This window comes from Bacillus stercoris, from assembly GCF_029772985.1.
GTDB lineage: Bacteria > Bacillota > Bacilli > Bacillales > Bacillaceae > Bacillus > Bacillus stercoris.
This window is the reverse complement of sequence record NZ_CP121861.1, coordinates 3,327,863-3,385,533: the sequence shown is the minus strand read 5'-3', so window position 1 is coordinate 3,385,533 and position 57,671 is coordinate 3,327,863. Positions and strand designations below refer to the sequence as shown.

59 protein-coding genes, 1 tRNA gene and 4 pseudogenes (2 of these 64 running past the window's edge) are annotated in these 57,671 nt (G+C 43.5%); 49 read left to right on the top strand and 15 right to left on the bottom strand.

The window, feature by feature from the left end:
- A protein-coding gene (thiC, locus tag QA442_RS17675) for a phosphomethylpyrimidine synthase ThiC (protein ID WP_069839156.1) crosses the window boundary here: on the top strand, nt 1-407 show its end. 1,366 nt of this gene lie to the left of the window's left edge; 407 of the gene's 1,773 nt are visible here — the last part of the coding sequence; its start codon lies off the left edge, out of view; it ends in the stop codon at nt 405-407.
- A gap of 36 nt (nt 408-443) precedes the next feature.
- Here the strand turns inward: thiC and QA442_RS17670 are convergent.
- Nucleotides 444-1,797, bottom strand: a pseudogene (locus QA442_RS17670) (FAD-binding oxidoreductase).
- Between the two features lie 248 nt (nt 1,798-2,045).
- On the opposite strand from QA442_RS17670, the gene senS reads away from it, so the two are divergent.
- Nucleotides 2,046-2,243 (top strand): transcriptional regulator SenS, encoded by a 198-nt coding sequence (gene senS / locus QA442_RS17665; RefSeq protein WP_071581314.1) that lies wholly within the window; start codon nt 2,046-2,048, stop codon nt 2,241-2,243.
- A gap of 24 nt (nt 2,244-2,267) precedes the next feature.
- Here the strand turns inward: senS and katA are convergent, their stop codons facing one another.
- A complete protein-coding gene (gene katA, locus QA442_RS17660; protein ID WP_069149242.1) occupies nt 2,268-3,719 on the bottom strand; it encodes a catalase KatA in 1,452 nt (483 codons plus the stop codon).
- A gap of 403 nt (nt 3,720-4,122) precedes the next feature.
- Between katA and QA442_RS17655 the strand changes: the two genes are divergently transcribed.
- The 6 genes from QA442_RS17655 (at nt 4,123) to rpsN (ending at nt 8,904) form a co-directional block, all read left to right on the top strand.
- A complete protein-coding gene (locus tag QA442_RS17655) occupies nt 4,123-4,890 on the top strand; it encodes an ABC transporter ATP-binding protein (protein WP_040083656.1) in 768 nt (255 codons plus the stop codon).
- A gap of 17 nt (nt 4,891-4,907) precedes the next feature.
- The gene (locus tag QA442_RS17650; RefSeq protein ID WP_279473331.1) at nt 4,908-5,906 is read left to right on the top strand and encodes an aliphatic sulfonate ABC transporter substrate-binding protein; all 999 of its coding nucleotides are present in this window, start codon (nt 4,908-4,910) and stop codon (nt 5,904-5,906) included.
- Entirely contained in the window at nt 5,903-6,733 is an 831-nt protein-coding gene (locus tag QA442_RS17645; RefSeq protein WP_103748980.1) for an ABC transporter permease, read from the top strand. Before QA442_RS17650 ends, QA442_RS17645 begins: the two co-directional genes overlap by 4 nt.
- Before the next feature lie 20 nt (nt 6,734-6,753).
- Complete coding sequence (gene ssuD / locus QA442_RS17640) at nt 6,754-7,884, top strand: FMNH2-dependent alkanesulfonate monooxygenase (RefSeq protein ID WP_095432763.1); 1,131 nt, start codon at nt 6,754-6,756, stop codon at nt 7,882-7,884.
- 100 nt (nt 7,885-7,984) lie between these two features.
- Nucleotides 7,985-8,521 (top strand): hypothetical protein, encoded by a 537-nt coding sequence (locus tag QA442_RS17635; RefSeq protein WP_095432778.1) that lies wholly within the window; start codon nt 7,985-7,987, stop codon nt 8,519-8,521.
- Nucleotides 8,522-8,634: 113 nt separating this feature from the next.
- The gene (gene rpsN, locus QA442_RS17630; RefSeq protein ID WP_095432762.1) at nt 8,635-8,904 is read left to right on the top strand and encodes a 30S ribosomal protein S14; all 270 of its coding nucleotides are present in this window, start codon (nt 8,635-8,637) and stop codon (nt 8,902-8,904) included.
- A 17-nt stretch (nt 8,905-8,921) separates the two neighbouring features.
- Here the strand turns inward: rpsN and QA442_RS17625 are convergent, their stop codons facing one another.
- Nucleotides 8,922-9,395 (bottom strand): hypothetical protein, encoded by a 474-nt coding sequence (locus QA442_RS17625; RefSeq protein WP_069839149.1) that lies wholly within the window; start codon nt 9,393-9,395, stop codon nt 8,922-8,924.
- A 1-nt stretch (nt 9,396) separates the two neighbouring features.
- Complete coding sequence (locus tag QA442_RS17620; protein WP_009966860.1) at nt 9,397-9,597, bottom strand: helix-turn-helix transcriptional regulator; 201 nt, start codon at nt 9,595-9,597, stop codon at nt 9,397-9,399.
- Between the two features lie 193 nt (nt 9,598-9,790).
- Between QA442_RS17620 and QA442_RS17615 the strand changes: the two genes are divergently transcribed.
- Nucleotides 9,791-9,864: transfer RNA gene (locus QA442_RS17615), tRNA-Gly, on the top strand.
- Nucleotides 9,865-9,954: 90 nt separating this feature from the next.
- On the opposite strand, the gene QA442_RS17610 is transcribed toward QA442_RS17615, so the two are convergent.
- Nucleotides 9,955-10,578, bottom strand: a complete 624-nt coding sequence (locus QA442_RS17610; RefSeq protein ID WP_069149245.1) for a B3/B4 domain-containing protein — start codon at nt 10,576-10,578, stop codon at nt 9,955-9,957.
- An 82-nt stretch (nt 10,579-10,660) separates the two neighbouring features.
- On the opposite strand from QA442_RS17610, the gene queG reads away from it, so the two are divergent.
- The 19 genes and pseudogenes from queG to QA442_RS17515 all read left to right on the top strand — a co-directional run bounded on the left by queG (nt 10,661) and on the right by QA442_RS17515 (nt 26,890).
- Complete coding sequence (queG, locus tag QA442_RS17605) at nt 10,661-11,821, top strand: tRNA epoxyqueuosine(34) reductase QueG (protein WP_095432761.1); 1,161 nt, start codon at nt 10,661-10,663, stop codon at nt 11,819-11,821.
- A gap of 66 nt (nt 11,822-11,887) precedes the next feature.
- Complete coding sequence (locus QA442_RS17600) at nt 11,888-12,817, top strand: amidase domain-containing protein (RefSeq protein WP_080488059.1); 930 nt, start codon at nt 11,888-11,890, stop codon at nt 12,815-12,817.
- Between the two features lie 37 nt (nt 12,818-12,854).
- Nucleotides 12,855-13,337, top strand: a complete 483-nt coding sequence (gene trmL, locus QA442_RS17595) for a tRNA (uridine(34)/cytosine(34)/5-carboxymethylaminomethyluridine(34)-2'-O)-methyltransferase TrmL (RefSeq protein WP_003233442.1) — start codon at nt 12,855-12,857, stop codon at nt 13,335-13,337.
- Between the two features lie 123 nt (nt 13,338-13,460).
- Entirely contained in the window at nt 13,461-14,102 is a 642-nt protein-coding gene (locus tag QA442_RS17590; RefSeq protein ID WP_169051598.1) for a YhbD family protein, read from the top strand.
- Nucleotides 14,093-14,806, top strand: a complete 714-nt coding sequence (locus QA442_RS17585; protein WP_071581323.1) for a bactofilin family protein — start codon at nt 14,093-14,095, stop codon at nt 14,804-14,806. The genes QA442_RS17590 and QA442_RS17585 overlap by 10 nt, the downstream gene beginning before the upstream one ends.
- A gap of 11 nt (nt 14,807-14,817) precedes the next feature.
- Nucleotides 14,818-15,525, top strand: coding sequence for a hypothetical protein (locus tag QA442_RS17580; protein ID WP_095432760.1), 708 nt, complete (start codon nt 14,818-14,820; stop codon nt 15,523-15,525).
- Between the two features lie 349 nt (nt 15,526-15,874).
- Nucleotides 15,875-17,770 carry a serine/threonine protein kinase PrkA gene (gene prkA, locus QA442_RS17575; protein ID WP_095432759.1) on the top strand — a complete coding sequence of 632 codons (1,896 nt, stop codon included), beginning with the start codon at nt 15,875-15,877 and terminating at the stop codon, nt 17,768-17,770.
- Nucleotides 17,771-17,949: 179 nt separating this feature from the next.
- The gene (yhbH, locus tag QA442_RS17570) at nt 17,950-19,128 is read left to right on the top strand and encodes a sporulation protein YhbH (RefSeq protein ID WP_069839143.1); all 1,179 of its coding nucleotides are present in this window, start codon (nt 17,950-17,952) and stop codon (nt 19,126-19,128) included.
- A gap of 159 nt (nt 19,129-19,287) precedes the next feature.
- A complete protein-coding gene (locus QA442_RS17565) occupies nt 19,288-19,752 on the top strand; it encodes a MarR family transcriptional regulator (protein ID WP_040083640.1) in 465 nt (154 codons plus the stop codon).
- A gap of 35 nt (nt 19,753-19,787) precedes the next feature.
- Nucleotides 19,788-20,453: a biotin/lipoyl-containing protein gene (locus tag QA442_RS17560; RefSeq protein WP_014476241.1), complete on the top strand. Its 666-nt coding sequence runs from the start codon at nt 19,788-19,790 to the stop codon at nt 20,451-20,453.
- Between the two features lie 40 nt (nt 20,454-20,493).
- The gene (locus QA442_RS17555; protein WP_095432758.1) at nt 20,494-22,092 is read left to right on the top strand and encodes an MFS transporter; all 1,599 of its coding nucleotides are present in this window, start codon (nt 20,494-20,496) and stop codon (nt 22,090-22,092) included.
- Between the two features lie 22 nt (nt 22,093-22,114).
- On the top strand, nt 22,115-22,645 hold the full coding sequence (locus QA442_RS17550) for an NAD(P)H-dependent oxidoreductase (RefSeq protein WP_095432757.1): 531 nt from the start codon (nt 22,115-22,117) through the stop codon (nt 22,643-22,645).
- 12 nt (nt 22,646-22,657) lie between these two features.
- On the top strand, nt 22,658-23,032 hold the full coding sequence (locus tag QA442_RS17545) for a hypothetical protein (protein WP_069149250.1): 375 nt from the start codon (nt 22,658-22,660) through the stop codon (nt 23,030-23,032).
- Nucleotides 23,032-23,183 (top strand): annotated as a pseudogene (locus QA442_RS17540) (hypothetical protein); the annotation flags it as partial. The gene QA442_RS17545 and the pseudogene QA442_RS17540, both read left to right, overlap by 1 nt.
- 9 nt (nt 23,184-23,192) lie before the next feature.
- Entirely contained in the window at nt 23,193-23,954 is a 762-nt protein-coding gene (locus tag QA442_RS17535) for a hypothetical protein (protein WP_095432776.1), read from the top strand.
- A 2-nt stretch (nt 23,955-23,956) separates the two neighbouring features.
- Nucleotides 23,957-24,322 (top strand): GntR family transcriptional regulator, encoded by a 366-nt coding sequence (locus QA442_RS17530; protein ID WP_003233424.1) that lies wholly within the window; start codon nt 23,957-23,959, stop codon nt 24,320-24,322.
- Nucleotide 24,323: 1 nt separating this feature from the next.
- Entirely contained in the window at nt 24,324-25,022 is a 699-nt protein-coding gene (locus QA442_RS17525; protein WP_095432756.1) for an ABC transporter ATP-binding protein, read from the top strand.
- 16 nt (nt 25,023-25,038) lie between these two features.
- Nucleotides 25,039-25,956, top strand: a complete 918-nt coding sequence (locus QA442_RS17520; RefSeq protein WP_095432755.1) for an ABC transporter ATP-binding protein — start codon at nt 25,039-25,041, stop codon at nt 25,954-25,956.
- Nucleotides 25,949-26,890 carry an ABC transporter permease gene (locus QA442_RS17515; RefSeq protein ID WP_095432754.1) on the top strand — a complete coding sequence of 314 codons (942 nt, stop codon included), beginning with the start codon at nt 25,949-25,951 and terminating at the stop codon, nt 26,888-26,890. Before QA442_RS17520 ends, QA442_RS17515 begins: the two co-directional genes overlap by 8 nt.
- A gap of 91 nt (nt 26,891-26,981) precedes the next feature.
- Here QA442_RS17515 and cspB read toward each other — a convergent pair whose 3' ends face one another.
- The gene (gene cspB, locus QA442_RS17510; RefSeq protein WP_003224086.1) at nt 26,982-27,185 is read right to left on the bottom strand and encodes a cold shock-like protein CspB; all 204 of its coding nucleotides are present in this window, start codon (nt 27,183-27,185) and stop codon (nt 26,982-26,984) included.
- 436 nt (nt 27,186-27,621) lie between these two features.
- On the opposite strand from cspB, the gene QA442_RS17505 reads away from it, so the two are divergent.
- Complete coding sequence (locus tag QA442_RS17505; protein WP_095432753.1) at nt 27,622-28,452, top strand: MetQ/NlpA family ABC transporter substrate-binding protein; 831 nt, start codon at nt 27,622-27,624, stop codon at nt 28,450-28,452.
- 2 nt (nt 28,453-28,454) lie between these two features.
- Here the strand turns inward: QA442_RS17505 and dgcK are convergent, their stop codons facing one another.
- A complete protein-coding gene (dgcK, locus tag QA442_RS17500; protein WP_095432752.1) occupies nt 28,455-29,534 on the bottom strand; it encodes a diguanylate cyclase DgcK in 1,080 nt (359 codons plus the stop codon).
- A gap of 171 nt (nt 29,535-29,705) precedes the next feature.
- On the opposite strand from dgcK, the gene tcyP reads away from it, so the two are divergent.
- Both tcyP and QA442_RS22250 read left to right on the top strand, forming a co-directional pair.
- Nucleotides 29,706-31,097 carry an L-cystine transporter TcyP gene (gene tcyP, locus QA442_RS17495; protein ID WP_095432751.1) on the top strand — a complete coding sequence of 464 codons (1,392 nt, stop codon included), beginning with the start codon at nt 29,706-29,708 and terminating at the stop codon, nt 31,095-31,097.
- Nucleotides 31,098-31,188: 91 nt separating this feature from the next.
- Nucleotides 31,189-31,301, top strand: a pseudogene (locus tag QA442_RS22250) (hypothetical protein); the annotation flags it as partial.
- 91 nt (nt 31,302-31,392) lie between these two features.
- On the opposite strand, the gene QA442_RS17490 reads toward QA442_RS22250, so the two are convergent.
- From QA442_RS17490 to QA442_RS17480, 3 genes are all read right to left on the bottom strand, one after another.
- Entirely contained in the window at nt 31,393-31,962 is a 570-nt protein-coding gene (locus QA442_RS17490; RefSeq protein WP_095432749.1) for a DUF2812 domain-containing protein, read from the bottom strand.
- Nucleotides 31,949-32,266, bottom strand: a complete 318-nt coding sequence (locus tag QA442_RS17485) for a PadR family transcriptional regulator (RefSeq protein WP_014663320.1) — start codon at nt 32,264-32,266, stop codon at nt 31,949-31,951. Before QA442_RS17485 ends, QA442_RS17490 begins: the two co-directional genes overlap by 14 nt.
- Nucleotides 32,267-32,638: 372 nt before the next feature.
- The gene (locus QA442_RS17480; RefSeq protein ID WP_095432748.1) at nt 32,639-33,085 is read right to left on the bottom strand and encodes a hypothetical protein; all 447 of its coding nucleotides are present in this window, start codon (nt 33,083-33,085) and stop codon (nt 32,639-32,641) included.
- Nucleotides 33,086-33,233: 148 nt separating this feature from the next.
- Between QA442_RS17480 and QA442_RS17475 the strand changes: the two genes are divergently transcribed.
- Together QA442_RS17475 and QA442_RS17470 are read left to right on the top strand one after the other, a co-directional pair.
- On the top strand, nt 33,234-33,818 hold the full coding sequence (locus QA442_RS17475; protein ID WP_095432747.1) for a YhcN/YlaJ family sporulation lipoprotein: 585 nt from the start codon (nt 33,234-33,236) through the stop codon (nt 33,816-33,818).
- Between the two features lie 119 nt (nt 33,819-33,937).
- Nucleotides 33,938-34,902, top strand: a pseudogene (locus QA442_RS17470) (hypothetical protein).
- Here QA442_RS17470 and QA442_RS17465 read toward each other — a convergent pair.
- Nucleotides 34,834-35,487: a spore coat protein gene (locus tag QA442_RS17465; RefSeq protein ID WP_095432746.1), complete on the bottom strand. Its 654-nt coding sequence runs from the start codon at nt 35,485-35,487 to the stop codon at nt 34,834-34,836. The pseudogene QA442_RS17470 and the gene QA442_RS17465 overlap by 69 nt on opposite strands.
- Before the next feature lie 82 nt (nt 35,488-35,569).
- Here QA442_RS17465 and QA442_RS17460 point away from each other — a divergent pair, with 82 nt between their 5' ends.
- A complete protein-coding gene (locus QA442_RS17460) occupies nt 35,570-39,220 on the top strand; it encodes a sortase-dependent nonspecific endonuclease YhcR (protein ID WP_095432745.1) in 3,651 nt (1,216 codons plus the stop codon).
- Entirely contained in the window at nt 39,217-39,813 is a 597-nt protein-coding gene (gene srtA, locus QA442_RS17455; RefSeq protein ID WP_095432744.1) for a sortase SrtA, read from the top strand. Before QA442_RS17460 ends, srtA begins: the two co-directional genes overlap by 4 nt.
- Nucleotides 39,814-39,843: 30 nt before the next feature.
- Here srtA and QA442_RS17450 read toward each other — a convergent pair whose 3' ends face one another.
- Nucleotides 39,844-40,752, bottom strand: a complete 909-nt coding sequence (locus tag QA442_RS17450) for an RluA family pseudouridine synthase (protein WP_095432743.1) — start codon at nt 40,750-40,752, stop codon at nt 39,844-39,846.
- 110 nt (nt 40,753-40,862) lie between these two features.
- On the opposite strand from QA442_RS17450, the gene QA442_RS17445 reads away from it, so the two are divergent.
- The 13 genes from QA442_RS17445 to yhdA all read left to right on the top strand — a co-directional run bounded on the left by QA442_RS17445 (nt 40,863) and on the right by yhdA (nt 55,144).
- Complete coding sequence (locus QA442_RS17445) at nt 40,863-41,258, top strand: YhcU family protein (protein ID WP_095432742.1); 396 nt, start codon at nt 40,863-40,865, stop codon at nt 41,256-41,258.
- A 137-nt stretch (nt 41,259-41,395) separates the two neighbouring features.
- On the top strand, nt 41,396-41,818 hold the full coding sequence (locus QA442_RS17440) for a CBS domain-containing protein (RefSeq protein ID WP_014663329.1): 423 nt from the start codon (nt 41,396-41,398) through the stop codon (nt 41,816-41,818).
- A gap of 125 nt (nt 41,819-41,943) precedes the next feature.
- Nucleotides 41,944-42,606 carry an HAD family hydrolase gene (locus QA442_RS17435; RefSeq protein ID WP_095432741.1) on the top strand — a complete coding sequence of 221 codons (663 nt, stop codon included), beginning with the start codon at nt 41,944-41,946 and terminating at the stop codon, nt 42,604-42,606.
- Between the two features lie 15 nt (nt 42,607-42,621).
- Nucleotides 42,622-44,163 (top strand): bifunctional GNAT family N-acetyltransferase/carbon-nitrogen hydrolase family protein, encoded by a 1,542-nt coding sequence (locus tag QA442_RS17430; protein ID WP_095432740.1) that lies wholly within the window; start codon nt 42,622-42,624, stop codon nt 44,161-44,163.
- Nucleotides 44,164-44,535: 372 nt separating this feature from the next.
- Entirely contained in the window at nt 44,536-45,888 is a 1,353-nt protein-coding gene (locus QA442_RS17425; RefSeq protein WP_095432739.1) for an aspartate aminotransferase family protein, read from the top strand.
- Between the two features lie 27 nt (nt 45,889-45,915).
- Nucleotides 45,916-46,494 (top strand): glycerol uptake operon antiterminator GlpP, encoded by a 579-nt coding sequence (gene glpP / locus QA442_RS17420; protein WP_014663334.1) that lies wholly within the window; start codon nt 45,916-45,918, stop codon nt 46,492-46,494.
- A 178-nt stretch (nt 46,495-46,672) separates the two neighbouring features.
- Nucleotides 46,673-47,497, top strand: coding sequence for a glycerol uptake facilitator protein GlpF (glpF, locus tag QA442_RS17415; protein WP_003233386.1), 825 nt, complete (start codon nt 46,673-46,675; stop codon nt 47,495-47,497).
- 18 nt (nt 47,498-47,515) lie between these two features.
- The gene (gene glpK, locus QA442_RS17410) at nt 47,516-49,006 is read left to right on the top strand and encodes a glycerol kinase GlpK (protein WP_069149265.1); all 1,491 of its coding nucleotides are present in this window, start codon (nt 47,516-47,518) and stop codon (nt 49,004-49,006) included.
- A 140-nt stretch (nt 49,007-49,146) separates the two neighbouring features.
- Nucleotides 49,147-50,814 (top strand): glycerol-3-phosphate dehydrogenase, encoded by a 1,668-nt coding sequence (glpD, locus tag QA442_RS17405; RefSeq protein ID WP_014663337.1) that lies wholly within the window; start codon nt 49,147-49,149, stop codon nt 50,812-50,814.
- Between the two features lie 131 nt (nt 50,815-50,945).
- Nucleotides 50,946-52,691 (top strand): phospho-sugar mutase, encoded by a 1,746-nt coding sequence (locus QA442_RS17400; RefSeq protein ID WP_095432738.1) that lies wholly within the window; start codon nt 50,946-50,948, stop codon nt 52,689-52,691.
- Between the two features lie 148 nt (nt 52,692-52,839).
- A complete protein-coding gene (gene yhcY, locus QA442_RS17395; protein WP_095432737.1) occupies nt 52,840-53,979 on the top strand; it encodes a two-component system sensor histidine kinase YhcY in 1,140 nt (379 codons plus the stop codon).
- A complete protein-coding gene (gene yhcZ, locus QA442_RS17390) occupies nt 53,976-54,623 on the top strand; it encodes a two-component system response regulator YhcZ (protein ID WP_095432736.1) in 648 nt (215 codons plus the stop codon). The genes yhcY and yhcZ overlap by 4 nt, the downstream gene beginning before the upstream one ends.
- On the top strand, nt 54,620-55,144 hold the full coding sequence (gene yhdA / locus QA442_RS17385; RefSeq protein WP_095432735.1) for an FMN-dependent NADPH-azoreductase: 525 nt from the start codon (nt 54,620-54,622) through the stop codon (nt 55,142-55,144). The genes yhcZ and yhdA overlap by 4 nt, the downstream gene beginning before the upstream one ends.
- A 14-nt stretch (nt 55,145-55,158) precedes the next feature.
- Here the strand turns inward: yhdA and QA442_RS17380 are convergent, their stop codons facing one another.
- On the bottom strand, nt 55,159-55,401 hold the full coding sequence (locus QA442_RS17380) for a YhdB family protein (RefSeq protein WP_003224139.1): 243 nt from the start codon (nt 55,399-55,401) through the stop codon (nt 55,159-55,161).
- Nucleotides 55,402-55,601: 200 nt separating this feature from the next.
- Here QA442_RS17380 and QA442_RS17375 point away from each other — a divergent pair, with 200 nt between their 5' ends.
- On the top strand, nt 55,602-55,925 hold the full coding sequence (locus QA442_RS17375) for a YqzG/YhdC family protein (protein WP_014476269.1): 324 nt from the start codon (nt 55,602-55,604) through the stop codon (nt 55,923-55,925).
- A gap of 41 nt (nt 55,926-55,966) precedes the next feature.
- Here the strand turns inward: QA442_RS17375 and lytF are convergent, their stop codons facing one another.
- A complete protein-coding gene (lytF, locus tag QA442_RS17370) occupies nt 55,967-57,433 on the bottom strand; it encodes a peptidoglycan endopeptidase LytF (RefSeq protein WP_279473327.1) in 1,467 nt (488 codons plus the stop codon).
- A gap of 155 nt (nt 57,434-57,588) precedes the next feature.
- Nucleotides 57,589-57,671, bottom strand: the end of a protein-coding gene (gene nsrR, locus QA442_RS17365; RefSeq protein ID WP_095432733.1) for a nitric oxide-sensing transcriptional repressor NsrR. 358 nt of this gene lie beyond the right edge of the window; 83 of the gene's 441 nt are visible here — the last part of the coding sequence; its start codon lies beyond the right edge, outside the window; its stop codon occupies nt 57,589-57,591.

Below are 57,671 nucleotides of genomic sequence, written 5' to 3'. Positions count from 1 at the left end.
CGAAGGAGCATTTAGGGCTGCCAAACCGTGATGATGTTCGTGAAGGAGTCATTACATATAAGATCGCTGCGCACGCTGCGGACCTTGCAAAAGGGCATCCCGGAGCGCAAATCCGCGATGATGCGTTATCGAAAGCCCGTTTTGAATTCCGCTGGCGGGATCAGTTTAATCTCTCTCTTGATCCGGAAAGAGCGCTTGAATATCATGATGAAACTCTGCCGGCTGAAGGAGCAAAAACTGCTCACTTCTGTTCCATGTGCGGTCCAAAGTTTTGCAGCATGAGAATTTCTCAGGATATTCGAGATTATGCGAAGAAAAACGATCTCAGTGAAGCAGAAGCCATAAATAGAGGATTAAAAGAAAAAGCAAAAGAATTTGTCGATACGGGAAGCAATTTATATCAATAAAAAAATGAAGATGGAGAATGCTCCATCTTCATTTTTTTAGAAAAACAGAGAACGTCGAAGCGGAGGAATACTCTGTTCAAAGTGGAAAACATTTTCTGGATCATATTTCGTTTTGACACGGCGGAGTCGTTCAACATTTTCGCCGTAATATGTTCTTGGCCAGTTTCTGATTTCGATATCTGGCCAATTTACGTAGTCCCCCATCGTTTCTCTCGAAAGGGATGTTCTCAGCCTCTCAATCCAGCGGACGTTTTGTCTTTTTTTTTCAGGGGATGTCCAGTTTGTTAGGTATTCCTGGGCAATGATTGCATCACGATAATAAAATGCTGTTTGGTCTGGAGCGATCCGTCCGGCTGCTCCGCCGAGCGACTGCTGCCAGACGCTGGCGTTTTGATTCGGAGCGTGCTCCAAAAAGTGTTTAATCGTTGAAATCGCACGTTCTGATAATGGCTTTTCAATGAAAGAGCCGGAGCGTTTCATTTTTTGAGGCTGATTGCCTCCCGGGCTGTTAAAAAAGGTTACCGCTTCAATGAAGGGCATTGCGATTACCATTCCGCTTGTCGGGCTTCCTGCTTTCAATAAAGGCTTTAACAGTTTTTTTAACTCTGTTTTTGGACCGACAAATTGGCCGAGGGCCTCTATCCGGTTTACTTCTTTAGGCCAAAACTCTATTGATGAGGTAAGCCGGTCATCTGTATAGGGGGCCCAGTGCTGCCACGTGTTAAATACTTCTTTAAAATCATCCCAGCCCCATGTAATTGAAAAATCGACACTTGAGAGATGGGCACCGCTTTAAATGTCATGGAGGTGACAATGCCGAAATTGCCGCCTCCGCCTCCCTGAGACGCCCAAAATAAGTCTGGATGGTTTGAAGAGCTGACTGTAACCAAATCAGCGCCCTCTTTTTCGTCTGCTATTATCATCTCGAGATTCACGAGGCGGTCACAAGTAAGACCGGCAGCCCTTGTTAAAAGTCCAATACCTCCTCCGAGAGTTAAACCTGTGAGCCCTACATTAGCAATGGTGCCTGCGGGAAGCGTCAGGCCGTATTGCCAGAGAGTCCGATAGACTTCTCCCAATTCAGCGCCTGCTTCAATATAGGCAAGCTTTTTATCCTGATTTACAGTTATTTTTTTCATTTCGCTTAAATCAATAACAAGACCGTTATTTAAAGGGAGAAATTTTCATAGCTGTGCCTGCCGCCTCTAATACGGAAAGGCACATGGTTTTCACGCGCCCATTTCAGCGCATTGAGTGCATCTTGTTTGTTTTGGCAAAACACAATGATGTCAGGATACCTTTCTAAGCTCAGGTTAATATTGGTTCTTGCTTCGTTATAGTCCGGATCATCCCGTGTCACGATACGTCCGGTCAGTTTTGTCTTTTCCACACTCCCACATCTCTTTCTCACGTATTCTAGTTTCTCTAGCTTATGCGTCAGGGTAAAAGAGTGTATAAGGAAAAAGCGTGGATATAATCTAATAAAGCGTTAATATCTTCAAAATATAGTTGACAGGTCGGTATTGTATGAATTAACATGGTCAGTACAAATTTTCAAAACTGTCGCGCTGATCGGAACACCGAAGGCTCTTATCTTTTGATAAGGGCCTTTTTTGTATGAAAAAGGAGGGATTATTGATGGGAGTCAAAAAAGAAAAGGGAAGAAAACGATTCAGGAAGCGAAAAACCTACGGGAATCAGATTATGCCGCTCGAGCTGCTGATTGAAAAAAACAAACGAGAGATTATAAACAGCGCGGAGCTCATGGAGGAAATTTATATGAAGATTGATGAGAAGCATACGCAAGGCGTAACTAAATATAAAAAAACCCGCTGATTCCAGCGGGTTTTTGCATTTCGATTAAGCATCTTTTTTAATCGGCAATCCAAGGCCTTCTGCAACGCGTTTTCCGTATTCAGGGTCCGCTTTATAGAAGTGCTCGATTTGACGGAGCTTGATTTCTTCTTTTTCTACCGGCTTCATAGCGTTAACGATATTTTCAACAAGGCGGGTACGCTCATCTTCACTCATTAAACGATACAGGTCACCGGCTTGTGTGTAGTGATCGTTGTGATCGTAGCTTACGCTGTCAGCGATACCTTGTACCGGATATGCTGCTTGCTTATCCTCAGGTGACTCTTTCGGGCCGCCGAAGCTGTTAGGCTCGTAGTATACAGATCCGCCGCCATTATTGTCAAAGCGCATTTGTCCGTCACGCTGATAATTGTTCACTTCGTTGCGTGCGCGGTTGATTGGCAGCGCTTGATGGTTTGCGCCGACACGGTAGCGGTGTGCATCATGATAAGCAAACAGTCGGCCTTGAAGCATTTTATCCGGTGAAACATCAATACCAGGCACGAGTGTTCCAGGTGAGAATGTCGCTTGTTCTACTTCTGCAAAGTAGTTTTCCGGATTTCTGTCTAGAACCATGCGTCCGACCTCGATTAACGGGTAGTCTTTTTGAGACCAAACTTTTGTGACATCAAACGGATCGAAACGGTACGTATTTGCATCTTCTAAAGGCATGATTTGCACATATAGTTTCCATGCAGGGTAATCACCGTTTTCGATTGCGTTGAAAAGGTCTTCTGTATGGTAATCAGGATTTTCTCCGGCAATTTTTGCTGCCGTATTGACATCAAGGTTTTTCACGCCTTGTTCTGTTTTAAAGTGATATTTAATCCATACACCTTCGCCTTCGGCATTTGTCCATTTGAATGTATGGCTTCCGAAGCCGTGCATGTGGCGAAGTGTCGCAGGAATTCCGCGGTCAGACATCAGGATTGTCACTTGGTGCAGTGACTCTGGTGAAAGTGACCAGAAATCCCATACAGCCGTAGGGTTTTTCAGGTGTGTTTTTGGATCTCTTTTCTGTGTATGGATGAAATCAGGGAACTTAATCGCATCGCGGATAAAGAATACCGGAGTATTGTTGCCGACGATGTCGTAGTTTCCTTCTTCAGTATAAAATTTAACAGCAAATCCGCGTGGGTCGCGAACTGTGTCAGCCGAGCCAAGTTCACCGGCAACTGTTGAGAAACGGATGAACAGCGGTGTGCGTTTGCCGACTTCAGAAAGGAAAGCGGCTTTCGTATATTTTGTTACGTCGTTTGTCACTTCAAAATATCCGTGTGCGCCTGCTCCTTTAGCGTGAACAACACGTTCAGGAACACGTTCTCGGTTGAAATGGGCCAATTTCTCGAGTAAATGTACATCTTGAATTAAAGTTGGTCCGCGAGAACCGGCAGTCATTGAGTTTTGATTATCTCCAACCGGAGCGCCCCAGCTAGTTGTCAGTTTATTTGAACTCATGTTATCACCTCTTGGAATTTATAAGAACATAATATCATCTCTAAGTAAAAAGTCAATATTATTTTATAATTATTATAAAATAGTTATCTCTATTAAGCGATATCTAGTATTGAAAATGGTGAAAAACTTTGTTATATCAGCTGTTGCATAGCATTTAATAATTTTCGGAGAAATCATTTTTTCTACTCTACTTGCGAAACAAGCAGAGTAAGTGATAAACAAGGATCAAAAACCGCATTTTAAAAAAGAGTTGACATATCGGAATAATTTGAATTAACATGTTATTCAAACAAAAAACAATTGGGCAGCTGATCGGACCGCCGAAGGCTCTCATCTCTACAAGAACAGAGATGGGGGCCTTTTTGTTTTTTGAAGGCGGCGTTGGCAGAAAGAGGGGATAAAAGTGGCTGTGACCATCAGCATCAAAGAAAAGTCATTTGTTCAAGAGGGCCGCAAAAACACGGTCTTAGAGAACATACAATTATCAATCGCACCAGGTGAATTTTTAACGCTTATCGGACCGAGCGGGTGCGGGAAAAGCACCTTGTTAAAGATTATTGCGGGACTTGATTCTGAATATGACGGGAGTGTTGAAATCAACGGCCGCAGCGTAACAGCTCCGGGGATTCAGCAAGGATTTATTTTTCAGGAGCACCGCCTCTTTCCTTGGCTGACGGTTGAGCAGAATATTGCCGCCGACTTGAATTTGAAGGACCCAAAAGTCAAACAGAAGGTGGATGAACTGATCGAGATTGTCAGATTGAAAGGATCGGAGAAAGCATATCCGCGCGAGCTGTCAGGCGGCATGTCACAAAGAGTTGCCATTGCCCGGGCCCTTCTGCGGGAGCCTGAGGTGCTGCTTTTAGATGAACCGTTTGGTGCACTTGACGCTTTTACAAGAAAACATCTGCAGGACGTGCTGCTGGAGATATGGAGGAGGAAAAAAACAACGATGATTCTCGTGACTCACGATATAGATGAATCTGTTTATTTAGGAAATGAGCTTGCGATCCTTAAGGCCAAACCGGGGAAAATCCATAAGCTGATGCCCATTCACTTGGCGTATCCGCGGAACCGGACGACTCCGGATTTCCAAGCGATCAGACAGAAAGTGCTGTCGGAATTCGAGAAAACAGAAGATTTGGAGTACGCTGAAGGATCAGGGATATAGAAAGGGCGGAAGCGGAAATGAAAAAAAGGCTCATTGTATTGGTTGCCGTTATTTTTCTGCTCGCAGGCTGCGGAGCAAACGGAGCCAATGGTGATCACAAACAATTGAAGGAAATTCGTATTGGTATTCAGCAAAGCTTAAGCCCGCTTTTGATCGCGAAGGAGAAAGGCTGGTTCGAAGATGCATTTGAAAAAGAAGACATCAAAGTGAAATGGGTGGAGTTTCAAAGCGGTCCGCCCCAATTTGAAGGCCTTGCGGCAGACAAACTTGATTTTTCTCAGGTCGGCAATTCGCCTGTGATCGCTGGACAGGCGGCAGGCATTGACTTTAAAGAAATCGGTTTGTCTCAGGACGGATTGAAAGCAAACGGCATCCTTGTGAATCAAGGCAGCGCCATTCAGGACGTCAAGGATTTAAAAGGGAAGAAAATTGCAGTCGCCAAAGGCAGCAGCGGGTTTGATTTTTTGTATAAAGCGCTTGATCAAGTCGGGTTGTCAGCTAATGATGTGACAATTATTCAGCTTCAGCCTGATGAAGCGGCTTCGGCGTTTGAAAACGGATCTGTTGATGCCTGGTCCATTTGGGAGCCGTACTTGTCATTAGAAACTATGAAACACGGAGCAAAAATCCTTGTGAACGGAGAAAGCACAGATTTATATTCACCGGGCTTTACTTTAGTAAGAACCAAGTTTTCAGAAGAGCATCCAGACGAAGTGGTCCGTTTTCTGAAGGTGTTTAATAAGGCTGTTGTATGGCAAAAGGAACATTTGGATGAAGCAGCAGAACTGTATGCAGACATTAAAGATCTCGATAAAAAGGTCGTCGAAAATGTGCTGAAGAATACTGAGCCCCTGAATGAGGTCATTAGTGACGATATTGTGAAAGCACAGCAGGAAACAGCAGATTTTCAATTTCGAACGCAGGCAATAGATAAGAAGATTGATGTGAAGGATGTTGTGGATAACACTTTTATCAAAAAAGCATTAAAGGAATATTCCTCAGGAGGTGATCAGTGATGAAAGCAGAGGCTGCGGGCTCGCTGCCCAAAACGAATGCGGAAGCAGTGCGAAAAAAGCCCGGAAGGAAGAAGTATGGCTGGACGAAGGGGCTTTTACTGCCAGCTGTCATCATTGCCATCTGGCAGATTATCGGCGCGCTGGGGCTTGTGTCCGCTACAGTGCTGCCTACGCCTGTGACGATTGTCCTGACCTTTAAGGAGCTTATTTTGTCTGGTGAGCTGTTCGGCCATCTGCAAATCAGCATTTATCGGGCGGCGCTTGGTTTTTTGCTTGGCGCGGCGCTTGGATTGATAATCGGGATTTTGGCCGGATTCTCAAAACGAACGGAGCTGTATCTTGATCCATCGTTGCAAATGCTTAGAACGGTACCTCATTTGGCCGTCACGCCGCTGTTTATTTTATGGTTCGGATTTGACGAAGTATCTAAAATTTTGCTGATTGCGCTCGGTGCCTTCTTTCCCGTCTATATCAATACGTTTAACGGTATCCGCGGAGTTGATGCGAAGCTGTTTGAAGTCGCTCGGGTCCTTGAATTTAAATGGCATCAGCAGATAACCAAAGTGATATTGCCGGCAGCCCTGCCCAATATATTGCTAGGCATTCGCTTATCGCTCGGCATTGCATGGCTCGGGCTCGTTGTAGCAGAGCTGATGGGCTCAAGCTCGGGAGTCGGCTATATGATTATGGATGCGAGACAATTTTCACAAACGAACAAAGTCTTTGCAGGGATTATCATTTTTGCAGTGGTTGGAAAGCTGACGGATTCCTTCGTCAGGCTGCTTGAACGAAAGCTGTTAAAGTGGAGAAACAGCTACGAAGGATAGAGTATCTAAGGGGGATGAATATGGAAATTCTTTGGTTTATACCGACTCATGGAGACGCGAGATATTTAGGATCTGAAAGTGATGGACGGACTGCGGATCATCTTTACTTTAAACATATCGCGCAGGCGGCAGACAGGCTGGGATATACAGGGGTTCTTCTGCCGACGGGAAGATCGTGCGAGGACCCGTGGCTTACAGCGTCGGCGCTGGCAGGAGAAACAAAGGACTTGAAATTTTTAGTCGCGGTAAGACCTGGTTTAATGCAGCCTTCTTTAGCAGCCAGAATGACATCCACCTTAGACCGCATTTCAGACGGCCGGCTGCTGATCAACGTTGTGGCAGGGGGCGATCCGTATGAGCTGGCAGGTGATGGCCTGTTTATCAGTCATGATGAGCGCTATGAAGCAACAGACGAATTTTTAACCGTTTGGCGAAAACTTTTGCAGGGAGAAACGGTTTCCTATGAAGGAAAGCATATAAAAGTGGAAAACAGCAATCTGCTTTTCCCGCCGCAGCAAGCGCCGCATCCGCCTATCTATTTCGGTGGATCGTCGCAGGCAGGGATTGAAGCTGCCGCAAAGCATACAGACGTGTACTTGACATGGGGGGAGCCGCCTGAACAAGTAAAAGAAAAGATTGAGAGAGTCAAAAAGCAGGCGGAAAAAGAAGGGAGATCTGTCCGGTTTGGCATTAGGCTGCATGTCATTGCCCGTGAAACTGAACAAGAGGCGTGGGAAGCGGCTGAGCGCTTGATCAGCCATTTGGATGATGACACCATTGCCAAAGCGCAGGCTGCTTTAAGCCGTTACGACTCTTCAGGCCAGCAGCGGATGGCCGTTCTTCATCAAGGCGATCGGACGAAGCTTGAAATCAGCCCGAATCTGTGGGCGGGGATCGGTCTGGTCAGAGGAGGGGCAGGAACAGCCCTTGTCGGTGATCCGCAGACTATTGCCGACCGGATAGCGGAGTACCAGGCACTCGGCATAGAATCATTTATATTCTCCGGCTATCCGCATCTAGAAGAAGCGTATTATTTTGCAGAGCTTGTATTTCCACTTTTGCCGTTTGAAAACGATCGGACGAGAAAGCTTCAGAACAAAAGGGGAGAAGCAGTAGGAAACACTTATTTTGTCAAAGAGAAAAATGCATGAGTTTAATTAAAATACAGCCCCCGAATATGGTAAGATTTTCAAAAAGGGGGCTGTTTTTCTGAAAACATTGAGAAGCGCAGCAGTCATTTGCCTGATAGCTATGCTGTCGGCATGCGGACATTCAAAACAGATGGAAATCAAAGCAGCGGACATGTCAGATCTTGAAAAAAACAGAATGGATGTTGCAGCTTCACAGGCATTCACTGCTGAAGCCGTCAATATCGGTGAAGGTATTTCCTCAGCTGACATGTACATCGAACATTACCAAAAGGGAAAGCTTGTTGAGACGGTTGGACCAGTTGGTGCAGATTATTCAGAGGAAAAACCTGATACCATACAATTTGTTTATTTTGTGAATGAAGAGGGGGAAGGAAAGGATAAACACACCACCATTCATTTTGGCATTGTGGATAAACAGGGAAATATAGCAGCTGATTCATCGGTGAAACGTGACGATAGCGCAACACAGGAAATGACTCAGAATATTTCATCGCCGGAACCGATTTCTTTCGAGAAGCCTGTTTTGATCGGCAGCAGTATTAGAGGGACTGACGAGACAATGCATACCTCTGAACATAAAAAAGAGCTCATTAAGCATCAAGATGCGTTACTGTATTATGTGAAATTGCATCATTAGAAACGGGCGGCTTCAGGCCGTCTGTTTTACAAAGCGGTATGCTTGATTTTTTAAAGGGAGCATGATACATTTTAAATCGTAATAATTTCGATTTGATAAGGAGGCTATGTGACTTGGCTAAAAAATCAAAAGTGACAAAAGAGTTAAAACGACAACAGCTTGTTGAACAATACGCTGATATCAGACGCGAGTTGAAGGAAAAAGGAGATTACGAGGCACTCAGCAAGCTGCCAAAAGATTCAGCGCCGGGAAGGCTCCACAATCGCTGCATGGTAACGGGGCGCCCGAGAGGATATATGAGAAAGTTTAAAATGTCCAGAATCGCTTTTAGGGAGCTGGCCCATAAAGGCCAGATTCCAGGTGTGAAAAAAGCAAGCTGGTAAGAAAAAACTCCGGCCGATTACAGTGCGCCGGAGTTTTTTTCGTTTTTCTTGAAAGAGATGACGTAGGAAAGGTGCTGGATGATCATGATGACAAACACAATAATAATAGGGAAAAACGGCATGCGCGATTGAAATAGCGGATAAAAAATGAGAAGCACCGCAGCGGCAGGCAGCGAGAAGTAGACAGCGATATATGAAGCGCGGCATGCTTTTGCCGTCATCATCTGCTCTCTTTCATCCTGCTCTTCAAATTCATCAGGCAGAAGAAGCTGCTTTCTGGCAGGGCGGCTTTTTTTCTGTAAGTACAAATAAACCGCAGTCGCCGCAATAAACAGAACAAAGGGGGTGAGGTTTAATTCAAACACCGTCCCGCCGCTCTTTGTGCGGAAAAAAGATGCTATGCCTTCCGAGGCTTCAAAGTATGAAATCAGCGTCCAGCATGCAAGGCCAAATAACACCAGTTGAAAAGCTGCTTTTGTTTTCATGCTCATCTTAGTTTTCCTCCTCTAACCAAAAGACATCCTCCATTTTCATGGAGAAGGCTTTGCAGATTTTCAATGCTAACAGCAGTGAGGGAACATAATCGCCTTTTTCAATGGCTGCCACAGTCTGCCTTGTGACGCCGACCGTTTCTCCGAGTTTTTCCTGAGAATAGCCGAAGCGTGCCCTCAGCTCTTTTACTTTATTTTTCATCATGACGTCTGTCCCCTTCACTTTCTTGTTTCATTATATTGTATAGTATACTTAACATTATGTAAATGTTACTTAACAACTTTACAAAAAGATAACTTTTTTTCGACAAAATTTTTATATTCCCTTGACGAAAAATAAATAAACCTGTAATATAAGAACAGTCAAAGCGGTACTGTTACTGACATTCACAAATGCGGGTGTAGTTTAGTGGTAAAACCTCAGCCTTCCAAGCTGATGTCGTGAGTTCGATTCTCATCACCCGCTCCATACATACGTTATTAACGCAGTGTTTCGTTTCTCAGATAAACGAAGTATTGCGTTTTTTTATGTAAAAAAGAACACGTTATTCGTGTTCTTTTACGTAAGCCAATGTACTGTATGGGTGCCGCCGTGAATTTGTTCAAACATTTTCGTTAATGATGATAAGAGTTTAACAGCGCTGCTTTTCTCAATGGATGGCGGGAAAAAAATGATTTGTAGCATATTTTTGGTCTCGTTTGAAACGGGATGTTGATTGAAGCTGTTTTTAAAATCGCCAAAAATGCCGTTTTCATCAGAGAAAAGCAGGATGTTTTCTTTTTCTCCCAATGAGATCCGGACAGACTCATGAAGCTTTCCGGCATCATAAATCATAATGGGCAGAGAATATTTTAATGCGAAAAAATCGATTGTGTCATGGGCCGAGTCCTTACTTTCCATGAATTGTTCTTTTGATATCGGGATCAGCATGTCCTCCATTGGGGTTGTTTCTCCCTCAAATGAAGGGTTAAGCTGTTTAAAGAGTTCCCGCCATTCCTTGACGAAGGGTTCATCGGATATACCGCCGTCTGCATAGTCGAAAAACAGGGACTCCTGGAATAGGCGGAGTCTGCCTTTCAGCATTTGCGGTGAGGAGCCGACTTCGATATTCTCATAAATGACAGCTGCTGCATGTAAGCCAGCCGCACGTTCAGTAATAACAGAATCAAGTTTGATATTCACTAGCATTCACTCCAGTTACGTGATATCAACCTATTATAAACGCTGTATCGTTTTATCACAAAGAAAGGAGGCTGTGCAAAACATGAACGTTTATCAGCTCAAAGAAGAATTAATTGAATACGCGAAAAGCATTGGCGTGGACAAGATTGGTTTTACGACCGCTGATACTTTTGACAGTTTAAAAGACCGTTTGATTCTTCAAGAATCACTCGGCTATCTCTCCGGCTTTGAAGAGCCGGATATCGAGAAAAGGGTGACGCCGAAGCTTCTGTTGCCGAAAGCGAAATCAATAGTGGCGATTGCTCTCGCATATCCTTCCAGAATGAAGGATGCGCCAAGAAGCACGAGAACTGAGCGCAGGGGCATTTTTTGCAGAGCCTCCTGGGGCAAAGACTATCATGATGTGTTGAGGGAAAAACTCGATCTGCTGGAGGAATTTCTAAAAAGCAAGCATGAGGATATCAGAACGAAGTCAATGGTTGATACAGGTGAATTGTCTGATCGCGCCGTTGCGGAACGTGCCGGCATCGGATTCAGTGCGAAAAACTGTATGATCACAACGCCAGAGTATGGCTCTTATGTGTATTTGGCGGAAATGATCACAAATATTCCTTTTGAGCCTGATGTGCCGATTGAAGATATGTGCGGGTCCTGCACGAAATGTTTGGACGCCTGTCCGACGGGAGCATTGGTTAATCCGGGGCAGCTTAATGCGCAGCGCTGCATCTCTTTTCTGACCCAGACAAAAGGATTTTTGCCTGATGAATTCCGGACAAAGATCGGAAACCGCCTGTATGGGTGCGATACGTGCCAAACGGTATGTCCTCTCAATAAAGGGAAGGACTTTCATCTTCATCCGGAAATGGAACCTGATCCTGAGATTGCCAAACCGTTATTGAAGCCGCTCTTGACCATCAGTAATCGGGAATTTAAGGAGAAATTCGGACATGTCTCAGGTTCTTGGCGCGGGAAAAAACCGATTCAGCGAAACGCCATTCTCGCCCTTGCGCATTTTAAGGATACCTCCGCACTACCCGAGTTGACGGATCTGATGCACAAGGACCCGCGTCCTGTCATCAGGGGGACAGCCGCATGGGCAATCGGTAAAATCGGAGACACCGTATACATGGAAGAGCTTGAAAAAGCGCGGGAAAAAGAGAAGGATGAAGAGGCAAAGCTGGAAATTGAAAAAGGAATTGAGTTGCTAAAAGCTTCAGGCATGACTAAACAAGGCCTGTCCTGACATACGTATAGAGCAGAAGGAAAAAACACTTGAGATCATCCAAGTGTTTTTTCTCTATAAAAAAGTATGGCGGGTGGGGTGAGCTTGAAGCACATTTTAGAACAATTAGCGGAGGAGCGGCTGGGCTTTCTGGTTAACGGGCATGATATGAGACAGGAGTCTCAAGTCGGAGACCTTAAAGTCATGGAGCGTAAGAAAAAGCTTCTGGAAAAACGTAAAGTTGACATCATAAAAGCGAAAGCAAAGGCCGTGATTAATCATGTGCGGGTTGAGGATGACGGAACGACCTGCCTTACGTATACCATCCATTACGAATACGTGTGTAAGGAACAGGACGACAGCTTGTATATAGAAGAGCACATAGAGGAGCGAAGGGCTTTCCTGTATGATCACATTTTGATTAGTGATCAGGAAATTGCGAAAAAGCCGGCTGGATTTCATGAAGGGACCAGCATTATTGACTATTCTGAAGAGGAAAGAGAAGCGTTTGGCAGGGCTTTTCAATACGATCGTCTCGGCGCTGTGCAATATGCCGAGAAATTTTGGAACAAGCGCAATCCTGCTTATAAAAATTTCAGCGATAACTGTACCAATTTTATTTCTCAGTGTCTTCATGCGGGAGGCGCGCCAATGCGCGGCCATCCGAACAGAGGATCAGGCTGGTGGATGAAACAAAGCTCATGGAGCTACAGCTGGACGGTGGCTCATTCGATGAAAATGTATTTGTCGAATTCAAAAGCCGGACTGCGTGCGGTGCGGGTGAAATCAGCGGAAGAGCTGATGCCGGGCGATGTGATTTGCTATGACTTCGAAGGAGACGGCCGGTTTAATCATACAACGATTGTCGTGGCAAAGGACAAAGGCAATATGCCGCTTGTCAACGCCCAGACCTATGACAGCCGGATGAGGTATTGGTCATATGAGGATTCAACGGCATACACGCCGTCGATACGATATGCTTTTTTTCATATCGTTGATGATACGACAAAAGAGTAATTAATGTTATAATGATGGGCGGATAAGAAAAACAGAGGTGAACATTGTGGCATTACATGTCGTTTTATATCAACCAGAAATTCCCGCTAACACAGGGAATATTGCGCGTACTTGTGCAGCTACCAATACTACGCTCCACCTGATTCGTCCGCTCGGCTTTTCAACGGATGATAAAATGCTGAAGCGTGCCGGACTCGATTATTGGGAGTTTGTTAATGTTGTGTATCATGATTCGTTAGAGGAATTGTTTGAGGCATATGAAAAAGGCCAATTTTTCTTTATTACGAAATTTGGCCAGCAGCCTCATACATCATTTGATTACACTGATCTTGACGAGGATTATTTCTTTGTGTTCGGAAGAGAAACAAGCGGTTTGCCAAAGGATTTAATTCAAAATAATATGGATCGCTGCCTGCGTCTTCCAATGACAGAGCACGTCAGATCGTTAAACCTGTCCAACACTGCCGCGATTCTCGTTTATGAAGCGCTGCGCCAGCAAAATTACCGTGATTTAAAATAGTGAAAAACCCGCTCATCGCTGATGGGCGGTTTTTTTGTGCCTGTTGAAATACTTTGTGTCGTTTTTGGGCTTAACAACGTAACAGTGTTATGTTACAATGTACCCATCAAAGGAGCTGGACTTATGGAGGAACAATTAATCTCTAAAAAAGAATTACTTGAAAGAACATCGATTTCATACGGTCAGCTGTATCGATGGAAGCGAAAAAATTTAATACCCGAGGAATGGTTTATTCGCAAATCCACTTTCACAGGGCAGGAGACGTTTTTTCCGAGGGAGGATATTTTAAAACGTATCTCAATGATTCAAAAAATGAAGGAAAACTTGTCTCTGGATGAAATGAGGGAAATGCTATCACCGAAGATGAAGGATGTCAGCATGACCGCTGATGAATTGCTGCGTAAAGGTTTGATCTCAAAGCCTGCACTTGAAGTCTATTCAGAAGACGGAAGTAGTCCGGTTTTTTCATCCCGCGACTTGCTGTCGCTGTATGTGCTTGAAGGACTACTGCAGTCTGGAAATGTCAGCTTGGCAGAAGCAAAAATGGCTGCAGAGGTATTAAAGAAGCATGATTCTGAAAAGATTGAAAAACAGACGGAACTGATTGTGCTGCGCAAGCTCGGTGTTACAACTTGTTTTATAGCGGCTGCGGCAGACAGCATTTTGTTTGAATCATCCGTCAAGGTTGTGGAACGGGTAGATTTATTAAAAGCTTCAGAGGAATTAAAAACAACATATATGCAGGAGGGCCAACAATGGATGTAGTGGAAAAGCTGGTGATAAACGGATCGGGAAGTTCAAAGGGAGGAACGTTTCAATCAGTTGAGATTAACGGAAGCGGGACAGTGGCTGGAGACGTGGAGTGTGACACTTTTTCTTTTAATGGAACGGGAAAAGCTGACGGCAGCGTCAAAGCGAAAGCGGTAACCATCAGCGGTTCTGGAAAGATACATGGAGACGTTGAAGCTGAATCTATTCGGATTAATGGAACTGGTTTTATTCAAGGAGAGGCATCAGCTAAACAATTAAAAATCGCTGGATCATCAACATTTGGCGGGACTGTCAAGGCTGATGAGATTGACATTAGCGGAAAGACCGTCATGGAAGCGGATTGCGAAACGGAAACCTTTCAATCAGAAGGGAAATGCAAAATCAGCGGTCTTTTAAATGCAGACCAAGTGACCATTAAGCTTTGTTCCGGGGAAAGCGATGTACGGGAGATCGGCTGCCGCCATCTTCAAGTGACCTGCAGAAAAGGAATGCTGACATTACTCAGATTGATGCCGCAGCCTGTTCTAACGGCAGAGCTGATCGAAGGTGACGTGATTGAATTGACAAATACAAAGGCGAAAACCGTGCGCGGAAATAAAGTGATAATCGGTCCGGATTGCCGGATTGAAACCGTCGAATACAGCGGTGACTATACTTGTGATCCAAGCGCATTGGTAGAAACATGCACGAAGGTGTGAGGAGGATCGTAATGGAGACAACAAAACTGGGAAATTTAAAATTATATGGCGCTGGCCATGCCGCCGGAGGCACGTATCACAATGTCGTCATCAAAGGTGAAGGTGTGGTCGGTGATGGGCTGTCTGCTGCGGGCTGCCGCATATTCGGAACAGGCTGCTTTCTCGGGACTGCAGAGACTGAGCGGCTGCGTGTGTTCGGAGAAAGTGAGTTTAAAGGCAATCTGACCGCAGGGAGAATCAATATTTATGGCACAATGAAAGTCAGCGGCTCACTTCAATTTGATCGCTTTAATTTGAAGGGCCTGACAGAGATTTCCGGGAGTATGACTGGAGAATCGTGCGATGTGAAAGGGAAGCTTAGCGTAAAAGGTGATTGTGAAACAGAAAGGTTCCATGGAACAGGCTGTGTTGATGTATCGGGGTTATTAAATGCTGGTGACATTAAGCTAGGATTGAGCCATGATATAAGCCATGTGCGCGAAATCGGCGGAACAACAATTACTGTGAAAAGACGCACGAGCTTTTTTAACCGGAAGAAAGTGAAACTGATCGCAGACGTCATAGAAGGAGATCAGGTTTATTTGGAGAATACCGATGCGGCAGTTGTCAGGGGAAAAGAAGTGATTATCGGGCCGGGATGCAGTATCGGAACAATTGAGTACGAAAACAGATACGAATGTGATCAACATTCACAGATTAAAGAAAAAACAAAATTGTAAAACATTGTTCTGTTATACAAAAAGGGTGCTCTTTCAGGAGCACCCTTTTTTATTCTTTTCCAGGCTTGCTATCGTATCCTGCAGTAAAAATTGATACTAAAAAAGTGACAATGACCCCCATCATGATGATTGTTTTCACCGTCTCTCCCCCTCTTCAATTTTTCCGTGCTGTCCGAGTCTGGATGATTCTGTATTTTTCTTTATTATGAACGGTCGCAGTCGGCCTTGTCAACGATGTATAAGTATCTTTATTTTTAAGAAACCAAAGCATGTATCACGAGTTGGCGGCATAGATTGTAACAAAGTACCTTATTTGCATAGTGTATCAAACATGATAGAGGAGGTCCTTATGGATATATTAAAGAAAATTGAACAGTACAGAGAGGAAGAGCAGCGGCTGAAATGGGAAGGAACTTTTGCCGATTATTTGGAGATTATTAAAGAAAATCCGATGGTCGCGCAATCTGCTCATTCTCGAGTTTTTAATATGATAAAAGACAGCGGGATAGAGGAGATTGACGGACGCAAGAAGTACAGTTTTTTTGACCGTGAGCTGTTTGGGCTTGAAGAATCTCTGGAGCGTCTTGTGGAAGAGTATTTTCATCCGGCTGCCAAACGTCTAGATGTCAGAAAGCGGATTCTATTGTTGATGGGACCTGTGAGCGGCGGTAAATCCACGTTGGTCACGATGCTTAAAAAAGGTCTCGAAGCGTACACGCTGACAGATAATGGCGCTGTATATGCGATTAAAGGCTGCCCGATGCACGAGGACCCTCTACATTTAATCCCCCACCATTTACGTGATGACTTTTACAGAGAATACGGTATTAGAATAGAGGGGAGTCTTTCTCCTTTAAATGTCATGAGGCTGGAGGAAGAGTACGGAGGAAGAATTGAGGATGTGAAGGTGGAGCGCATCTTCTTTTCAGAAGATAAGCGTACGGGAATTGGAACATTCAGTCCATCTGACCCAAAATCTCAGGATATTGCCGATTTGACCGGGAGTATTGATTTCTCAACAATCGCCGAGTACGGTTCGGAATCAGATCCGCGCGCTTACCGGTTTGACGGAGAGCTGAATAAAGCGAACCGCGGGATGATGGAGTTTCAGGAGATGCTGAAATGTGATGAGAAATTTCTCTGGCATTTGCTTTCATTGACACAGGAAGGGAATTTTAAAGCGGGGCGGTTTGCGTTAATTTCTGCTGATGAGCTGATCGTGGCGCACACGAATGAAACGGAGTATCGTTCATTCATTTCTAATAAGAAGAATGAAGCCCTGCACTCGAGAATCATCGTGATGCCGGTTCCTTATAATTTAAAAGTGTCTGAGGAAGAGAGAATTTATGAAAAAATGATCTCAGAGAGCGATGTGTCGGATGTTCATATTGCCCCTCATACTTTGAAGGTCGCCGCGATGTTCTCAATCCTTACCCGGTTAAAAGAGCCAAAGCGGTCGGATATTGATCTGGTCAAAAAAATGAGACTGTATGATGGAGAAAGTGTGGAAGGATATAATTCCGTCGACGTTGAGGATATGAAAAAAGAATATAATGATGAAGGAATGAGCGGCATTGATCCGCGGTACGTGATCAACCGGATTTCTTCAACGATTATCAGAAAAAATATGGAGTCAATTAATTCTCTCGATGTCCTTCGTTCCTTAAAAGAAGGTCTTGATCAACATCCATCAATTTCAAGCGAGGACAGGGAGCGGTATTTGAATTTTATTTCTGCCGCCAGAAAGGAATATGACGACATTGCGAAAAAGGAAGTCCAAAAAGCGTTTGTGTATTCGTATGAAGAATCAGCAAAAACACTTATGGACAATTACCTCGATAACGTAGAGGCTTATTGCAATAAAAATAAGCTTCGTGATCCTTTGACAGGAGAAGAAATGAACCCTGACGAAAAGCTAATGAGATCCATCGAGGAGCAGATCGGCATTTCGGAAAACGCCAAAAAAGCGTTCCGCGAAGAAATTTTAATCCGCATCTCGGCCTATGCGAGAAAAGGCAAGCGGTTTGATTATAATTCCCATGAAAGACTGCGTGAAGCAATTCAGAAAAAGCTGTTTGCTGATCTGAAGGATGTCGTTAAAATTACAACTTCAACAAAAACGCCGGATGAGCAGCAGCTGAAAAAGGTAAATGAAGTCGTGGCCCGTTTAATTGATGAGCACGGCTACAACTCGACGAGCGCCAATGAGCTGCTGAAATATGTCGGCAGCCTGCTGAACCGATAAGCAACGTGACCCGTCCGAATAGGGCGGGTTATTTTGTCCCATTTTCTAAATAGTTTGTCAATTAAACGTGCTTTTGTGCATATGATGAATATAAATCTTTTCAAAAGACTTGTTTCATAATCTGGCACAAGCCGGAATACGTATGTATCACGACCACAAATGGTTAAGGAGGGGAATTCATGTCCCAAAATGACAGCGGCCATTTTTTGATTTCTGAGGAAAACTGGTCCCTCCATCGCAAAGGCTTCGATGACCAGCAGCGTCACCAGAAAAAGGTGCAGGAAGCGATCAAAAACAATCTTCCGGACCTCGTAACTGAGGAAAGCATTATTATGTCTAATGGAAAAGATGTAGTGAAAATCCCAATCCGTTCACTTGATGAGTATAAAATCCGTTACAACTATGATAAGAATAAACATGTAGGGCAAGGAGACGGCGACAGCCAGGTTGGTGATGTTGTGGCCCGGGATGGATCAGACAAAAAACAAGGGCCAGGAAAAGGGCAGGGTGCCGGTGATCAGGCAGGCGAGGATTATTATGAAGCGGAAGTTTCATTAATGGATTTAGAAGAAGCGCTTTTTAAAGAATTAGAGCTTCCGAATCTCCAGCAAAAAGAGCGGGACAATATTATTCATACAGATATTGAGTTTAATGATATTCGTAAAACAGGGTTAACCGGTAACATTGATAAGAAAAGAACAATGATGTCAGCCTTTAAACGAAACGCAATGTCAGGAAAGCCGTCGTTCTATCCAATTTATCCGGAGGACCTGAAGTATAAGACGTGGAATGACATCACAAAGCCTGAATCAAAAGCTGTCGTTTTAGCAATGATGGATACAAGCGGCAGTATGGGGGTTTGGGAAAAATACATGGCCAGAAGCTTCTTTTTCTGGATGACCCGTTTTTTGCGGACGAAATACGAGACTGTGGAAATTGAATTTATTGCCCATCATACAGAAGCAAGAGTTGTCTCGGAGGAGGATTTTTTCTCAAAGGGAGAAAGCGGCGGAACCATTTGTTCTTCCGTATATCGGAAGTCGCTTGAGCTTATTGATGAAAAGTACAATCCCGCTCGCTATAACATTTACCCGTTTCATTTTTCTGACGGTGACAACCTAACATCTGACAACGCGCGCTGTGTGAAACTGGTTAATGATATTATGAAGAAGGCCAATCTATTCTGCTACGGCGAGGTCAATCAGTACAACAGGCATTCAACGTTAATGTCTGCATATAAAAATGTGAAAGATGAGAAATTTAAGTACTATATTTTAAAACAGAAATCTGATGTTTTTCAGGCGCTGAAGAGCTTTTTCAGAAATGAAGAGTCTGGTGTAAGCCATCAATTTTCGTAATGAAAAGCCCATTTCAGGGCTTTTTTTTATTTAATAAAAGTAAGAAAACGCTTGCGAAAAAAATACGGGAGAAAAAGAAATTTTTCCTTTGACAAATCTTCTTTCATTTATTAATATTTTATCTTGTGAACTATTATTGAGGAATGAGGTGAAAAGGAGTTGACTGAATCAGAACGTGCTTTGCTCACTTTTGAACAGCTCTTCGATACGTCTCGGGCGATTTATAAAAAACAGAAGAAGATATTGGAGATTGTGCTTGAGCCTTTTGATATTACAGTCCTTCAATATTTGCTGATGTTTAAAATTCATCAAAGCGGAAGTACCCCGCTAAGCAAGCTGGCAATGTCGCTTGATCTTAAGCCTGCTTCTGTGACGCGGATGACAGATATTCTGTATAAGCGCCACTTGATGAATCGATATGACAGTCCGGATGACCGCCGTATCGTCATGATTCAGTTAACCGAAGAAGGGGAAGAACTGATAGAAAAAGCCGCTGTGCAATATGCAAAAATGGGAGCGGGCTTGTACCAAAAGCTTGATACCTCCCAGCTGCAGTATTTGCGCAAACTTGCCGGAAGCTTAACGAAGCTTGCTGAAGGCTGTTCAGAAAAAAGCGGTAATTAAAAACTTCTCACATATTTTCACCAGCTTTCCGCAAAATGATAGAGGATGAAACGAAAGGAGAAAACAAAATGAACAGAGGACGTTTAATTCTGACCAACATTATCGGTTTGATTGTTGTTCTTGCAATTATAGCTGGAGGTGCTTACTACTATTATCAAAGCACTAACTACGTAAAAACAGATGAAGCAAAAGTAGCCGGCGATATGGCTGCTATTACTGCTCCAGCAGCAGGTAAAGTATCTGACTGGGATCTGGACGAAGGAAAAACAGTGAAAAAAGGCGACACAGTTGCAAAAATCAAAGGTGAACAAACTGTTGACGTAAAATCCATTATGGATGGAACAATTGTGAAAAACGAAGTGAAAAACGGACAAACCGTACAAGCTGGTACAACAATTGCACAAACGATTGACATGGACAACCTATACATCACAGCAAATATTAAAGAAACAGATATTGCGGATATTGAAGTAGGAAATAGTGTAGACGTAGTAGTTGACGGAGACCCTGATACAACATTTGACGGTACTGTAGAAGAAATTGGATATGCGACTAACTCAACTTTTGATATGCTTCCTTCTACAAATTCAAGCGGAAACTACACAAAAGTAACACAAAAAATTCCAGTGAAAATTTCAATCAAAAACCCATCTGATAAGGTGCTTCCTGGCATGAACGCATCTGTTAAAATTTCTGAGTAAAACAGATCAGTCATCAAACCATGAAAGGAGGTTGTCTTAGATGGCTACAGGTAAAGAAAAAAATGCAAAAAGCCCTATGTCATTGCTGATTGTGCTAATGGCGGGTTTATTTTTGGCAATTCTCAACCAAACATTGCTTAACGTTGCAATGCCGCATTTAATGACTGAATTTGGCGTAAGTGCAACGACGATTCAGTGGCTGACAACAGGTTACATGCTTGTTAACGGCGTATTGATTCCGTTATCTGCCTTCCTGATTACAAGGTTTGGCCAACGGAGTCTCTTTCTCGTCGCAATGTTCTGTTTTACGCTCGGTACGTTAGTCTGCGGTATCGCACCTAACTTCTCTACAATGCTGATCGGCCGTTTGATTCAGGCCGTGGGCGGAGGTATCTTGCAGCCGCTCGTTATGACAACCATTCTGTTAATTTTCCCGCCTGAAAGCAGGGGGAAAGGAATGGGGATTTTCGGGCTTGCGATGATGTTTGCTCCAGCGGTCGGCCCGACTCTGTCCGGGTGGATTATTGAGCATTATACATGGCGCATTATGTTTTACGGACTTGTGCCAATCGGCGCAATTGTTATCATTGTGGCTTTCTTCATCTTTAAAAATATGGTGGAGCCGCAAAAAATCAAACTCGATACTCTTGGCGCAATCCTCTCGATTGTCGGATTCGCCTCCTTATTATACGGAGTCAGTGAAGCCGGATCTGACGGCTGGACCGACCCGATTGTATTGTCTACAGTTATTATCGGAGCCATTGCAATTGTTGCTTTTGTTGTTCAGCAATTGCGTCATGATGATCCGATGCTTGATTTCAGAGTGTTTAAATATGACATTTTCTCACTCTCGAGTGTCATTAATATCATTATTACAGTGGCACTTTACACTGGTATGTTCCTTTTACCGATTTATCTGCAAAACCTGGTCGGCTTTACGGCGCTTCAATCCGGTCTGCTTCTGCTTCCGGGTGCGATCGTTATGCTGATTATGTCACCGATCTCAGGTATTTTGTTCGATAAATTCGGACCGAGACCGCTTGCGATTATCGGGCTTCTCGTGACAGTGGTAACAACGTATCAATACACGCAATTGACAATTGATACACCATATACACACATCATGCTGATCTATTCAATTCGTGCATTTGGTATGTCTCTCTTAATGATGCCAGTCATGACAGCCGGGATGAACCAGCTTCCTGCCCGTCTAAACAGCCACGGAACGGCGATGAGCAACACACTTCGCCAAATCAGCGGATCAATCGGTACAAGTTTAATTACGACGATTTATACAAACCGGACGACATTCCATTATTCACAAATTGCAGATAAAACGAGCACGGCGGACCCGAACTTCCTCCATGCGTTCCAAAATGCAGTTTCGAATTTAATGGTGAACATGAATGTGTCTTATGATACAGCGAAAACGTATGTGTACTCACATATTTATAAACACGCGTCACTCGATTCCAATGTCATGGGGATAAATGATGCCTTTATGTGGGCAACCTTATTCTGTGTAGCAGGGTTGATTTTAAGTATCTTCCTGCGTGACGTCAGAAAAGATAAATTGCGTAAGAAGAAAAAAGAGGAGCTTTCATTACTTCCTGCTCCTAAAGAAGCTAAGGAATCTTAATCTGTACAGGGAGGTTTCCTGAATGAAAATTTATGTAGTGTATGATAGTGAAGGCGAACATACTAAAGTGCTTGCAGAGGCGATTGCTGAAGGTGCGAGAGAAAACGACGCGTCTGAAGTATTCATCGACCATGTAGATCAGGCGGATATCCGCAAGCTTAAAGATATGGATGCGATTATTTGGGGATGCCCTGGGCATTTCGGAACAATCAGCTCCGGTCTTAAAACTTGGATCGACAGACTTGGCTACTTGTGGGCTGAAGGCGAACTGATCAACAAAGTCGGTGCTGTTTTCTGCACAACGGCAACAACACACGGCGGTTTGGAAATGACAATGCATAATTTAATCACGCCGATGTTCCACCAAGGCATGATCGTTGTCGGACTGCCTGGCAACGTGCCTGAAAACGCACTTTATGGCTCTTATTACGGAGCAGGCGTCACTTGTCCGGTTGATAGTGATGAGTTAATGTCTGAGGAAGGTATTCAGCTTGGACGCGCGTTGGGAAGACGTGTCAGCCAAGTCACAGGAAACCTAACAGCAGGACAGTAAGGAGAGGTTGAAATGGCCATTATTATAGCAATTATTGCTGCTGTCATTGTCATTGCGGCCCTTATTACATTTAATGTCCGCAGCGCCTCACCTGGACCTGAGAAGCAAGAAGCAACTGATAGAATCGCACCTCCAGAAGAGGAAAAAAACGAAGCGCAATACCCTGCTGAAGCAAGGGCTGCCGAGCATACGCCATCTGTTGTCGAAAATGATTCTCAAAAAGAGAAACGTAACACAATGGGTGATGATATTTACAGGCAGGCGCTGCAAAAGTTTAAGCATTCTGACGAAGATCAGGCAGAAGAAGAGGTCACTGAGGAAAGTGACAAAATGCAGGACCGCAGCTATCGTGATGCGCTGCTCTCTATGAAAAACAAGAAAAAATAATGAAAAAGGCAAATCCGTTTACTCATGGCGGGTTTGCCTTTTTTGCTGTTTACATCAATTATGTTTTTTATCAAATAAATCCATGGAATATGTTGTATTTCATTTTGATCTAGTGTACTATGTTACTCATACACCGAGGATTCTTCCGGGAGGTAAAGACATGGATTCTTTTTTAGGTTTATTAAAGAAAGATATCAAGCTTTCAAGAATGTGGCTGCTAGTATGGATATGCGGAATGACTTTTTTATTGGGAACAGGCCATATTATAGCTTCTCGCGCGAAAGAACCTCTAGTCGTTTTTGGGTTTTTTGTTGCAGTTGCTTTTTTTCTGCTTTTCTTATCTCCTGTTTTTGTGTTTTATCACCTTCGCAAGGAAGGGAAATCACAGCTTTGGCTGTACAATCCAAATGGCGGCTTATGGCTGTTTTCTTCTAAATTGGCAGCATCTTTGCTCTATCAATTTGTGATTCAGTTGGCATTAACAGCCTATGGGATATGGATGTATCATATGCTCTCTTTAAAAAATCTGCTGGAGCATCAAGTTGATATAACGAGTACAGTGGCTTTGCTGAATATGTATGGGCTTATTTCTTCGTTAGATATGTCAGTAACAGTCATCGTGTTTTGGACTGTTTTTCACGCTCTCAGGAATTGGCGCGGAATGCGATGGGTTGCGATGGTTCTGTTGGTCGCAGTGTGGTTATTCTACGATGAATACATCATAAGCCCTTTGGTTGAATCTCAAAAGCATTTCTGGCCGGTAACAGTCTATTGCAATTTTGATTTCCACTTCCATAACGTTTGGAAATTGGAATTAAAACCTATCCATCTGTCTGTGCTAGGGTTTCCTATTACCTTAGTCATCACGTTCTTGCTGCTCATCATGGCTTCAAAACTGCTTGATCGTAAAGTAGAGGTGTAAATATGGATAATCAATTTCAATCCTCGAAACCGATTTATCTGCAGATCGCTGATCAGATCTTTTATAGGCTGGTCAGGAAGGAGCTGCTCCCAGGAGACAAGCTTCCTTCAGTAAGAGAAATGGCGATTCAAACTAAGGTAAATCCCAATACAATTCAAAGAACTTACAGTGAAATGGAAAGGCTGGGTATTGTGGAGACAAGAAGAGGTCAAGGGACGTTTATTGCGGAAAAAGCAGAAATCGTAGACGAGCTGAAAGACAAGTTGACACGAGAAGTGCTGGAAGGCTTTGTCAAGCAAATGAAAGAGCTGGGGCTCACGAAAGAGGAAATGTTAGAGGGCATTAAAACATTCACAGAGGGAGGCTAAAATGGAAATCAAGCTAGAACACGTATCAAAAAAATACGGCCGCCATACGGCCGTCAATGATGTGTCATTTACCCTATCATCTGGACGGATTTATGGTCTGATCGGACCGAACGGCAGCGGCAAGTCAACGACCCTGAAAATGATGGCTGGCCTTTTGTTTCCGACTTCAGGGTTTGTAAAAGCAGATGGAAAACAAGCTACGAGAGATATGGTGCGTCAAACGGCTTATCTTACTGAGCTTGATATGTTTTATCCGGATTTCACTGTCAAAGATATGGTGAATTTTTATCAGTCGCAGTTTCCTGATTTTCAAACAGAACAAGCTTATAGACTATTGAATGAGATGCAGCTGGATCCGGAAAAAAAGATCAAAAAGCTATCAAAAGGAAATCGGGGCAGGCTGAAAATCGTTCTTGCTTTAGCGAGACAGGCAGACGTCATCTTGCTTGATGAACCTTTTTCGGGGCTTGATCCGATGGTGAGGGACTCCATCGTAAACAGCCTTGTATCGTACATTGATTTTGAGCAGCAGATTGTCGTGATCGCGACACATGAAATTGATGAAATTGAGACGTTGTTAGACGAAGTCATCATACTCGCAAATGGAGAAAAAGTGGCGCAGCGCGATGTAGAAGATATTCGTGAACAGGAAGGCATGTCTGTTTTGCAATGGTTTAAATCAAAAATGGAAGTTTGCTAGAAAGAGGAGGAATATGATGAAAACAGTGTTGGAATTGAGAAATGTGACAAAAAACATCAGAGGCCGAACGCTCATTGATGATCTCAGTTTTACGATTCGTGAAGGTGAAGTATTCGGTTTTTTGGGACCAAACGGAGCTGGGAAAACGACAACCATCCGGATGATAGTAGGCTTAATGAAGCTGACGAAAGGTGATGTCCTCATTTGCGGTCAATCCATTACGAAAGAATATGCCAAGGCGATTAAGCATATTGGAGCGATCGTAGAGAATCCAGAGCTCTATAAATTTTTGAGCGGATATAAAAATCTCCAGCAATACGCAAGGATGGTCAAGGGTGTCACGAAGGAAAAAATTGATGAAGTTGTTGAGCTGGTTGGTTTAACAGACAGAATCCACGACAAGGTGAAAACCTATTCTCTAGGAATGAGACAGCGTCTTGGCTTGGCACAATGCCTTCTGCATGATCCGAAAGTGCTGATCTTGGATGAACCGACAAATGGCCTTGATCCGGCGGGAATCAGGGAAATCAGAGATCATTTAAAGAAGCTGACCCGAGAAAGAGGAATGGCTGTCATCGTTTCAAGCCACCTGCTGTCAGAGATGGAACTGATGTGTGATCGCATTGCGATTCTGCAAAAAGGAAAGCTGATCGATATTCAAAATGTAAAAGATGAAAACATTGATGAGAACGATACATATTTCTTTCAGGTTGAGCAGCCGAATGAAGCCGCTACTGTTTTAAACCAGTATGATTTGGTGAGTAAGACAAATGGTGTAGAACTCAAACTGGCTAAAGACGAAGTCCCTGCGGTTATTGAACTGCTGGTGATGCAGCAAATCCGCATTTACGAGGTCAAAATTATAACAAAATCATTAGAGGACCGTTTCTTAGAAATGACAGGTGAAACAAAAGAGGAGGTTCAGCATGCTTAATTTGATTTATAATGAGTGGATCAAAATTTTCAGCCGTGCCGGAACATGGGTGATGATTGGAATTCTGGGGCTAACAATGGTTGGATTTGCATTTTTGGCGAATCATTTTTCTGCCGGTGAAGCAAATTCTCATTGGAAACAAGAACTTCAAGTACAAAACGCCGAATTAAAGAAAGAAATCAAAGACGATCCTTCACTGAAAGATGGATATAAAGAAATAATCACACTCAACAACTATCGCATTGAACATAACATCCCAAATGACACGGGCTATACTGTATGGTCTTATGTAACGGATTCAGCAGGTTTTACCATCCTTACCGGACTGTTTACCATTATTATCGCAGCCGGAATTGTCGCTAACGAATTTAATTGGGGAACAATTAAGCTATTAATGATTCGGCCGCTCAGCCGTTTTCAGATTTTGATGTCCAAATATATTACAGTTCTCCTGTTTGGGTTCCTATTGCTGTTGATTTTATTTATCGGTTCTACTTTGTTAGGGTTGATTTTCTTCGGGACGGGTGGTGAAACCGCCGCGAATATTCATTTAATCTATAAGGATGGCCATGTCATTGAGCAAAACATGATGAGTCATTTGGCCACAACGTATCTTTCTGAATCCGTCTCGGCCTTAATGGTGGCGACGATGGCGTTTATGCTGTCTGCAGTATTCAGAAACAGCTCTCTTGCAGTAGGGTTTTCCATCTTTTTATTGGTTGCCGGTACGACAGCCACTGCATTTATTGCAGCGAAATTTGACTGGGCAAAGTATATATTGTTTGCTAATGTCGATTTAACTCAGTATGTGGATGGCACACCGTTAATAGAAGGGATGACTATGACGTTTTCTATCGTCATGCTTGCGATCTACTTTATCATTTTCCTGCTGCTTGCTTTTGGAATCTTCATGAAACGGGATATTGCAAACTAATGAAAAAGCTGTTTTGCTTATGCAAAACAGCTTTTTTGTCCAAAATAAAAACTGCAGGTTTGCACCTGCAGTTTTTCATATCAATTTATGCTTACGCTTCTTTAGTAACGTTAGCAGCTTGTGGTCCGCGGTTTCCTTCAACGATTTCAAAAGAAACAGCTTGGCCTTCTTCTAAAGTTTTGAAGCCTTCGCCTTGAATAGCAGAGAAATGAACGAATACATCGTCTTGACCTTCTACTTCGATGAATCCGAAACCTTTTTCAGAGTTGAACCATTTTACTTTACCTTCTAACATGAAATTTCCTCCTAAAGCGATCATAACGCTTAAATTCACTATTCTTGCTCTTAACAAACTTTCAAGACGAAAACTCTTACAAAACTTTCTTCTTAAAGATAGTTCGAACAAAAATAATTACCTTTACTCTACCAGTAATCTTCAGAAAAAACAACTGCTTATTGAAACTTTTTTGGGAAAATACCATATTTATTTTTCAATTTGATATTTATTTACGGAAATTCATCTGCTTTCTCGATATGTGATCATACGTTTGCCTTCGTATGCCTTCATTTTGGGAAGATAATGTCATAGGAATTGACAACCTGATTGGATATGAGTAAGGTAAAAGTTAATCAATATTACAAATGACAACGTTTATCAACTAAGAGAGCGTATGATTTTTTTGTCTGATATTGCTTGCATGCTCTAATACATAGATAGGAGTATGGTCACAATGAAAAAGTGGCTTATATGCAGTTTCGTCCTTGTTCTTCTCGTTTCATTTACTGCATGCTCACCGTCTGCAGCACATGAATCGATAAAAATCGGGATTGCTGAGTCTGACGAGGCAATATGGAACTATATTGCTCAAAAGGCTGAAGAGGCAGGGCTTGATATTCAGCTGATCCCTTTTTCTGATTATGCGGAGTCTGATATCGCACTTGCTAACAAAGAAATTGATGCCAACGCCTTTCAAACCATTTCATATTTTCAATCGTTCACTCAAAAACACAAACTTAAGCTTGCACCGCTCGGTACGACATACATAACGCCTATGGGCATTTATTCAAAACAATATGACAGAATCCAAGATATACCGCGGGGAGCTGTTGTTTCTGTTCCCGATAAAGCGTTCGATTTTGGCAGGGCGCTTACTGTGCTTCAGGAGGCGGGATTGCTAACGTTGAAAAACGGATTTAACGGAACAGGTTCAGTTGATATGATTAAAGATAATCCGAGACACCTGAAATTGAAAGCTGTCCGGCAACAGGATGCAGTGAGCGGTGGGGACGTGTTTGTTATGAAACCATCTGAAGCAAAAAAAGCGGGCCTGAACCCGAAAAAGCATACCATAAAGAGCGGCGGTCTCATGTCTGTGGAAGAGATGAATTTGATTGTTGTCAGAGCGGAGGATCAAGATCGGGAAGCGCTGCAAACCATTCTTGAGCTTTATCAAGCTGATGATACAGCGGCATTTATAGAAAAAGAATATCAGGGAGATCTTGTCCCGGCTTTTCTGCCTTTGAAACGTCTTTCAGATTGGAAGAATGAATTCGAACATTGAATTCATTCTTTTTTTTCTGAAAAACACACTTTGTTCCGTCCCGTCTCTTTCGCTTTGTAAAGCATTTGATCGGCAAGAATGGGCAAGGATCTTGGCCGTTCCGTATTATTGGGGTAATGAGCGGCCCCCAGTGATATCGTAACGGAAAGCTTTTCACCGTTTTTTAATATAATCGGTTCATGACTGACAGCGCTCCTGATCCGTTCTGCGATCTGGGCTGCTTTATTAAGAGAACAGTTCGGCAGAAGCACGGCAAATTCCTCACCACCGATCCGAGCGGCTGGATCACTATTTCGGATGCTCTGCTTCAGACGTAAGCCCAGCTCTTTGAGCACCTGATCTCCTTCATGATGGCCATATTGGTCATTGATGGTTTTAAAATGATCGATATCCATATAAATCAGTGCAAATTGAAAATGCGGGGTATCGGCCGCCTGTCGATACAGAGCTTTTGTGATTTCTTCAAACTTTCTTCGGTTATACACGCCTGTTAAAAAGTCAAAGTGCGCTTGAAACTTATATTGTTTATAAAGAAGATGTGCATTTGTTTCATGATCAATAATATATAAACTGAGCATACCGCCCGCTATTGAGATGATCCAAAAATATAAATGAAGTTCATATGAATGTAAGTCTATAAGAAAATAAAAGGTAAAGGAGATCAAGCTATTTGTGATTATTATAAGATAGAAAGCATGTTTTAGTTGAACTTTTTTTCTTCTAGAAACAATGAGTGACGGGATGGCAGCGATACAAATGATAATAACCGAGTAAAGTGCAGATGTGTTCATTGTGATCAGCATGCGGCCAGCAGCGATCATAGCCAGGGCCGTTGCCGTTGAAACCCAGCCTCCATAAAGAGCGGCAATCATAATAGGGATATTTCGAAGATCAATAATTGAATGCTGATAGGTAAATCCAAACACCATCAGAATAACCCCGAGCAAACCGCAGGCCAGTCCTTTAACAGCTTGAAAGGATATGCTGTCTTTTTTATGTACTAACCTTTCTTTAAACAGGTGGGTGAAGAGATAATTAAATGTGATTAAAATCGTCAAGTTTACAAACAGTTCTTTCAGCAAATATTATCACCCTTATATAAGGTACTAAAGATGGAAGGGAAAGAAAAGAAAAAAAAGGCATTATATAAGGTTTTTTTGCTTCAATTGATAAGTTAAAATAATTCGCACTTGACCCATCGGAATTAGTGTAATATAGTAAATGAGAAAATTTGAAGGGAGAGTTTACCTGCTTTGGAGACTTTACTAGTTGTATTACATGTATTTATTTTATTTTTACTTATCTTAGGGCTCTTTGTTATGCAGAAAAAACATGTTTCCTTCTCTAAACGTGTATTTACTGCGCTGGGACTGGGGATTGTATTTGGATTTGCGCTTCAGCTGATTTACGGCCCGACTTCAAATATAGTTATTCAAACAGCCGACTGGTTTAATATTGCCGGGGGCGGATATGTCAAATTGCTTCAAATGGTTGTCATGCCTCTTGTCTTTATTTCGATTCTAGGTGCATTTACAAAGCTGAAACTGACAAAAAATCTCGGGAAAATCAGCGGTTTGATTATCGGGATTTTAGTAGCAACAACAGCTGTTGCAGCAGCTGTCGGTATCGTGTCCGCACTTTCATTTGATTTGCAGGCGATTCAGGTTGACCAAGGAAGTACAGAGCTTTCACGGGGGCAGGAGCTTCAGCAGAAATCAGAGGATATGACAGCGAAAACGCTGCCGCAGCAGATTGTTGAACTGCTGCCTGGAAACCCGTTTTTAGATTTTACGGGAGCTAGACCGACTTCAACGATCGCTGTCGTTATTTTTGCCGCTTTCCTTGGAGTGGCATTCCTCGGCGTAAAAAACAAACAGCCGGAACAGGCAGAAACATTTAAAAAACTGGTTGATGCCGTTTATGCCATTGTCATGCGTGTTGTCACACTCATTTTGAGACTGACGCCTTATGGGGTGTTGGCTATCATGACAAAAACGATTGCAACGAGTGATCTTGACAGCATTCTAAAACTGGGCATGTTCGTGATTGCTTCATATGCCGCGTTAATCACTATGTTTATCATTCATTTGCTGCTGCTGACGTTCAGCGGCTTGAATCCTGTGATTTATTTGAAAAAAGCAGTGCCTGTACTTGTATTTGCATTTACGTCAAGGTCAAGCGCAGGTGCTTTGCCGCTGAATATTAAAACACAGAGAAGCATGGGTGTGCCTGAAGGGATCGCAAACTTTGCCGGTTCGTTCGGCCTTTCGATCGGCCAAAATGGATGTGCGGGCATTTATCCTGCAATGCTGGCGATGATGATTGCCCCGACTGTCGGTCAAAATCCATTCGACCCGGTGTTTATTATCACTGTTATCGCAGTCGTTGCCATCAGCTCCTTCGGTGTTGCCGGAGTCGGCGGCGGAGCGACTTTCGCAGCGCTTCTTGTATTATCATCATTAAACATGCCTGTAGCGCTCGCCGGTTTATTAATCTCAATTGAACCGTTAATTGATATGGGGCGTACTGCTTTGAATGTCAGCGGAAGTATGACATCCGGCCTTATTACAAGTAAGGTCACGAAGGAAATTGATCGAGGTACATTTCATGATCAATCCAGAGTGATTGAAGCTGAAGAAGCGTAACATATGAAAAACGTGTAACCCGACAGGGATTACACGTTAATAAGACCCATGAACCTTGTAATATAAAGGTTCATGGGTTTCTTTTTTTGTTTTTTTGGAAGATCAAGCCGACATTACTGATCAATGGATTGATCTAATTGAAATGAAAATTGTTTTTTTAACGAGTATTCATGGTATCTTGAAGACGCTAACTTATCTGAGGCCCCATAAAAGATTCCTGCTAGAAGATGAGTATCCAAATCTAATTCAATCGTGCTTCATTGAATTAAAAAAGTTCATAATGAACCTCTTCGCATTATTTTTCTATTAACATTGAATACTTTCGATACACTTTATAAAAACTGGCGGCAAAGAGAACAACCATAAGGGCGGGAAGCGACCTCAAAAGAGCAAATGGAGTTTCAAATAAAAATGCTTTCCAAAACCATTCACCTTTCATACTCCAAAGACCTTCAGTTAAATATAAACCTGAATCCTTATAGATCATATAAGAAAAAAACAAACACATGAGACCTAAACCTGAAGAATAATTCATCAATCTTTTATAATAATTACTCTTTGATTGGCGATCCGAGAAGATTTCATTTTGACCATCATTTTCTTTTTGCCAATATCGAATTCCACTAAGCCAAGGGCCATTTATATAAATCCAACCGAAGTCTTCATATATCCCTTTGTAATCTTTGAACTTTTTCTTTGGTAAAATATCTTGGTAATCCAGTCGGATCACATATCTCTTGTCGGTTTTTTCAAAAGTGTATATTCCTAATCCACTAATATTTGTACAACGATAGCCTTTTTGTAATTGCTCGTTCAGCCATTGTTCCTCTTTTTCAATATCAAAAAACATCTTAAATTTCTTCATTCGATTCACTTCCTTCGTACAAGGATAAAATATGCAATAACCTATTTTGTTCCATTTTTAAAATAGCGCTTCCTTCTTCAGTTATCATGTAAACTTTTCTCCGGCCTGACTCTCCGACAGGTTCAATCCAACCATGCTTATTCAAGTTTTCAATCGCACCGTATAATGTACCCGCTGCTAAAATAACAGTACCGTTACTTATCTTTTCTATCTTCTGCATTACAGCATAGCCATGGAGCGGCTCGCGCAGAGCTAATAAAATATAATGCATGGTTTCAGACAACGGTAATAATTTGTGTTTCATATCCGCACCCTCTATTCAGTTTGACTATATAGTTCAACTTAATAATAATGTAATACAGTTCAACTGAATAGTCAACAGCATTTTCCAACACTCAAGTAAATTCTAAATGTTGAGTGTTGAAGCAAGAAACAAAATGAATAGTGTTCTGTCCTTTTCAGCCTTTTGATGAGGGAGCTAATAATGAATCGATAAAGATTGCTTCGGATAGAGCGGCAGCACAAACAAAAAATCCTTCAAACGTTCTAATTGAACGAAAGAAGGATTTTTTTAGCTCGCCAATTGTACTCCAAAATAGGCGAAAAAATATAGAAAACAAGAAGTTTAAAAGAAAAAAACACCTAGAGGCCAATGTTGAGCCAGGTTACACGTTTTTTAACGGCCGGGTTCTAAGTCCTCCAGCATTTCCATCATCGTGTTGTCGTCCATGACATTCATTGCGCTTTGCTCAAAATGAATGGGTTCAGCATAATGAGGCTGTCTTTTTTTCGGGGCTGTTTCAGTTTGCCTCGATTGTGTCTGTGTATGCTGATGCTGTGTTTGCTGTTGTCCGGCATTCTGGTGCTGACGGCCGTTTTGCCGCTGGCTTTGATGTTGTGAACGGTCATGGTTATCACCGCTACCGCCGCCTAATGCTTGTTTGACCATGTTTCCTACATTAGAAACATCAAATGTGTTATTTTCTGAATGTTGTCTGTTCATTTGTCCTGTGATAAACCCGCTGATTCTTTGGCGGATCTGAGGTGATAATGCAGCAATAAGCATAGTTGATCCGATGATCAATGCTGCGGGGCTGATTCCTCTTCGCTGGTTGAACAACATGATCCCTCCTTTGCAATGTATTCATATTTTCCCCCTCATTAGACAAATTAACCGTTATATTTCCGGGAAAGCATTTCCTTCAGATTTTCATGCATAATTAAAGCCAGTTAGAAAAACCTATAAGTAAAGTGATAAAGGAGGAATTCACATGCTTGGAAAAAAACAAGTCCTTGCGTCTGTGCTTCTTATCCCTTTGCTTATGACTGGCTGCAGTATGGCCAATCAGGGTGAGGGCAGACGTGATAATTTAGAACCTGAAAATGTTAACTATCGCAATCCGGTGAACGATAATGGCACAAGAAATATTAACGATGGCAATAATAATCGTGACAATGTCGATAATAATGTAACTGACAATGTCAACAATACCGATAACAACAATAATAACGGTAATGACAACCGTAAATTAGATGTTGCTGACGACGCTGCCGATAAAATCACTGATATGAAAGAAGTAAAACATGCAAATGTAATTGTTGCCGGAAATCAAGCATATGTGGCAGTTGTATTAACAAATGGAAATAAAGAAGTTGGAAAAGACCTCAAAAAGAAGATTTCAGATAAAGTGAGAGACACTGATAAAAACATGGATAATGTTTACGTTTCAGCTAACCCTGATTTTGTAGAGCGTATGCAAGGATATGGAAAACGTATTCAAAATGGTGATCCAATCGCCGGGTTATTTGATGAATTTACACAAACTGTACAGCGCGTATTCCCTAACGCTGAATAAATGAAAAAAGCCGCACAAATTGTGCGGCTTTTTCTGTGCGTTGATGACACACTGTGAACTCAGGCTGCATAGAGTAAAAATAAAAGGTACAAGACGGACCGGCTCAGGGAGGGAGACGTTTGCGGGGTGGCATAGGAAAGCGTGCGGCATCCGCTCTATTCCTGTGCGGAGTCCTTGTGATGCTGGCTGTAAGCTCAGCCATCGTATCAAGCACGATGTATATCCTGTCTTTGCCAGGGCAGGCATCTGGAATCACAAAAGAACAAGTGACGAAGCACATGAAGAAAGAGTCATTTAAACAGGCCGATATTTATTACACTTCTAAGGAAAAGTCCTTACTGCCATTGACGAAAGAAACGCTTGAATATGCGGTCAGTATTAATCAGTTTATGATTGGATATTCGAATCAAAAGCCTATTGATATTATTTTTTTTTCTAATGAAAAACAGATGGAGGATTACTCCGGTTTATTGGATGTCGTTGGTTTTTATTCTGAGCGGGAGCAGCTGATCGGATTGTTGCCTGAAGAGAAAAAGAAACTTTTAGAAGGGGACGAGGTAGCGGTTTATTTGTACCAGAGATTGTTGATTCATGAATACACACATCATGCGTTTCACCAGAAATTGAAGGAGCTTGAGGCGGACCCCGATGAGTTTCCGTTATGGTTTCATGAAGGGTTAAGCGAGTGGATTGCGAACTATGAATTGCTTATCGATCCGATCACGTTTTCTGTTGTCCCTTTTGACCGTTTGCAGTCAGACCGAGACTGGCAGGAAGCCAGAGCCGAATATGAAACTGATGTCTATTTGCAAAGCTTTTATATGCTCGATGAGCTGACGGGTAAATACGGGAAAGACATTATATCGGAACTGATAAAGGAAACGGCAAAAAAAGGGGACTTTAAAAAAGGGTTTAAATCAGCAACAAAGGAAAGTCTTGATCAATTTGAAAAAGACTTTAAGAAAAAATTTGAAAAAAGTGAGGCATTGGATAGTATCTATCCAATGCCTTTGTATTAATGAAGCCCTTGCTGGCCCATACCGCCTTGTGTCGGAGGCATTTGTCCTTGTGCAGGAGCGAATGAATTTCTCAGCTGTTCCATATCCTGCGAATCAAGCTGAGGAACTTGGTAATAGCCGTGTTTGTTTTGATATAGGAAAATTTCAAATGCCATTTCAACATACTCCTGAATTTGCGCAGACAGTACGCGTCTTACGGCCGGATTTGTCATTTCCAGAGAAGCCATCGTCAGCATAGAAGCTTGTGCTTTAACCGCGCAAAGCATTTGTCTGCTGATGATGCTGTCATCAATATCATTCATGGATTGAACAGGCTTTTTAGGCTGTGACGGCTGCATGCCATAAACAGTCTGGTTGTCTTCCTTCATCATATAAGTTGCTGTTTTTTGTGAAGGTTCGCTTCCTGTTTTGAAACATTCTGCAGTTATATTGTATTGAGAAGAAATGAATTGATATTGACGATCAAGGATATTTAATAATTCTTGATCCTTACAGAATTGTCTCAGCATCATAAACTGATCAAGCACAGTAAGTGTTCCGGACAGCACCTCGTGCATATCAAACATTTCATGTCCGCCGTGGTTTTTATGCGGTTTTCCAGGAATACCTTTGTTCATTTGGGATTGCTGCTGCTGATTTAACTGATCCAAACCGAATTCCTCCTTGTTTTTCAGATCAGCTGTATTTTGTGCCAGTCCGCCGCGTATTATGCAGAAGCCTGAAAGGAATTATATGCTGTCTGTCGAAATGGTAAGCAGACAAAGTCATTGTCATTATGTGTATATTAAGGGAGGAAATATGATGAGGCGTATGATGCATATGGTATTGATCATGGCATTGATATTCTTAAATGTCATGAACACGTGCGAAGCGGTAACTGCAGCTGAACCGCTGCAGGCTATATCAGTTGAGAAGGCAAAACAGCAAAAAGAAGGACAGGCGCTTGTCGAAGGATATGCAGTCGGCCAGGCTGTTTCCCCGCAGCATTACAAGCTGACAAGCCCATTTTCAAATGATTATAATGTCGCGCTGGCAGACCGCAAAAATGAGATATCGCCCGATCATATCCTTCCTGTGCAAATCCCTTCAGCTTTCAGAAACCAGTTTGGGCTGCAGACCAATCCGCTTCTTCTTGGAAAAAAGATAACGGTTCAAGGCAAGCTTGAAAATTACTTTAACACGACGGGACTTAAAAACGTTCAGTCGATGAACCTAACCGATGACACGAAAACTCCGCCGGCTGAACACACAATGACCATAAATGAAGCGCGGGGAAGGCTGAATGAAGAAGTAACGATAAAAGGGATCGTTACAGCTGATCAAAACGCAATCGGAGGCGGGAAGCTGTCGACCTTTTTGCAAGATGAAACCGGAGGCATTAACATGTATTCGCCTTCCCCCGAACAATTTCCTGAATTAAAAGAGGGCATGGATGTCACGGTGACAGGGAGAATCACGACTTACCAGGGACTGAAAGAAATCGTTCCAATCTTATCAGGCATCAAAATCAATCAGTCAAACCAGCCTCTCCCCGCCCCTAAACAATTAACAATCAATGAACTCATAAACGGCAGTCTGGGTGATCAGTATGAAGGCCGCCTTGTGACACTAACTGCATTTGTCTCCTCAATTCCAAGTTCTCCTTCAGGCGGCGGTTACAATGTAACGATGATTGATAACGATCATCATGCAATGACGCTCCGGGTTATGAATGAAACAGGGGTGATAGACGAACTTAATGAGGGTAAATGGTATGAATTTACTGGTGTGTTAAGCAGATACCAATCCTTTCAGCTGCTTCCGCGAAAATCGTCTGACCTGAAGCTGCTTGAAGAGCAGCCCGCACCTCCGTCTGCTGAGGGAGAATATGAAGGGATTGTTGACCGGGTTGTTGACGGCGATACCATTCATCTCAAATCTCCGGTTCTTGGAACGACCAAAATCCGGTTTGTAAATGTAGATACACCTGAAACATATCACACACCAAAAAATGACGCAGACGAAAATCAATTAAGATTTGGCAAAAAGGCATCTGACTATCTAAAAACGGTTCTGTCCCCAGGGGATAAAATCACTGTTAAGGTCGGGAGTGAAGCCAAGGACAGCTATGGTAGGCTGCTCGGACAAGTCATAACTGAATCAGGTTCCAACGTGAACTTAGAGCTTGTGAAAAAAGGCTATGCGCCGACATATTTTATTTGGCCGGTTGACAATGAAGAGGATTATCAGCAGTTTCAGTCCGCAGTAGCTGCTGCGAAAAAAGAACAAAAAGGAATTTGGAATGAAAACGATCCGCTCATGGAAATGCCGTTTGAATTCAGAGCCAGAGAGCAAGGGAAAGGCTTGACAAGATATGTAGGGGATTCGTCGAATCAAACATATGTGCAGCCGGCTGACTGGAAGAGGGTCGCGGTGGAAAACAGAATTTTCTTTGCATCAGCAAAGGAAGCGGAGAACGCAGGATATAAAATGAGGCAAACGGCACCTGAAAAAAATGTGCCGCTAAGAATTCTCAGCATGAATGATTTGCATGGCAAGATCGATCAGCAATATGAGCTTGATCTCGATGGGAACGGAACTGCAGACGGCACATTTGGACGCATGGACTATGCCGCCGCATATTTAAAAGAAAAAAAGGCTGATAAGAAAAACACGCTAATGGTGCACGCGGGAGATATGATCGGAGGCAGCTCTCCAGTTTCATCTCTTCTTCAGGATGAACCCACTGTAGAATTAATGGAGGACATCGGATTTGATGTCGGAACTGTGGGAAACCACGAATTCGATGAAGGCACCGATGAACTGCTGAGAATTTTAAATGGCGGTGATCACCCGAAAGGCACAAGCGGATATGATGGACAGAACTTTCCCCTTGTATGTGCCAATTGTAAAGTGAAATCAACTGGAGAGCCCTTTTTGCCGGCTTACGACATCATAAATGTGGAGGGCGTACCCGTGGCTTTTATCGGAGTTGTCACACAGTCCGCAGCTGGTATGGTTATGCCTGAAGGAATAAAAAATATCGAGTTTACAGATGAAGCGACAGCGGTGAATGAGGCGGCCAAAGAGCTGAAGAAAAAAGGCGTAAAGGCCATCGCAGTTCTCGCACATATGTCAGCTGAACAAAACGGCAACGCCATTACCGGAGAGTCTGCTGATCTTGCAAACAAAACAGATTCTGAAATTGACGTGATTTTTGCCGCGCATAATCATAAGGTTGTTAACGGCGAAGTGAATGGAAAACTGATTGTTCAAGCGTATGAATATGGAAAAGCGATAGGTGTCGTTGATGTAGAGATCGATAAAACGACAAAAGACATTGTCAAAAAGTCAGCGGAAATCGTATATGTGGATCAAAGTAAAATCGAACCGGATGCCAGCGCTTCAGCCATTTTAAAGAAATACGAAACTATTGCTGAACCGATTATCAGCGAAGTAGTCGGCGAAGCAGCTGTTGATATGGAAGGAGGGTATTCAAATGACGGCGATACACCACTTGGAAACCTGATTGCGGATGGAATGAGAACTGCCATGAAAACGGATTTCGCTCTTATGAATGGCGGAGGCATACGTGAAACGCTGAAAAAGGGCCCGATTACGTGGGGAGACCTTTACAATATTCAGCCGTTTGGAAATGTGTTAACGAAGCTTGAGATTAAAGGAAAAGATTTAAGAGAGATTATCAATGCGCAAATCTCGCCGGTTTTTGGGCCTGACTACAGCATCAGCGGGTTTACGTACACGTGGGATAAAGAAACTGGAAAAGCAGTCGATATGAAAATGGCAGATGGCACCGAGATCCAGCCTGATGCCACATATACATTAACCGTCAACAACTTTATGGCGACGGCGACAGGCACCAAATACCAGCCGATCGGATTGCTCGGGAAAAATCCGGTGACAGGGCCAGAGGATTTGGAAGCGACAGTTGAGTACGTGAAGAGTTTTGATGAGCCAATTGCGTATACAAAAGAGGGAAGGATTAAGCTCGCTGCAGCCAGTGATATTGAAGACCCTGTAACAGAAGACCCGGTTACGGAAGAGCCTGGAGATGACCTGGGGACGGAGCATCCAATGAAAGAGGTTCCAGAGCCTGATGTGGATTTGCCTGATATAAAAGAGACTCCGGGCACAGCACCGGTTCATCAGCTGCCACCTTCAGCCATTTTGAGATTCGTTGAAATACCTATCAACAACACAAAAAACGCTGCCAATAGCATCAGCACATTGCCTTTACGAAACGAGGGCGGGGAAAGCGGGTCAGAGCATCCGCTTCCGGATACATCAGCAAACTACTATAACTTTATGGTGATCGGTGCGGCGGTGACATTATCCGGAACTTATTTATATGTCAGAAGAAAAAGGAGCGCCTCCAGAACGTGAAAAAAGTTATTCCACTACTTATCATTGCGGCCGGCCTAGTGATCGCAGGCTATGGAGGCTTTAAATTGATCGATACGAATATGAAAACGGAACAGACATTAAAAGAAGCAAAACTGGCGGCGGAAAATCCGCAGGAACCTTCGGGAATGAAAAATAGCGCAGATCAGGCAAAGAACAAAGCATCATTTAAGCCAGAAACCGGCCAAGCGAGCGGCATTTTGGAAATACCGAAAATCAATGCAGAGCTTCCGATTGTGGAGGGCACTGATGCTGATGATTTAGAAAAAGGTGTCGGGCATTATAAGGATAGCTATTATCCTGATGAAAACGGACAAATTGTGCTGTCAGGGCATCGAGATACCGTGTTTCGCCGGACGGGAGAGCTGGAAAAGGGAGATCGGCTCCGCATTCTCCTGTCTTATGGAGAATTCACATATGAAATTGTAAAAACAAAAATTGTTGATAAGGATGACACATCTATTATCACGCTCCAGCATGAAAGGGAAGAGCTGATTCTGACGACCTGTTATCCGTTTTCATACGTGGGAAATGCCCCGAAGCGCTATATTATATATGGAAAGCGAGTCATTTAAAAAGCCGCAGGAAATACCTGCGGCTTTTCTTTATGAAAAATATGTAGAGTACAGGATTTCTATATCAGCCGGGAAAGGCGCTTCGGCAACAATCAGCTCGCCGGTTATCGGGTGAACCGCTTGTACTTTATTGGCGTGCAGCGCCTGCCTGTTTAACAGCTTGTTCCCGCCTCCGTAAAGCGAGTCTCCTATCAGTGGATGGCCGATGCTCGCCATATGAACACGAATTTGGTGTGTTCTTCCTGTTTCTAGCTCTAATTCAACGAGTGACAGACGCTCTTTCGCATTGCTGGCCATTACCTTGAAATGAGTAACGGCTGTTTGCCCGCTTGGTGAAATCCGACGCCTTGTAGGATGCGATCGGTCTCTGCCGATCGGTGAATCAATTGTTCCTTTTTTCGTCCGTAGCTTTCCTTCAGCGATGGCGGTATACGTACGCTTCAGCATCTTTTTCTCTAGCTGCTGGTCTAAGATGGCGTGTGCCAGACGATGCTTGGCAAAGACGATAGCGCCAGATGTATCCTGATCCAGACGGTGGACGTGGCGCACCTTACATGTTTCGCCATTTATCTGATAATGATACGCGATCAAATTAGCCAGTGTGCCTGTTTGCCCATCCTCATTCGGGTGCGTCGCTATGCCAGCTGGTTTATTGACGATGAGCATGTGATTGTCCTCAAATAAAATATCAAGCTCGCCATACTCCGGAATGACCGAAGATTCTTCACTTTCCTGAAGATCAATGAACACGCGGTCTCCCTTTTTTACAATCATATTGTTTAAGACGGATTCGTGATTGACCTTTATCTGATGATGCGTCATCCATTCTTGTATCACAGGTTTAGAAGCTTTGAGCCCTGTTTTGAGTATGGAAAACAGCCATTGGCCGTCCTGTTTTTCATTGATGAGGACCTCAAGCCCTCTGCCTTTTTGTTTCATGTCAAATGGCTCCTTTTCAAAGCGGAAGGCTGCTGTTTCTCATAGGAAACACTTACCTTAGCTTTCGCGTTTTTTTCTGTGCTATTCTTGAGTAAGACTTAGGATATTCGATGGCAAGAAAGGTGATTGACGTGAGAATTGTGAACGCAGCAACTGCAGAACAGGAGAGCTTTATCAAGGAGCTGTCTATGGAGCTGATCCATGATGTATTTCCTCTTTATTTCTCCGAGCTGGACATTCAGCGCTTTAAAAAGAAAGGCGTTCTATATTTAAATAACCATTATTACCAAGGAACATTAAAAGAAGCATTTCAAATTATGGCTTGTCTGCAAATGATACATATTATCCTGACAAAGCCATCGCCGCACTCTGATGTGAGTGATCAGGCGATTTTTGAAAAAAACAGCAAGATGCTGAATGATTTTGGGATTTATTTTCCGTTTGCTTTTTCTGACTTTCAAAAGAAGGCAAACAAAGCCTTTTTCGGTCACAGAAGGCTGATATAATCAGGTGGCAAGAGCTTTTCTATTTTCAGAAAAGCTCTTTTTTGTATCAGAGAAATCATATCATAAAACCTTTCCTCTAACTCCCTTTTTAAACGGCTCGTGTCTGAACATACTAATGATTGAAAGGGGTGCTGACAATGAGTTCAGTTAAAGATACAATGACAACGCAGGTGGCAACCGTTTCTCCGAATCAAACGATTCAGGAAGCGGCTTCTCTAATGAAACAGCATAACGTCGGGGCGATTCCCGTTGCAGAGCAAGGTGTTTTAAAAGGAATGCTGACTGACCGTGACATTGCATTAAGAACTACAGCTCAGGGCCGTGATGGCCAGACACCCGTTTCAGAAGTGATGTCAACAGAACTCGTATCAGGAAACCCTAATATGAGTCTGGAAGACGCGTCGCAGCTGATGGCCCAGCACCAAATCCGCCGCCTTCCTATTGTAGATCAAAACAATCTAGTCGGGATCGTTGCGCTTGGAGACCTGGCAGTCAATCAGATGTCGAACGAGTCTGCGGGAGCAGCGCTGACAAACATTTCTCACCAAAACATTCATTAAATAGAAAGAGCTTGCAGTGTGCAGGCTCTTTCTTCACATAAACCTTACTTTTTGAAAGCAGACTTGTTTCGGGGTATAGTAAATGTATACATATGTCTCAATTCGGACTAAAGGAGTTGTACCGAGTGATTAAAGCGTTAATTTTTGATTTTGACGGACTTATTCTAGATACAGAAACACACGAATATGAGGTCCTTCAGGAAATATTTGAAGAGCACGGCTCAGTGCTGCCGCTATCTGTCTGGGGGAAGGTCATCGGAACTGCAGCGGGATTCCGGCCTTTTGAATATTTAGAAGAGCAGATCGGGAAAAAGCTGAATCATGAAGAGCTCACAAAATTGAGAAGAGAGCGGTTTGCCAAACGCATGGAAACAGAAAAAGCGAGACCTGGTGTCGAAGCGTATTTGAATGCGGCAAAGGATTTAGGCTTAAAAGTAGGCCTTGCTTCCAGCTCCGATTATAAATGGGTATCGGGCCATTTGAAGCAAATCGGGCTGTTTGATGATTTTGAGGTTATTCAAACGGCGGATGATGTGGAAGAGGTAAAGCCGAATCCTGAGCTCTATTTATTGGCGGCAAAGAATCTCGGGGTATCGCCAGCGGAATGTCTCGCGTTTGAGGATTCTGTCAATGGTTCGATTGCTGCGAAACGCGCAGGAATGAAGTGTGTCATTGTCCCGAATAAAGTAACGGGCACCTTGATGTTTGAAGACTATGATCACAGGCTTGAATCAATGGCGGAAATGGAGCTCGCCCTATTGCTTGAGCATCTGAACTCACAAAACTAGAAAGGAGCGAGTAGGTTGTCTGAGAAATTAGATTTGACCCGGTTTGAAAAGAAAATGGTTATCCGCAATATCGAAGAGAAAGACATCGACAAGATTATCGATCTTCAAAAGGACTGCTTTCCGGGGATGGAGCCTTGGAAGAGAGAGCATTTAATCAGCCATTTGGAGCATTTTCCAGAGGGGCAGTTTTGTGCAGAATTCGAAGGTGAAATTATCGGTTCTTGCTCAAGTCTCCTGATTAACTTTGATGAATATGATGACCGCCATACGTGGCAGGACATTACCGATGACGGTTATATCACCAACCATAATCCGGACGGCTTGAATATGTACGGAATTGAGGTCATGGTGCATCCTAAATACAGACGAATGAAGATCGGCCATCGTTTGTACGAGGCGAGAAAGGATTTAGCGAGACGCTTAAACCTAAAAAGCATCATCATAGGCGGACGGATTCCGAACTACCACAAGTATGCAGATGAAATGACGGCCAGAGAGTATGTTGAACAGGTGACACGCCACCAAATTTACGATCCGGTCCTTTCTTTTCAGCTGATGAACGGCTTTACCCTTATGCGAATTAACCCGAATTATCTCCCGGATGATACAGCTTCGATCAAGTATGCGACGCTGATGGAATGGAATAATGTCGATTATCTTCCGCAGCAGACAAAGCGCTATTATAAGTCAGCGTTCCCTGTGAGAATTTGTGTAATCCAATATGAAATGAAGAAAATTTATTCCTTTGAGGAATTTGCGAATCAAGTAGAATACTATGTCGATGTTGCTTCTGACGCGAGATCTGATTTTGCGGTGTTCCCGGAAATTTTCACAACCCAGCTCATGTCTTTCCTTGAAGAAAGGTCGCCGAGCTTGGCGGTACAGAGAATTACCGAGTATACAGAAGATTACATCAGCCTTTTTACTGATTTGGCTGTAAAGTATAACGTCAACATTATCGGCGGATCACATTTCGTCGAAGAGGAAGGCAAAATCTATAATATCGCCTACCTGTTCAGACGGGACGGAACGATCGAGAAGCAATATAAACTCCATATTACACCGAATGAACGCAAATGGTGGGGAATCAGCGCCGGAGACCAGGTTCGCGTGTTTGATACAGACTGCGGAAAAATTGCGATCCAGATCTGTTATGACATTGAATTTCCTGAGCTTGCCCGGATTGCGGCTGACAAAGGCGCCAAAATCATCTTTACGCCATTTTGTACAGAAGACCGTCAAGGCTATTTGCGTGTCAGATACTGTTCGCAGGCTAGGGCGGTTGAAAATCAAATTTATACCGTTATCTCGGGAACGGTTGGAAACCTGCCGCAAACGGAAAACATGGATATCCAATACGCCCAGTCAGGCATCTTTGCCCCGTCTGATTTTGAATTCGCCCGAGACGGTATTGTCGGCGAAACAAACCCGAATATTGAAATGGTCGTCATCGGTGATGTTGACTTGGAAATTCTCAGAAGACAGCGCCAAAACGGCACAGTGCGCCAGCTAAAAGACAGGCGGCGTGATATTTATCATATTCACTATAAGAAATAATCCGGAAACCCGCCTGAATTGGCGGGTTTTTTTGAAACAAAAGCGGAATTGATACGTTTACTTTAAATTATATATTGTCTTATAAAGTTTCTGTATTTTCGTCAGAAAACGGCTAGGCCTTACATTGCTATTGCAGGGCTGTCCAAGTCGTTTCGTGTGAGACCTTTATCAGTCCGATGCTGAGATTGTCACTTTGCCTGTTCTGGCTGCATCTTCTTTCTTCTTGAGGAAAGAGGACGTTTTATGATTGACACGGTTTATTGACTCTGGCCCCGTCTGGCTTTATATTGAAGGCAGGGAAATCATCACCAAGACATCACATAAAGAGAAGGTCTGTTTCAATGAATTGGCATTTTAGGGTACGCTAATGAAATGGAGATGATGGGGATGGAAAACATTCAGCAAAATCAGGGATTAAAGCAAAAAGATGAGCAATTTGTGTGGCATGCCATGAAGGGAGCGCATCAAGCGGAAAGCCTGATTGCCCAGAAGGCTGAAGGGGCCTGGGTAACCGACATAGACGGACGACGCTATTTGGATGCGATGTCCGGTTTGTGGTGCGTCAATATTGGTTACGGCAGAAAGGAGCTTGCGGAGGCTGCCTATGAGCAATTAAAGGAGCTGCCTTATTACCCGTTAACGCAAAGTCACGCACCCGCAATTGAACTGGCGGAAAAGCTGAATGAATGGCTTGGCGGCGATTATGTGATCTTTTTTTCCAACAGCGGATCGGAAGCTAACGAAACTGCTTTTAAAATTGCCCGCCAGTACCATCTGCAAAATGGCGATCACAGCCGTTATAAATTCATCTCAAGATATCGGGCATACCACGGCAATACATTGGGAGCGCTCTCAGCTACCGGACAGGCGCAGCGGAAATATAAATACGAGCCTTTAAGCCAAGGGTTCCTGCATGCAGCTCCGCCAGATATATACCGGAATCCTGTTGATGCTGATACGCTTGAAAGCGCAAATGAAATCGACCGCATCATGACATGGGAATTAAGCGAAACGATTGCCGGGGTCATTATGGAGCCCATTATTACAGGCGGAGGCATCCTAATGCCGCCTGACGGATATATGAAGAAGGTGGAGGACATTTGCCGGCGCCACGGAGCTCTTTTGATTTGCGATGAAGTGATCTGCGGATTTGGACGGACAGGCGAGCCGTTCGGGTTTATGCACTACGGCGTGAAGCCTGATATCATTACGATGGCGAAGGGAATCACAAGCGCGTACCTGCCATTGTCAGCTACTGCTGTGAAACGGGACATTTTCGAAGCGTATCAGGGAGAAGCTCCTTATGACCGTTTCCGCCACGTGAACACGTTCGGCGGAAGCCCGGCTGCCTGTGCCTTGGCATTGAAAAACCTGCAAATTATGGAGGACGAACAGCTGATTCAGCGCTCACGCGATCTTGGAGCAAAGCTTTTAGGTGAGCTTCAAGCTCTGAGAGAACACCCGGCAGTCGGAGACGTCAGAGGAAAAGGGCTGCTGATCGGAATCGAACTCATCAAAGATAAATTAACCAAAGAGCCGGCTGATGCTGACAAAGTAAATCAAGTGGTTGCGGCATGCAAAGAAAAAGGGCTGATTATCGGCAAAAACGGAGATACAGTTGCCGGCTACAACAACGTCATCCAGCTCGCACCGCCATTTTGCCTGACAGAAGAGGACCTTTCCTTTATCGTGAAAACGGTGAAAGAAAGCTTTCAAACGATATAATATAAAAGTGATTGATTAAAGGAGCACATGATGAGTTTTCACAACCAGCCGATCTTACCGGCTATTCGCAATATGAAGCAATTTGATGAGTTTTTGAACAGTTCATTCTCTTACGGTGTTATTCTTGATATCCATCTCGGCCAGCTGAAGGGCGTGATCAGAGAAGCGCAAAAGCATGGAAAGAACATGATGGTGCACGTCGATCTTATTCAAGGGATTAAGCATGACGAATACGGAGCGGAATTTATATGTCAGGATATCAAGCCCGCTGGGATTATTTCAACAAGATCGAACGTGATTGCCAAAGCGAAGCAGAAGAAAATTTATGCTATTCAGCGCCTGTTTTTGCTTGATACAAGCGCGATGGAGAAAAGCATGGAGTTTATCGGCAAACATAAGCCTGACTTCATCGAAGTGCTTCCCGGCATCGTTCCGTCACTCATTCAGGAAATAAAGGAGAAAACGGGGATTCCCATCTTTGCCGGCGGCTTCATCCGTACGGAAGAGGATGTAGAGCAGGCATTGAAAGCGGGGGCTGTAGCTGTCACAACATCTAATACCAAATTGTGGAAAAAATATGAAAACTTTTTGACAGAAAGTGATTGACACCGCTTTCATAGACTGATACAATTGCACTAGGTTAATACATTGTGATGGAGAACTCGGAGACCACAGCAGCTCTTTACGGCAAATGTTTATGCACCCGTAAAGCGGTTTGTTGTGGTTTTTTTATTCTCTTCTTCTCTATCATGCTTTTTAATCGTGACTTTAGGAGGAATGTGCTATGACAGCATTTTGGGGAGAAGTCATCGGTACGATGCTGCTTATTATTTTTGGTGCAGGTGTTTGTGCAGGTGTCAATTTAAAGAAATCGCTTTCATTCCAGTCTGGCTGGATTGTTGTTGTATTTGGATGGGGATTGGGTGTTGCCATGGCGGCTTACGCGGTAGGCGGTATCAGCGGCGCCCATTTGAATCCGGCGCTAACGATAGCGCTTGCATTTGTTGGGGATTTTCCATGGAAAGAGGTTCCGGTTTATATTGCGGCGCAAATGATCGGAGCGATCATCGGTGCGGTGATTATTTATCTGCATTACCTGCCGCATTGGAAGTCAACAGATGATCCCGCTGCCAAGCTGGGTGTTTTCTCAACAGGACCAAGCATTCCGCATACATTTGCAAACGTTTTAAGCGAAGTGATTGGGACATTTGTCCTTGTGCTTGGAATCTTGGCCATTGGGGCAAATCAATTTACAGAAGGACTTAATCCTTTAATCGTTGGTTTCCTCATTGTAGCGATCGGTATTTCTCTAGGGGGCACCACCGGCTATGCCATTAATCCTGCGCGTGACTTAGGTCCGCGGATCGCCCACGCATTTCTTCCGATTCCGGGAAAGGGCTCATCAAACTGGAAATACGCATGGGTTCCGGTAGTCGGCCCGATTTTAGGCGGATCGTTCGGGGGCGTATTTTACAACGCTGCATTTAAAGGGCACATCACGAGCAGTTTCTGGATTGTAAGCGTTATATTGGTTGTGGTATTGTTAGGACTCTATGTCTATACGAAATCACATTCTGCTAAAACATTATCAAATTCAAAATATATTTAATCAAAGGGGAGACATCTTATGGAAACGTACATTTTATCCTTAGATCAGGGGACAACAAGTTCAAGAGCGATTCTGTTTAATAAAGAAGGCAAAATCGTTCACTCCGCTCAAAAGGAATTTACACAATACTTCCCGAATCCTGGCTGGGTTGAGCATAATGCCAATGAAATTTGGGGCTCTGTGCTCGCGGTTATCGCGTCAGTCATCTCTGAATCAGGAATCAGCGCTTCTCAAATTGCCGGCATCGGCATCACGAACCAGCGCGAGACGACGGTTGTGTGGGATAAAGATACAGGAAGTCCTGTCTATAATGCAATTGTTTGGCAGTCCAGACAGACGTCCGGCATTTGTGAGGAACTTCGTGAAAAAGGATATAATGATAAATTCAGAGAAAAAACTGGGCTTTTAATCGATCCATACTTCTCCGGCACGAAGGTGAAGTGGATTTTAGATAATGTGGAAGGCGCAAGAGAAAAAGCGGAAAAAGGCGAGCTGCTGTTCGGAACGATTGATACATGGCTCATTTGGAAAATGTCAGGCGGAAAAGCGCATGTGACCGATTACTCCAATGCCTCCAGAACGCTGATGTTTAATATTTACGATTTAAAATGGGACGATGAACTGCTCGACATTTTAGGCATACCGAAATCCATGCTCCCTGAAGTGAAGCCGTCTTCCCATGTGTATGCGGAGACTGTTGATTATCATTTCTTCGGAAAAAATATCCCGATTGCGGGAGCGGCAGGCGACCAGCAGTCCGCATTGTTCGGCCAAGCGTGCTTTGAAGAAGGCATGGGAAAAAACACATACGGCACTGGATGTTTCATGCTGATGAATACCGGGGAAAAAGCAATTAAGTCCGAACACGGGCTTTTGACGACAATCGCTTGGGGCATTGACGGAAAAGTGAACTATGCGTTAGAAGGAAGCATTTTTGTCGCAGGCTCTGCCATCCAGTGGCTTAGAGACGGATTGAGAATGTTCCAGGATTCATCGCTAAGCGAATCTTATGCAGAAAAAGTAGATTCAACTGACGGCGTGTATGTTGTTCCGGCATTTGTCGGATTGGGAACACCTTACTGGGACAGCGATGTGCGCGGTTCGGTTTTCGGCCTGACAAGAGGGACAACAAAAGAGCACTTTATCCGTGCGACACTGGAGTCATTGGCTTATCAGACAAAAGATGTGCTTGACGCAATGGAAGCAGATTCAAACATTTCATTAAAGACGCTTCGTGTAGACGGAGGAGCTGTGAAAAACAATTTCCTGATGCAGTTCCAGGGAGATCTGCTGAATGTTCCTGTGGAGCGTCCGGAAATTAATGAAACGACTGCACTTGGCGCGGCTTATTTGGCAGGTATCGCTGTGGGATTCTGGAAGGACCGTTCTGAAATCGCGAACCAGTGGAATCTGGATAAACGGTTTGAACCTGAATTAGAAGAAGAAAAACGAAATGAGCTGTATAAAGGCTGGCAAAAAGCCGTGAAAGCAGCTATGGCTTTTAAATAATGCAATACTATGGTATAATGGTTACAAGTTAATAAGAACGGTCCTGAGACGAGGAGAGACCACAGCACCAAAGTGTAAGCATGCACTTTGGCTGTTGTGGTCTCTTTTTCTATTTACCGTGACAACAAGGAGGAAACGTAATGATGAAACATCAATTTTCAAGTCTTGAAAGAGATCGCATGCTGACAGACATGACGAAAAAAACATATGACCTATTTATTATCGGGGGAGGAATTACAGGAGCGGGAACAGCTCTTGACGCGGCATCAAGGGGTATGAAGGTCGCACTAAGCGAAATGCAGGACTTTGCGGCGGGGACATCAAGCCGATCAACGAAGCTGGTACATGGCGGCTTGCGCTATTTAAAACAATTTGAAGTGAAAATGGTCGCTGAGGTAGGGAAAGAACGGGCGATTGTGTATGAAAACGGTCCGCATGTCACTACACCGGAATGGATGCTGCTGCCGTTTCATAAAGGCGGCACATTCGGTTCATTTACAACATCCATCGGGTTACGAGTGTATGACTTCCTTGCAGGTGTGAAAAAGTCAGAACGAAGAAGCATGCTTTCAGCAAAAGAAACGCTGCAAAAAGAGCCTTTGGTGAAAAAAGACGGCTTAAAAGGCGGCGGGTACTATGTGGAATACCGCACTGACGACGCGAGACTGACAATCGAAGTCATGAAGGAAGCGGTGAAATTCGGGGCAGAGCCAGTGAATTACTCCAAAGTGAAGGAGCTTCTTTACGAAAAAGGCAAAGCCGTCGGCGTATTAATGGAAGATGTGCTGACAAAGAAAGAATATAAAGTGTATGCGAAAAAAATTGTCAATGCGACAGGTCCTTGGGTCGATCAGCTCAGAGAAAAAGACCATTCGAAAAACGGAAAGCATTTGCAGCATACAAAAGGCATTCACCTTGTATTTGACCAGTCTGTCTTTCCGCTGAAACAGGCTGTATATTTTGATACACCTGATGGCCGGATGGTATTTGCGATTCCTCGTGAAGGCAAAACATACGTGGGAACAACAGACACTGTTTACAAAGAGGCGCTGGAGCATCCGCGGATGACAACGGAGGATCGTGATTATGTCATCAATTCAATCAATTATATGTTCCCGGAACTGAATATCACTGCGAATGACATCGAATCCAGCTGGGCAGGGCTGCGTCCGCTGATTCATGAAGAAGGCAAAGATCCTTCTGAAATTTCACGGAAAGACGAGATTTGGACATCTGACTCAGGCTTGATCACCATTGCCGGCGGAAAACTGACTGGATACAGAAAAATGGCGGAGCACATCGTTGATCTTGTGCGTGACCGCTTAAAAGAAGAAGGCGCAAAGGATTTTGGCCCGTGTAAAACGAAAAACATGCCAATCTCAGGCGGGCACGTCGGAGGTTCGAAAAATCTCATGTCCTTCGTTACCGCGAAAACAAAAGAAGGAATTGCAGCCGGTTTATCAGAAAAAGACGCAAAACAGCTGGCGATCAGATACGGCTCTAACGTAGATCGCGTCTTTGACCGGATAGAAGCGCTGAAAGATGAGGCCGCGAAACGCAACATTCCGGTTCATATTCTTGCTGAGGCAGAATACAGTATAGAAGAAGAGATGACTGCAACCCCTGCTGACTTCTTTGTCCGCAGAACGGGACGTTTATTCTTTGATATCAATTGGGTAAGAACATATAAAGATGCCGTTATTGATTTTATGAGCGAGCGATTCCAATGGGATGAGCAGACGAAAAACAAACATACAGAAAACCTCAACATGCTTTTACACGATGCGGTTGTGCCGCTTGAACAATAAATCATAACGGGCTGTCTGCAGCCCGTTATTTCTTTTTACGTGCCGAAAGTGCCAGATCTCAGGTTATCAAGTGACAGAGGCACCCGCTTCATATAAAATAATGGCATAAGCTGATACATAGGAGGACGAACATGACTTGGAGAAAGAGCTATGAACGCTGGAAACAAACAGAACATTTAGATCCGGAATTAAAAGAGCGCCTCACTGAATTAGAGGGGAATGAACAGGCTCTTGAGGACTGTTTCTATAAAGAACTTGAATTCGGTACCGGCGGAATGCGCGGAGAAATCGGCGCTGGGACGAATCGGATGAATATTTACACTGTGCGCAAAGCATCAGCCGGGTTTGCGGCATACATCTTGAAGCAAGGTGAGGAAGCAAAAAAACGGGGCGTTGTCATTGCTTATGATTCTCGCCATAAATCGCCGGAATTTGCGATGGAAGCGGCAAAAACACTTGCGACACAAGGCATCCAAACATACGTGTTTGATGAGCTTCGCCCGACGCCAGAGCTGTCATTCGCTGTCAGGCAGCTAAACGCTTATGGAGGGATTGTGGTAACAGCAAGCCATAACCCGCCTGAATATAACGGCTACAAAGTATACGGTGATGATGGCGGCCAGCTGCCTCCGAAGGGAGCGGACATCGTCATTGAACAGGTAAACGCAATTGAAAATGAGCTGACAATCACAGTGGACGAAGAAAATGCGTTAAAAGAAAAAGGCTTAATCAAGATCATCGGTGAAGACATTGATAAAGTTTATACAGAAAAACTGACGTCCATTTCTGTCCATCCTGAATTATCGAAAGAAGTAGATGTAAAGGTTGTTTTCACACCGTTGCATGGAACTGCTAATAAACCGGTCAGACGCGGCCTTGAAGCGCTCGGCTACAAAAATGTAACGGTTGTCAAAGAACAGGAACTGCCTGATCCAAACTTTTCCACTGTTGCATCGCCAAACCCAGAAGAGCATGCGGCATTCGAATATGCCATTAAGCTTGGGGAGGAGCAGCATGCAGATATTCTCATCGCGACAGACCCTGATGCTGACCGCCTCGGCATCGCGGTGAAAGACGATCAAGGCAAATATACAGTGCTGACAGGAAACCAAACCGGAGCGCTGCTGCTTCATTACCTGCTTTCTGAAAAGAAAAAACAAGGCATCCTGCCAAATAACGGTGTTGTTCTCAAAACGATTGTCACAAGCGAAATCGGCCGTGCCGTAGCTTCATCATTCGGCCTTGATACCATTGATACGCTGACAGGCTTCAAGTTTATCGGTGAAAAGATCAAGGAATACGAGGCATCAGGCCAGTATACCTTCCAATTCGGTTATGAAGAGAGCTACGGTTATTTAATCGGCGATTTTGCCCGCGATAAGGACGCCATTCAGGCCGCGCTTTTGGCAGTTGAAGTTTGCGCGTTTTATAAAAAGCAGGGAATGTCATTATATGAAGCCCTTATCAATCTCTTTAACGAGTATGGGTTTTATCGTGAAGGGCTGAAATCTCTGACACTGAAAGGAAAACAAGGAGCAGAGCAAATTGAAGCGATTCTTGCATCCTTCAGAAAAAATCCGCCGCAGAAAATGGCCGGCAAACAGGTTGTTACAGCAGAAGATTACGCTGTAAGCAAACGGACGCTTCTGACTGAAAACAAAGAAGAAGCCATCGACTTGCCAAAATCAAATGTGCTGAAATACTTCCTGGAAGACGGGTCTTGGTTCTGTCTTCGTCCTTCTGGAACAGAGCCAAAAGTGAAATTCTATTTCGCCGTAAAAGGGTCATCTTTAGAAGACAGTGAAAAGCGTCTTGCCGCCCTTTCTGAGGATGTAATGAAAACGGTAGATGAAATTGTTGAGTCAACGAAAAAATAATTCAAGTATGAGCTGGGTCATTGTAAATGATCCAGCTTTTTCTTTTTCTCATCCAAAAGTCTGAAAGAAAATCATCCCATCAGTGAAGTAATGAAATACAAAAAACTGGTATAATCTTAAATACAAGATTAATGCCGGAGTGAGAAACGTGAGCAAAACGAGGATGGAAAAATTAAAAACGCTGAAAACGATTGCGGAAACCTTAAATCAAGGACACGATATCAATGCAACACTAGATGAGGTTTTAAAGGAATTGCTGAGTCTGACAAATCTTCAATCCGGATGGATTTTTCTGATCGAAGAAGATGGATCCTATACGTTAGCGGCCGACGCTTTTCTGCCTCCCGCTTTAAGCCGCAAGGAAAAAGTGCTGATGTGCGAAGGGGAGTGTTACTGCCTGACAAAATTCAATAACGGAGGGCTTAGAAGGGCTGCTAATATCATGAACTGCAAACGCATCGAATCAGCCGAAGAACTGCATTGTTTTGACACAGAAGGGATTACGCATCATGCTACTGTGCCTTTAGAAGACGGGGACAGGAGATTCGGATTGTTAAATGTAGCGGCGGCCGGAAAAACCATGTTTGATGAGGAAGAGCTGCATTTACTCGAGTCTGTCGCCTTTCAGATCGGAACGGCAATCCAGCGTATGAGGCTTTCCGAATATAAACAAAAAAATGCTCTTTTAATGGAGCGTAACCGCCTCGCTCAGGAGCTTCACGATTCTGTCAATCAAATGCTGTTTTCCGTCAGTTTAACTGCCAAAGCTGCAAAGACACTAACAAAAGACGAGCATTTGCAGCAGATGATTGATTTCATTCAAAACCTATCACAGGACGCCCTCGCGGAAATGAAAGCGTTAATTTGGCAGCTTCGCCCCGGAGGATTGGAGAAAGGGCTGGCTGAAGCCATCAAAAGCTATGGCGCGCTTATTGGATTGAAGGTCATGTTTACCCAAAAAGGCTGTCCTGTTCTGACTGATGAACAGGAGCATATGCTATGGCGTGTCGTACAGGAAGCATTAAATAACTGCAAAAAGCATGCCGGAACAGATACGGCGTATGTCAGTCTGACTGCTGCTTTGGGCCATGCGGAGCTGGATATTATCGATCATGGGGCGGGGTTTTGTTATGAAGCGCATGCCGGTCTGCCTTCACTTGGCATCAAGGGCATGAAAGAACGAGCGGAAAAAGCCGGCGCAAAGTTTCGGATTGATTCAGCGCTTGGAGCGGGAACAAAGCTGTCCATCAGGCTTCCGCTAACAAGCCAAAAAGGAGGGGCGGAATGAAAATTGTCATTGCTGATGACCACCATGTTGTCAGAAAGGGTCTGCGTTTTTTCTTTGCCACCCAGGATGATATTGAAGTTGTCGGAGAAGCCGCAACTGGAATAGAAGCTCTCCGCGTCATCGAAGAGACAAAGCCGGATCTTGTTCTAATGGATCTGTCCATGCCCGAGCTGGATGGCATTCAAGCCATTAAAAAAGCAATACAGCAATTTCCGGAGATTAAAATTATTGTGCTAACGAGCTACTCTGATCAGGAGCACGTGATCCCGGCTCTTCAGGCAGGTGCGAAGGCGTATCAATTAAAGGATACGGAGCCCGAGGAATTGGTGAAAACATTAAGGCAAGTGCATGCCGGCGAATACAAGCTTTCTTCAGCTATTATGCCCCATGTGCTGACACATATGAAAAATCAGCACGACCCGGAAAAAGAAAAATACTATCAATTAACAAGAAGGGAAAAAGACGTTCTGACTGAAATCGCGAACGGGAAAAGCAATAAAGAAATCGCAGCAGCCTTGTTTATTTCAGAAAAAACAGTAAAAACCCATGTATCGAATCTTTTAGCAAAACTTGAAGTGGCCGATCGCACGCAAGCAGCGCTTTTCGCAGTGAAATATAACCTGAATGGAGAGATCTTAAAATGAACATGTTAGTCATAAATGGCACGCCTAGAAAACATGGCAGAACAAGAATTGCAGCATCCTATATTGCAGCTCTGTATCACACGGATTTGATTGATCTAAGCGAGTTTGTATTGCCGGTTTTTAACGGTGAAGCGGATCAATCTGAACTGTTGAAGGTACAGGAGCTTAAGCAACGCGTTACGAAAGCGGATGCGATTGTATTATTATCGCCTGAATATCACAGCGGCATGAGCGGCGCTTTAAAAAATGCCTTGGATTTTCTAAGCAGCGAACAATTCAAATATAAGCCCGTTGCATTATTGGCAGTGGCTGGGGGCGGAAAAGGCGGCATCAATGCACTGAACAATATGAGAACTGTGATGCGGGGACTCTACGCCAATGTCATTCCGAAGCAGCTGGTGCTTGATCCGGTGCATATTGATGTTGAACATGCTACAGTGGCTGAAAATATTAAGGAAAGCTTAAAAGAGCTTGTCGAAGAACTCAGCATGTTCGCAAAAGCAGGAAATCCCGGCGTCTAAACGCCGGGATTTGTTTATGTGAGCAGGGCTAGTTGATCTTCATAAGTCAGCTCTGTGGCATGATCAATATAACGGAGAAGGGAATACAGCATCTTTTCTAAAACGGCGTAATCCTGTTCAAAATGATACGCATGCAGAAAATGCTCGATTCGTTTTGACAACAAATCATCCTCTGTACGCACCATTAAAATTAATAAATTATCCCATTGAGAACGATGGGTGTAATAAAGCGCTTTATCATAATCGGCATAATCCATGAATCGCTTCTCCTTTCTTGGGTGAGAAGTTCATGATTAGTTTATGCCGCATCCTCTGTTATTGACGGGGCAAAACTTGCCGTCTGCGGCAGTAAAGGGGTAGCAATATGAGGGAGACATAAAATCAAAATGCCTGAATGAAGATAGCGCTTTTGGTAAACCTATGAGGGAACGTATTCTTGGTACAGGAGACTGAAAATATGAAATCTCTGCCGTATACCATCGCACTTCTTTTTTGTGGGTTGATCATCGTGTCAATGGCTGCAAAAGGTCATTCAACGGACACAAACGAGTCCGTTCAAAAGTGGGAACAGCTTGCCTGGAGCAAAATTCAGGATGAATACAAGGGGGCTTCATTTTCTGATTATGCTTATATGGGGCGGACCGAGGTGAATGATCAGCAGACGAAAGATGTCTTTCGGGTGACAGTCAGACAGAAAGATGACACTTTTTCTGTTCGGGCCGAAGTCTATTTTCACCCGGTGACAAATCATATGATCAGCATCAACGTCTTTAGGCTCTAATAAAAAACTGTACAGCCGTTAAGGCCGCACAGCTTCTGTTTTTAGAAATATCGTTTTGCACCGAGATAGCGCTGTTTCCAGTAAGAGTTGTTCATATTGGAAATGACAACTCCGGAATCGTTGGCATTTATGAATTCCCCGTTTCCTAGGTAAACTCCAACGTGGGAAGGGCCGGCTTTATATGTTGTAAAGAAAACGAAATCTCCGACAGCAGGCTGGCTGACGGGCTTCATTGTGTTCCAATATCCAGCTGCCGTTAATCTAGATACGGATGTGACTTTGTTCAGTACATAGTAAATGAATCCGCTGCAGTCAAACCCGGATGGTGTCGTGCCTCCCCATCGATACGGAACCCCAATCTGCTCTTTAGCGGCGGCAATCATTGTGTTAATCTTCGCGCTCGTTGAGATGGTGGTGTTTGAAGAACCGGATGAAGACGACGATGATGATGCTTTTCCGGTAATGACCAGCTTTTGGCCAACCTGCAAGACATCCGTTTTTAAATTGTTTTTCTCCCGGATCTGCTGAGCTGTTACATTAAATTTCTGAGCAATCACCCACAAGGAATCACCGCTTTTCACCGTGTATGTAGTCGTCGTGTCTGAGCTTGCATTTGACGAAGAAGACGACGATGATGAAGTGCCTGAAGATGCTTTACCTGTCAGCTTCAGTACTTGTCCAACATAAAGCACATCTGATTTCAGATTGTTGACATTTCGGATTTGCTGTACAGTCAGGTTATAGTTGTTTGCGATTTTCCAAAGTGAATCACCGCTTTTTACAGTATATTTCGTTGTTGCCGAATTTTGGTTCGGTTTGGATGAAGTGTCTTTGGAAGACGTATCAGAGCCGCTTGATTTTGTTTTCAACACCTGATTCACGTAAATGGTGTCTGATTTTAAGTTGTTCAAGACCTTCAATTCAGCAATGGACATATTGACTTTGTTTGCAATTTTCCAAAGTGAATCTCCAAGCTGCACCTTATATGTTCCCGTAGCAGATGAAGAACTTGAGCTCTTATTAGAACTGCTTTTTGAACTGGAGCTTGAGCTCTTATTAGAGTTGCTTTTTGTACTGGAACTAGAGCTTGAAGAAACTGTGCCGGACACCTTTAATTTCTGCCCCGCACGAATCAAATCGCTGCTTAGTCCGTTTAATTTTTTCAGTTCCTGCACCGTCATTTTATACTCATTTGCGATCAGCCAAAGTGAATCGCCGCTTTTCACAGTGTAAACAGAACTTCCGCTCTTCTTGGTTGTTGAGCTTGAAGTAGATGAAGTGCCGGAATTGCTGCCTGGAATGGTAAGCGTCTGGCCGATCGACAGAACAGTAGTCGAAAGATGATTGGCGGATGTGAGGGCCGCCACACTTGTGTTGTAAGTTTGGGCCAGTTTCCATAAAGAATCTCCGCTTTTGACCTTAATCGTTGCTGCTTCAGCTGGTGTCACTGCTAAAGTTGTGCCGACAATCGCAGATGCTGTCAGCCCTGCTGCTAATTTCTTTTTCATCTTAGCTCTCCTTTTTCCCCCAATGATTTTGAATTTGCTGTTTCTTTTTTATATCGGCACATTTTTCTTATCGTTTTGCCTTTTTTAAAAAATAGCTATATTATCTTAATACAAAAGGGGGCAAAAGGGCACAAAAAAATGAAGGAATCATGGATCTATTCCTTCATTTTTAAAAGCTTCATGATATCTTCTTTGTTTTTGACGAGGTCGCGCAGTGTATATTTGTCTAAAACCGCAA

Coding starts and splice junctions, on each gene's coding strand:
- QA442_RS17440 (WP_014663329.1), top strand. CDS start 41,396: ATGAGTTCAGTTAAAGATACAATGACAACGCAGGTGGCAACCGTTTCT.
- QA442_RS17485 (WP_014663320.1), bottom strand. CDS start 32,266: ATGAAACACAAATTATTACCGTTGTCTGAAACCATGCATTATATTTTA.
- QA442_RS17505 (WP_095432753.1), top strand. CDS start 27,622: ATGAAAAAGTGGCTTATATGCAGTTTCGTCCTTGTTCTTCTCGTTTCA.
- prkA (WP_095432759.1), top strand. CDS start 15,875: ATGGATATATTAAAGAAAATTGAACAGTACAGAGAGGAAGAGCAGCGG.
- QA442_RS17600 (WP_080488059.1), top strand. CDS start 11,888: ATGGCGGGTGGGGTGAGCTTGAAGCACATTTTAGAACAATTAGCGGAG.
- QA442_RS17475 (WP_095432747.1), top strand. CDS start 33,234: ATGCTTGGAAAAAAACAAGTCCTTGCGTCTGTGCTTCTTATCCCTTTG.
- QA442_RS17480 (WP_095432748.1), bottom strand. CDS start 33,085: ATGTTGTTCAACCAGCGAAGAGGAATCAGCCCCGCAGCATTGATCATC.
- glpF (WP_003233386.1), top strand. CDS start 46,673: ATGACAGCATTTTGGGGAGAAGTCATCGGTACGATGCTGCTTATTATT.
- senS (WP_071581314.1), top strand. CDS start 2,046: ATGGGAGTCAAAAAAGAAAAGGGAAGAAAACGATTCAGGAAGCGAAAA.
- QA442_RS17490 (WP_095432749.1), bottom strand. CDS start 31,962: ATGAAGAAATTTAAGATGTTTTTTGATATTGAAAAAGAGGAACAATGG.
- QA442_RS17560 (WP_014476241.1), top strand. CDS start 19,788: ATGATAGAGGATGAAACGAAAGGAGAAAACAAAATGAACAGAGGACGT.
- katA (WP_069149242.1), bottom strand. CDS start 3,719: ATGAGTTCAAATAAACTGACAACTAGCTGGGGCGCTCCGGTTGGAGAT.
- QA442_RS17650 (WP_279473331.1), top strand. CDS start 4,908: ATGAAAAAAAGGCTCATTGTATTGGTTGCCGTTATTTTTCTGCTCGCA.
- queG (WP_095432761.1), top strand. CDS start 10,661: ATGAACGTTTATCAGCTCAAAGAAGAATTAATTGAATACGCGAAAAGC.
- ssuD (WP_095432763.1), top strand. CDS start 6,754: ATGGAAATTCTTTGGTTTATACCGACTCATGGAGACGCGAGATATTTA.
- QA442_RS17585 (WP_071581323.1), top strand. CDS start 14,093: ATGGATGTAGTGGAAAAGCTGGTGATAAACGGATCGGGAAGTTCAAAG.
- QA442_RS17580 (WP_095432760.1), top strand. CDS start 14,818: ATGGAGACAACAAAACTGGGAAATTTAAAATTATATGGCGCTGGCCAT.
- QA442_RS17550 (WP_095432757.1), top strand. CDS start 22,115: ATGAAAATTTATGTAGTGTATGATAGTGAAGGCGAACATACTAAAGTG.
- QA442_RS17625 (WP_069839149.1), bottom strand. CDS start 9,395: ATGAGCATGAAAACAAAAGCAGCTTTTCAACTGGTGTTATTTGGCCTT.
- QA442_RS17380 (WP_003224139.1), bottom strand. CDS start 55,401: ATGGATTATGCCGATTATGATAAAGCGCTTTATTACACCCATCGTTCT.
- QA442_RS17555 (WP_095432758.1), top strand. CDS start 20,494: ATGGCTACAGGTAAAGAAAAAAATGCAAAAAGCCCTATGTCATTGCTG.
- QA442_RS17530 (WP_003233424.1), top strand. CDS start 23,957: ATGGATAATCAATTTCAATCCTCGAAACCGATTTATCTGCAGATCGCT.
- yhdA (WP_095432735.1), top strand. CDS start 54,620: ATGAACATGTTAGTCATAAATGGCACGCCTAGAAAACATGGCAGAACA.
- QA442_RS17535 (WP_095432776.1), top strand. CDS start 23,193: ATGGATTCTTTTTTAGGTTTATTAAAGAAAGATATCAAGCTTTCAAGA.
- glpD (WP_014663337.1), top strand. CDS start 49,147: ATGATGAAACATCAATTTTCAAGTCTTGAAAGAGATCGCATGCTGACA.
- QA442_RS17525 (WP_095432756.1), top strand. CDS start 24,324: ATGGAAATCAAGCTAGAACACGTATCAAAAAAATACGGCCGCCATACG.
- QA442_RS17520 (WP_095432755.1), top strand. CDS start 25,039: ATGAAAACAGTGTTGGAATTGAGAAATGTGACAAAAAACATCAGAGGC.
- QA442_RS17425 (WP_095432739.1), top strand. CDS start 44,536: ATGGAGATGATGGGGATGGAAAACATTCAGCAAAATCAGGGATTAAAG.
- cspB (WP_003224086.1), bottom strand. CDS start 27,185: ATGTTAGAAGGTAAAGTAAAATGGTTCAACTCTGAAAAAGGTTTCGGA.
- lytF (WP_279473327.1), bottom strand. CDS start 57,433: ATGAAAAAGAAATTAGCAGCAGGGCTGACAGCATCTGCGATTGTCGGC.
- QA442_RS17515 (WP_095432754.1), top strand. CDS start 25,949: ATGCTTAATTTGATTTATAATGAGTGGATCAAAATTTTCAGCCGTGCC.
- QA442_RS17450 (WP_095432743.1), bottom strand. CDS start 40,752: ATGAAACAAAAAGGCAGAGGGCTTGAGGTCCTCATCAATGAAAAACAG.
- QA442_RS17635 (WP_095432778.1), top strand. CDS start 7,985: ATGCTGTCGGCATGCGGACATTCAAAACAGATGGAAATCAAAGCAGCG.
- yhbH (WP_069839143.1), top strand. CDS start 17,950: ATGTCCCAAAATGACAGCGGCCATTTTTTGATTTCTGAGGAAAACTGG.
- QA442_RS17590 (WP_169051598.1), top strand. CDS start 13,461: ATGGAGGAACAATTAATCTCTAAAAAAGAATTACTTGAAAGAACATCG.
- QA442_RS17445 (WP_095432742.1), top strand. CDS start 40,863: ATGGCAAGAAAGGTGATTGACGTGAGAATTGTGAACGCAGCAACTGCA.
- QA442_RS17460 (WP_095432745.1), top strand. CDS start 35,570: ATGCTGTCTGTCGAAATGGTAAGCAGACAAAGTCATTGTCATTATGTG.
- glpP (WP_014663334.1), top strand. CDS start 45,916: ATGATGAGTTTTCACAACCAGCCGATCTTACCGGCTATTCGCAATATG.
- yhcZ (WP_095432736.1), top strand. CDS start 53,976: ATGAAAATTGTCATTGCTGATGACCACCATGTTGTCAGAAAGGGTCTG.
- glpK (WP_069149265.1), top strand. CDS start 47,516: ATGGAAACGTACATTTTATCCTTAGATCAGGGGACAACAAGTTCAAGA.
- QA442_RS17545 (WP_069149250.1), top strand. CDS start 22,658: ATGGCCATTATTATAGCAATTATTGCTGCTGTCATTGTCATTGCGGCC.
- QA442_RS17375 (WP_014476269.1), top strand. CDS start 55,602: ATGAAATCTCTGCCGTATACCATCGCACTTCTTTTTTGTGGGTTGATC.
- QA442_RS17400 (WP_095432738.1), top strand. CDS start 50,946: ATGACTTGGAGAAAGAGCTATGAACGCTGGAAACAAACAGAACATTTA.
- QA442_RS17620 (WP_009966860.1), bottom strand. CDS start 9,597: ATGAAAAATAAAGTAAAAGAGCTGAGGGCACGCTTCGGCTATTCTCAG.